52 protein-coding genes (2 of these 52 running past the window's edge) are annotated in these 57408 nt (G+C 62.9%); 27 read left to right on the top strand and 25 right to left on the bottom strand.

Annotation, left to right across the window (positions count from 1 at the left end; genetic code table 11):
- A protein-coding gene (locus tag AB4Z53_RS25255) for a GntR family transcriptional regulator (RefSeq protein ID WP_223725958.1) crosses the window boundary here: on the bottom strand, window positions 1-22 show its 5' end (the start). The gene continues 857 nt to the left of window position 1, outside the view; only the first 22 of its 879 coding nucleotides appear in the window; it begins with the start codon at window positions 20-22; its stop codon lies off the left edge, out of view.
- A 219-nt stretch (window positions 23-241) separates the two neighbouring features.
- Between AB4Z53_RS25255 and AB4Z53_RS25260 the strand changes: the two genes are divergently transcribed.
- From AB4Z53_RS25260 to AB4Z53_RS25300, 9 genes are all read left to right on the top strand, one after another.
- Window positions 242-1747, top strand: a complete 1506-nt coding sequence (locus tag AB4Z53_RS25260; protein ID WP_441598276.1) for a UxaA family hydrolase — start codon at window positions 242-244, stop codon at window positions 1745-1747.
- Window positions 1748-1788: 41 nt separating this feature from the next.
- Window positions 1789-2808: an aldo/keto reductase gene (locus AB4Z53_RS25265; protein ID WP_113538272.1), complete on the top strand. Its 1020-nt coding sequence runs from the start codon at window positions 1789-1791 to the stop codon at window positions 2806-2808.
- A 168-nt stretch (window positions 2809-2976) separates the two neighbouring features.
- Window positions 2977-3966 carry an ABC transporter substrate-binding protein gene (locus AB4Z53_RS25270; RefSeq protein WP_034801640.1) on the top strand — a complete coding sequence of 330 codons (990 nt, stop codon included), beginning with the start codon at window positions 2977-2979 and terminating at the stop codon, window positions 3964-3966.
- 95 nt (window positions 3967-4061) lie between these two features.
- Window positions 4062-5615 (top strand): sugar ABC transporter ATP-binding protein, encoded by a 1554-nt coding sequence (locus AB4Z53_RS25275; RefSeq protein ID WP_113538271.1) that lies wholly within the window; start codon window positions 4062-4064, stop codon window positions 5613-5615.
- Window positions 5616-5654: 39 nt separating this feature from the next.
- Window positions 5655-6632 (top strand): ABC transporter permease, encoded by a 978-nt coding sequence (locus tag AB4Z53_RS25280; RefSeq protein ID WP_441598279.1) that lies wholly within the window; start codon window positions 5655-5657, stop codon window positions 6630-6632.
- Between the two features lie 32 nt (window positions 6633-6664).
- Window positions 6665-7687, top strand: coding sequence for a zinc-binding alcohol dehydrogenase family protein (locus tag AB4Z53_RS25285; protein WP_441598281.1), 1023 nt, complete (start codon window positions 6665-6667; stop codon window positions 7685-7687).
- A gap of 323 nt (window positions 7688-8010) precedes the next feature.
- Window positions 8011-9285, top strand: coding sequence for a polyhydroxyalkanoate depolymerase (phaZ, locus tag AB4Z53_RS25290; RefSeq protein ID WP_113538268.1), 1275 nt, complete (start codon window positions 8011-8013; stop codon window positions 9283-9285).
- 146 nt (window positions 9286-9431) lie between these two features.
- Window positions 9432-9851 carry a DUF2852 domain-containing protein gene (locus AB4Z53_RS25295; protein WP_113538267.1) on the top strand — a complete coding sequence of 140 codons (420 nt, stop codon included), beginning with the start codon at window positions 9432-9434 and terminating at the stop codon, window positions 9849-9851.
- Between the two features lie 99 nt (window positions 9852-9950).
- Entirely contained in the window at window positions 9951-10703 is a 753-nt protein-coding gene (locus AB4Z53_RS25300; protein WP_441598283.1) for a M48 family metallopeptidase, read from the top strand.
- Between the two features lie 24 nt (window positions 10704-10727).
- Here AB4Z53_RS25300 and AB4Z53_RS25305 read toward each other — a convergent pair whose 3' ends face one another.
- The gene (locus AB4Z53_RS25305) at window positions 10728-10922 is read right to left on the bottom strand and encodes a YqaE/Pmp3 family membrane protein (protein WP_113538265.1); all 195 of its coding nucleotides are present in this window, start codon (window positions 10920-10922) and stop codon (window positions 10728-10730) included.
- A 157-nt stretch (window positions 10923-11079) separates the two neighbouring features.
- Here AB4Z53_RS25305 and AB4Z53_RS25310 point away from each other — a divergent pair, with 157 nt between their 5' ends.
- From AB4Z53_RS25310 to AB4Z53_RS25330, 5 genes are all read left to right on the top strand, one after another.
- Window positions 11080-11754, top strand: a complete 675-nt coding sequence (locus AB4Z53_RS25310) for a phosphoribosylanthranilate isomerase (RefSeq protein ID WP_441598285.1) — start codon at window positions 11080-11082, stop codon at window positions 11752-11754.
- The gene (trpB, locus tag AB4Z53_RS25315) at window positions 11751-12971 is read left to right on the top strand and encodes a tryptophan synthase subunit beta (protein WP_441598287.1); all 1221 of its coding nucleotides are present in this window, start codon (window positions 11751-11753) and stop codon (window positions 12969-12971) included. The genes AB4Z53_RS25310 and trpB overlap by 4 nt, the downstream gene beginning before the upstream one ends.
- Window positions 12972-12975: 4 nt before the next feature.
- A complete protein-coding gene (trpA, locus tag AB4Z53_RS25320; protein ID WP_441598289.1) occupies window positions 12976-13815 on the top strand; it encodes a tryptophan synthase subunit alpha in 840 nt (279 codons plus the stop codon).
- A 50-nt stretch (window positions 13816-13865) separates the two neighbouring features.
- Window positions 13866-14780, top strand: coding sequence for an acetyl-CoA carboxylase, carboxyltransferase subunit beta (gene accD, locus AB4Z53_RS25325; protein WP_113538261.1), 915 nt, complete (start codon window positions 13866-13868; stop codon window positions 14778-14780).
- A gap of 111 nt (window positions 14781-14891) precedes the next feature.
- Entirely contained in the window at window positions 14892-16235 is a 1344-nt protein-coding gene (locus tag AB4Z53_RS25330) for a bifunctional folylpolyglutamate synthase/dihydrofolate synthase (RefSeq protein ID WP_441598291.1), read from the top strand.
- 95 nt (window positions 16236-16330) lie between these two features.
- Here the strand turns inward: AB4Z53_RS25330 and trxA are convergent, their stop codons facing one another.
- The 12 genes from trxA to chvI all read right to left on the bottom strand — a co-directional run bounded on the left by trxA (window position 16331) and on the right by chvI (window position 34104).
- Window positions 16331-16654 (bottom strand): thioredoxin, encoded by a 324-nt coding sequence (gene trxA, locus AB4Z53_RS25335; protein ID WP_034801674.1) that lies wholly within the window; start codon window positions 16652-16654, stop codon window positions 16331-16333.
- 86 nt (window positions 16655-16740) lie between these two features.
- The gene (gene addA, locus AB4Z53_RS25340) at window positions 16741-20310 is read right to left on the bottom strand and encodes a double-strand break repair helicase AddA (protein WP_441598293.1); all 3570 of its coding nucleotides are present in this window, start codon (window positions 20308-20310) and stop codon (window positions 16741-16743) included.
- A complete protein-coding gene (addB, locus tag AB4Z53_RS25345) occupies window positions 20300-23488 on the bottom strand; it encodes a double-strand break repair protein AddB (protein WP_441598295.1) in 3189 nt (1062 codons plus the stop codon). The genes addA and addB overlap by 11 nt, the downstream gene beginning before the upstream one ends.
- A complete protein-coding gene (locus AB4Z53_RS25350; RefSeq protein WP_291156491.1) occupies window positions 23485-24216 on the bottom strand; it encodes a nucleotidyltransferase family protein in 732 nt (243 codons plus the stop codon). Before AB4Z53_RS25350 ends, addB begins: the two co-directional genes overlap by 4 nt.
- Window positions 24217-24226: 10 nt before the next feature.
- Window positions 24227-25738 (bottom strand): tRNA (adenosine(37)-N6)-threonylcarbamoyltransferase complex ATPase subunit type 1 TsaE, encoded by a 1512-nt coding sequence (tsaE, locus tag AB4Z53_RS25355; protein ID WP_441598297.1) that lies wholly within the window; start codon window positions 25736-25738, stop codon window positions 24227-24229.
- Window positions 25738-28218 (bottom strand): ATP-binding protein, encoded by a 2481-nt coding sequence (locus AB4Z53_RS25360; protein ID WP_291156485.1) that lies wholly within the window; start codon window positions 28216-28218, stop codon window positions 25738-25740. The genes tsaE and AB4Z53_RS25360 overlap by 1 nt, the downstream gene beginning before the upstream one ends.
- Before the next feature lie 306 nt (window positions 28219-28524).
- Window positions 28525-29925 carry an adenosylhomocysteinase gene (gene ahcY / locus AB4Z53_RS25365; RefSeq protein ID WP_441598299.1) on the bottom strand — a complete coding sequence of 467 codons (1401 nt, stop codon included), beginning with the start codon at window positions 29923-29925 and terminating at the stop codon, window positions 28525-28527.
- Window positions 29926-30090: 165 nt separating this feature from the next.
- Complete coding sequence (locus tag AB4Z53_RS25370; protein WP_113538254.1) at window positions 30091-30381, bottom strand: HPr family phosphocarrier protein; 291 nt, start codon at window positions 30379-30381, stop codon at window positions 30091-30093.
- The gene (locus AB4Z53_RS25375) at window positions 30381-30782 is read right to left on the bottom strand and encodes a PTS sugar transporter subunit IIA (RefSeq protein ID WP_113538253.1); all 402 of its coding nucleotides are present in this window, start codon (window positions 30780-30782) and stop codon (window positions 30381-30383) included. Before AB4Z53_RS25375 ends, AB4Z53_RS25370 begins: the two co-directional genes overlap by 1 nt.
- 156 nt (window positions 30783-30938) lie before the next feature.
- Window positions 30939-31391, bottom strand: coding sequence for an HPr kinase/phosphorylase (locus tag AB4Z53_RS25380; RefSeq protein ID WP_113538252.1), 453 nt, complete (start codon window positions 31389-31391; stop codon window positions 30939-30941).
- Complete coding sequence (locus AB4Z53_RS25385; protein WP_113538251.1) at window positions 31391-33178, bottom strand: sensor histidine kinase; 1788 nt, start codon at window positions 33176-33178, stop codon at window positions 31391-31393. Before AB4Z53_RS25385 ends, AB4Z53_RS25380 begins: the two co-directional genes overlap by 1 nt.
- Before the next feature lie 200 nt (window positions 33179-33378).
- Window positions 33379-34104: a two-component system response regulator ChvI gene (chvI, locus tag AB4Z53_RS25390; RefSeq protein WP_113538278.1), complete on the bottom strand. Its 726-nt coding sequence runs from the start codon at window positions 34102-34104 to the stop codon at window positions 33379-33381.
- A 324-nt stretch (window positions 34105-34428) separates the two neighbouring features.
- Here chvI and AB4Z53_RS25395 point away from each other — a divergent pair, with 324 nt between their 5' ends.
- The 5 genes from AB4Z53_RS25395 to AB4Z53_RS25415 all read left to right on the top strand — a co-directional run bounded on the left by AB4Z53_RS25395 (window position 34429) and on the right by AB4Z53_RS25415 (window position 38229).
- Window positions 34429-36039: a phosphoenolpyruvate carboxykinase gene (locus tag AB4Z53_RS25395; RefSeq protein WP_441598302.1), complete on the top strand. Its 1611-nt coding sequence runs from the start codon at window positions 34429-34431 to the stop codon at window positions 36037-36039.
- 137 nt (window positions 36040-36176) lie between these two features.
- Entirely contained in the window at window positions 36177-36611 is a 435-nt protein-coding gene (arfB, locus tag AB4Z53_RS25400) for an alternative ribosome rescue aminoacyl-tRNA hydrolase ArfB (RefSeq protein ID WP_441598304.1), read from the top strand.
- Window positions 36612-36691: 80 nt separating this feature from the next.
- A complete protein-coding gene (gene lysM / locus AB4Z53_RS25405; RefSeq protein WP_034802175.1) occupies window positions 36692-37165 on the top strand; it encodes a peptidoglycan-binding protein LysM in 474 nt (157 codons plus the stop codon).
- 2 nt (window positions 37166-37167) lie between these two features.
- Window positions 37168-37605, top strand: a complete 438-nt coding sequence (locus tag AB4Z53_RS25410; RefSeq protein ID WP_441598306.1) for a hypothetical protein — start codon at window positions 37168-37170, stop codon at window positions 37603-37605.
- 12 nt (window positions 37606-37617) lie between these two features.
- Window positions 37618-38229, top strand: a complete 612-nt coding sequence (locus tag AB4Z53_RS25415) for an alpha-ketoglutarate-dependent dioxygenase AlkB (protein ID WP_441598308.1) — start codon at window positions 37618-37620, stop codon at window positions 38227-38229.
- Window positions 38230-38286: 57 nt separating this feature from the next.
- Here AB4Z53_RS25415 and coaA read toward each other — a convergent pair whose 3' ends face one another.
- From coaA to hisB, 7 genes are read right to left on the bottom strand one after another with little or no spacing between them, the layout of a single operon-like run.
- Complete coding sequence (gene coaA, locus AB4Z53_RS25420) at window positions 38287-39279, bottom strand: type I pantothenate kinase (protein ID WP_113538247.1); 993 nt, start codon at window positions 39277-39279, stop codon at window positions 38287-38289.
- The gene (locus AB4Z53_RS25425) at window positions 39276-39599 is read right to left on the bottom strand and encodes a phosphoribosyl-ATP diphosphatase (protein WP_113538246.1); all 324 of its coding nucleotides are present in this window, start codon (window positions 39597-39599) and stop codon (window positions 39276-39278) included. The genes coaA and AB4Z53_RS25425 overlap by 4 nt, the downstream gene beginning before the upstream one ends.
- A 15-nt stretch (window positions 39600-39614) precedes the next feature.
- A complete protein-coding gene (gene hisF, locus AB4Z53_RS25430; RefSeq protein ID WP_441598310.1) occupies window positions 39615-40391 on the bottom strand; it encodes an imidazole glycerol phosphate synthase subunit HisF in 777 nt (258 codons plus the stop codon).
- 3 nt (window positions 40392-40394) lie between these two features.
- Window positions 40395-41132, bottom strand: a complete 738-nt coding sequence (gene hisA, locus AB4Z53_RS25435; protein WP_113538244.1) for a 1-(5-phosphoribosyl)-5-[(5-phosphoribosylamino)methylideneamino]imidazole-4-carboxamide isomerase — start codon at window positions 41130-41132, stop codon at window positions 40395-40397.
- A 28-nt stretch (window positions 41133-41160) separates the two neighbouring features.
- The gene (hisH, locus tag AB4Z53_RS25440; protein ID WP_441598312.1) at window positions 41161-41811 is read right to left on the bottom strand and encodes an imidazole glycerol phosphate synthase subunit HisH; all 651 of its coding nucleotides are present in this window, start codon (window positions 41809-41811) and stop codon (window positions 41161-41163) included.
- The gene (locus AB4Z53_RS25445) at window positions 41811-42281 is read right to left on the bottom strand and encodes a DUF2628 domain-containing protein (RefSeq protein WP_113538242.1); all 471 of its coding nucleotides are present in this window, start codon (window positions 42279-42281) and stop codon (window positions 41811-41813) included. Before AB4Z53_RS25445 ends, hisH begins: the two co-directional genes overlap by 1 nt.
- Before the next feature lie 24 nt (window positions 42282-42305).
- Complete coding sequence (hisB, locus tag AB4Z53_RS25450; RefSeq protein ID WP_113538241.1) at window positions 42306-42914, bottom strand: imidazoleglycerol-phosphate dehydratase HisB; 609 nt, start codon at window positions 42912-42914, stop codon at window positions 42306-42308.
- Window positions 42915-43165: 251 nt separating this feature from the next.
- Between hisB and hslV the strand changes: the two genes are divergently transcribed.
- From hslV to AB4Z53_RS25475, 5 genes are all read left to right on the top strand, one after another.
- Window positions 43166-43723 carry an ATP-dependent protease subunit HslV gene (gene hslV, locus AB4Z53_RS25455; RefSeq protein WP_057252069.1) on the top strand — a complete coding sequence of 186 codons (558 nt, stop codon included), beginning with the start codon at window positions 43166-43168 and terminating at the stop codon, window positions 43721-43723.
- On the top strand, window positions 43713-44237 hold the full coding sequence (locus AB4Z53_RS25460) for a GNAT family N-acetyltransferase (protein WP_113538240.1): 525 nt from the start codon (window positions 43713-43715) through the stop codon (window positions 44235-44237). The genes hslV and AB4Z53_RS25460 overlap by 11 nt, the downstream gene beginning before the upstream one ends.
- The gene (gene hslU / locus AB4Z53_RS25465; RefSeq protein WP_223725985.1) at window positions 44234-45538 is read left to right on the top strand and encodes an ATP-dependent protease ATPase subunit HslU; all 1305 of its coding nucleotides are present in this window, start codon (window positions 44234-44236) and stop codon (window positions 45536-45538) included. Before AB4Z53_RS25460 ends, hslU begins: the two co-directional genes overlap by 4 nt.
- A gap of 195 nt (window positions 45539-45733) precedes the next feature.
- Complete coding sequence (locus AB4Z53_RS25470) at window positions 45734-46678, top strand: DUF1402 family protein (RefSeq protein ID WP_291161873.1); 945 nt, start codon at window positions 45734-45736, stop codon at window positions 46676-46678.
- A gap of 74 nt (window positions 46679-46752) precedes the next feature.
- Window positions 46753-48147, top strand: a complete 1395-nt coding sequence (locus AB4Z53_RS25475; RefSeq protein WP_441598316.1) for a cytochrome P450 — start codon at window positions 46753-46755, stop codon at window positions 48145-48147.
- Here the strand turns inward: AB4Z53_RS25475 and AB4Z53_RS25480 are convergent.
- Complete coding sequence (locus tag AB4Z53_RS25480) at window positions 48101-48787, bottom strand: hypothetical protein (RefSeq protein ID WP_441598318.1); 687 nt, start codon at window positions 48785-48787, stop codon at window positions 48101-48103. The two genes, AB4Z53_RS25475 and AB4Z53_RS25480, sit on opposite strands and share 47 nt — an antisense overlap.
- 91 nt (window positions 48788-48878) lie before the next feature.
- Between AB4Z53_RS25480 and AB4Z53_RS25485 the strand changes: the two genes are divergently transcribed.
- Both AB4Z53_RS25485 and AB4Z53_RS25490 read left to right on the top strand, forming a co-directional pair.
- Window positions 48879-50882, top strand: a complete 2004-nt coding sequence (locus AB4Z53_RS25485; RefSeq protein WP_441598320.1) for a hydantoinase/oxoprolinase N-terminal domain-containing protein — start codon at window positions 48879-48881, stop codon at window positions 50880-50882.
- A 205-nt stretch (window positions 50883-51087) separates the two neighbouring features.
- A complete protein-coding gene (locus tag AB4Z53_RS25490; RefSeq protein ID WP_441598322.1) occupies window positions 51088-53259 on the top strand; it encodes a malate synthase G in 2172 nt (723 codons plus the stop codon).
- A 120-nt stretch (window positions 53260-53379) separates the two neighbouring features.
- On the opposite strand, the gene AB4Z53_RS25495 is transcribed toward AB4Z53_RS25490, so the two are convergent.
- Both AB4Z53_RS25495 and AB4Z53_RS25500 read right to left on the bottom strand, forming a co-directional pair.
- Window positions 53380-55311 carry a HAMP domain-containing methyl-accepting chemotaxis protein gene (locus AB4Z53_RS25495; RefSeq protein WP_441598324.1) on the bottom strand — a complete coding sequence of 644 codons (1932 nt, stop codon included), beginning with the start codon at window positions 55309-55311 and terminating at the stop codon, window positions 53380-53382.
- Window positions 55312-55584: 273 nt separating this feature from the next.
- On the bottom strand, window positions 55585-56274 hold the full coding sequence (locus AB4Z53_RS25500) for a L,D-transpeptidase (protein ID WP_113538232.1): 690 nt from the start codon (window positions 56272-56274) through the stop codon (window positions 55585-55587).
- A gap of 182 nt (window positions 56275-56456) precedes the next feature.
- Here AB4Z53_RS25500 and AB4Z53_RS25505 point away from each other — a divergent pair, with 182 nt between their 5' ends.
- Window positions 56457-56987, top strand: coding sequence for an MmcB family DNA repair protein (locus AB4Z53_RS25505; protein WP_113538231.1), 531 nt, complete (start codon window positions 56457-56459; stop codon window positions 56985-56987).
- A 73-nt stretch (window positions 56988-57060) separates the two neighbouring features.
- On the opposite strand, the gene AB4Z53_RS25510 is transcribed toward AB4Z53_RS25505, so the two are convergent.
- Window positions 57061-57408, bottom strand: the 3' portion of a protein-coding gene (locus AB4Z53_RS25510) for an ActR/PrrA/RegA family redox response regulator transcription factor (protein WP_113538230.1). It continues 240 nt past the right edge of the window; the window shows 348 of its 588 coding nt (coding positions 241-588); its start codon lies off the right edge, out of view; its stop codon occupies window positions 57061-57063.

The raw sequence follows: 57408 nt of genomic DNA on the forward strand, positions 1-57408 counted from the left end.
AGACGGTGTTCTGTTTTGCCATGGCAAGATCCGGCCGGTTCGAAATTGTCTGCGTCTGTCAGCGACGCTCCTCTATCGCGACGATCCGGTTTTGTCTCCGTCTGTCGTCATCATCCCTGCTTCTCCCGCACTTCGATCGTTGGCCCGGCGTGGTGGCCGACGTTTTCGCTATAATACCCATTGACGGCAATCTGTCTATTGTAGATAAAAGACAGAACAAAAATCAGTTAGGGAGAGATCGGTGTCTGCGCCGTCCACCATCCTGCTCGCACCTGAGGACAATGTTGTCGTGGCGACGCTGGCGATTGCCGCTGGCGATGCCCTGCCGAACAATGTTCTTGCCGCAGCGAAGGTCGATGCCGGTCATAAGATCGCGATCCGTCCGATCCGCGCCGGAGAGTCTGTCGTCAAATATGCTCAGGCGATCGGCCGGGCGACCGCCGATATTGCGCCGGGCGACCACGTGCACTCCCATAACCTCGCCTTCGACAAGGACCGCTTGGCGATCAGCCCGCAGGGAGCGCCAGAAGTGGCAAGCGATGCCGACAGGGCGCGCACCTTCATGGGCTATCGAAGAGGTGATGGCCGGGCAGCGACGCGAAACTATATCGGTGTCGTCGCCAGCGTGAACTGTTCCACCACGGTCTGTCGTGCCATCGCCGAGGAGGCGAACCGGCGCATTCTGCCGCGATATGAGGGTATCGACGGTTTCGTGCCGATCGTGCACGATCAGGGCTGTGGCATGTCGTCAACCGGCGACGGCATGGCCAACCTGCACCGCACGCTCGCCGGCTATGCCCGCCACGTCAATTTCGGCGGCGTGCTGATGGTCGGCCTCGGCTGCGAGGTGAACCAGTTGACGCTCTATGGCCAGAGCGGCGCTGGCGCGGAAAAACGCCATTTCAACATCCAGGAGGCCGGGGGCTCGCGTCGTTCCGTCGAAAAGGCGCTGGGCATTCTCGAGGAAATCGCAGCCGAAGTCGGCAAGGAGCGCCGTGTCGCAATCCCCGTGAGCGAGATCATCGTCGGCCTCCAATGCGGCGGGTCGGATGGGCTTTCGGGCATCACCGCCAATCCGGCGCTCGGCGCGGCCGTCGATATCCTTGCCGCAGCGGGCGGCACCGCAATCCTCTCGGAGACTTCGGAAATTTACGGCGCCGAGCATCTGCTGCGCAGCCGGGCGGTAAATGAGGCGGTGGCGGTGAAACTCGACGGCCTGATTTCCTGGTGGGAAAATTATGTGGCGATGCATGGCGCTTCGCTCGACAACAATCCTTCGCCGGGCAACAAACGCGGTGGTTTGACGACCATCCTCGAAAAATCGCTCGGCGCCGTCGCCAAGGGCGGCCGCTCGCCGCTGAACGCCGTCTATCGCTACGCCGAGCGGGTCACCGAGCGTGGGCTCGTCTTCATGGATACCCCTGGCTACGATCCGGTATCGGCCACCGGCCAGGTCGCCGGCGGTGCCAATGTCATTGCCTTTACCACCGGTCGCGGCAGCTGTTTCGGCTGTCGGCCCGCGCCGTCGATCAAGCTCACTAGCAACACGGCGCTCTACCGGGCGATGGAAGAGGATATGGATATCGATTGCGGCGTGATCGCTTCGGGGGAGGCGAGCATTGCCGGGCTTGGCCGGGAGATCTTCGACCTGATCGTAGAGACCGCCTCTGGCCGCAAGACCAAGAGCGAGCTTTTCGGCTACGGCGACAATGAGTTCGTGCCCTGGCATCTGGGGGCAACCCTCTAAATACGGAACGACTGGCATCCTTTTGGAGGAGGAGACGGGGAATGCAGACGAGACGGATCGGTCGAACCGAACTATCGGTCACCGAATTTAGCTTTGGTGCCGCCGGCCTCGGTGGGCTCTATCGCGAGTGTACCCGTGACGCGGCAATCGCGACCCTGGACGCTGCCTGGGGCGCGGGTCTGCGCTATTTCGACGTGGCGCCCTATTACGGGCTCGGGCTTGCCGAGCGCCGGGTCGGCGATTTCCTCAGCGACAAGCCGCGCGAACAGTTCGTCCTCTCCACAAAGGTCGGACGTCTCCTGCATCCGGTGCCCGAAGACAAGGTGCCGGATTACTCCTACGTGAAGCCGCTCAATTTCGATGTCGAGTACGATTACAGCTATGACGGCATCATGCGCTCCGTCGAGTTCAGCTACGCCCGGCTGGGACTCAACCGCATCGACATCCTCTATGTGCACGATATCGGCGTCTATACCCATGGTGCCGCCCGCAATGCCGTTTACCTGCGGCAATTGCTGGAGGGTGGCCTGAAGGCGTTGGAGGAGTTGAAGGCCTCGGGAACGATCGCCGCCTATGGTCTCGGCGTCAACGAAGTGCCGGTCTGTCTTGAGGTCATGCGCCAGGCCGATATCGACTGCATCCTGCTGGCCGGTCGTTACACCTTGCTTGATCGTTCGGCCGTCGCCGAACTGTTGCCGGTCTGCGAGAAGAAGCAGACTTCGCTCATTGTCGGCGGGGTCTTCAATTCGGGCATCCTGGCGACGGGCCCGGTCGAGGGTGCCCATTTCGATTACATGCCGGCAACGGAGGATATCCGGCAAAAGGTGGGCGCCATGGAGAGGGTCGCCCGCGGTATGAACGTACCGCTTGCCGCACCCGCCATGCAGTTTCCGCTCGGTCATCCCATGGTCGCTTCGGTGCTGCTTGGCACCGCCAAACCGGAGAGCCTGAAGCGCAACATGGCGCTCGCTGGACACAGGTTTTCCGCGTCCGATTTCGCGGCGTTTGAACCGTTCACGCTGATCGCGCCGGAACTCGGAGACGAGCCGGTACGGGTCTAGCGGGTGGGGGTCGCCCCGCGGCCTGAAATGCTGTTCCGGCAGCTTGCCAAGCCGGAATTGTCGTACTAGCATTCACATATGTTTTTTATCGATAAAAGGTCGATAAGCCAGCACCTGCGATCGATCTCCAAGAAGTGGAACACGGTGCACTGAGAGGAGAAACCTGGGATGAGCATTCTGAAAAGCAGTCTTACCCGTCGCGCCTTCACGGCCCTGGCCGGTGCCGCGATGATCGCCGGCATGTCGCCGGTCGCGTCCTTCGCGCAGGACGTGACGATCCCGATCATCGTCAAGGACACCACGTCCTTCTACTGGCAGATCGTGCTGGCCGGCGCGCGCGCCGCTGGCAAGGACCTGGGCGTCAATGTACCGGAACTCGGCGCTCAATCCGAGTCCGATATCAACGGTCAGATCAGCATTCTCGAGAACGCGGTCGCCGGCGCGCCGGCTGCTGTCGTCATTTCGCCGACGGAATTCAAGGCGCTCGGCAAGCCGATCGATGAGGCGGCGAAGGCCGTTCCGATCATCGGCATCGACTCTGGTGCCGACTCGAAGGCCTTCTCTTCGTTCCTCACCACCGACAACGTCCAGGGCGGCCGTATCGCTGCCGATGGACTCGCCGCGGCGGTCAAGGAAATGAGCGGCAAGGAAGAGGGCGAAATCGCCATCATCACCAGCCTTCCGGGCGTCGGCTCGCTCGACCAGCGCCGCGAAGGCTTCCTCGATCAGGTCAAGACCAAGTATCCGGGCTTCAAGGTCGTCGTCGACAAATATGCCGACGGTCAGGCGACCACCGGCCTCAACATCATGACCGACCTGATCACCGCCAATCCCAACCTTGTCGGCGTGTTTGCGTCCAACCTGATCATGGCGCAGGGCGTCGGCCAGGCGATCGCCGAAAACAAGCTCGGCGACAAGATCAAGGTGATCGGCTTCGACAGCGACGACAAGACGGTCGGCTTCCTGAAGGAAGGCGTTCTGGCCGGTCTCGTCGTTCAGGATCCCTACCGCATGGGCTATGATGGCGTGAAAACAGCGCTCGCGGTCTCGAAGAAGGAAAAGGTCGAGGCGAATGTCGATACCGGCGCCAATCTGGTGACCAAGGCCAACATGGCCGAACCGAAGATCGACGCTCTCTTGAACCCGAAGGTCAAGTGACAACGGCTGCGGCGGGCGCCTAGCCTGCCGCACCCGCTTGCGACCGGGAACGAGGACCGGTCGCAAGCGATCTCTGCGATGGGAGGAATGCGCAGATGACCGAGTTGCAAGAGGCGCGCGACGTCAGGACCGAAGGCCTGCAGGTGGCAACGCGCCATCCGGTTCCGAAGGGTGAGCCGATCCTGGAACTGCGCGTGCTGCAGAAGAAATACGGCGCCGTGGAAGCCTTGAAGCCGGCGTCGCTGACCTTTCTCTCCGGTGAAATTCACGCGATTGTCGGCGAGAACGGTGCCGGCAAGTCGACGTTGATCAAGCTTCTGACCGGCGTCATCAAGCGCACGTCGGGTGAAATCTTCTGGTGCGGCAAGCCCGTCCAGCTCGGCACGCCGCAGGAGGCGATCGAGCGCGGCATCAATGCCGTGCACCAGGAAGTCGTGCTCTGCGCTCACCTGACGGTGGCGGCCAACATGTTTCTCGGCGACGAGATCAATCGTAATGGCGTGATGCGAAAACGCGCCATGACCGATGCGGCCCAGCGCGTGCTCGATGATCTCGGCTTCAATCTGCCGGCGGGCGCCGTGCTCGGCAGCCTGACGATCGGTCAGCAGCAGCTGGTCGCCACCGCACGCGCCGCCATGCGCGGCACCCAGTTTCTGATCTTCGATGAGCCGACCGCCTATCTCACGCGGCAGGAATCGGCGCAGCTCTTCCGCCTGATCCGCAGACTTCAGGCGGAGGGTGTGACCATCGTCTATATCAGCCACCGCATGGAGGAAGTGTTCGAGCTCGCCGACCGTGTCTCGGTGCTGCGCGACGGCACCCATGTCGGTACCCGCAAGATCGGCGAAACGAACGAGGCGGAGCTGATCGCGCTGATGATCAACCGCACGATCGAGCAGATCTACCACAAGGAGCATTTTCCGCCGGGTGATGTCATCGTCGAAACGCGAGGTCTGAGTGGTCCCGGCTTTCAGGATGTGTCGTTGACCGTCAGGGCAGGCGAGATCGTCGGTCTCTATGGCTTGATCGGAGCCGGCCGCAGCGAGTTCGCGCTCGGCCTCTATGGCCGACATCGCCCGAGCGCCGGTGAGGTCTATTGGCAGGGGCGCAAGGTGGAGATCGCCAGTGAACGCACGGCGATGGATCTCGGCATTGCGCTGGCGCCGGAAAGCCGCCGCGACCAGGGCCTGTGTCTCAACCTGCCGATCGGTCTCAACATCAACCTGCCGGTCTTTAACCGCTTGACGCGCGGCCTGACGATCAACGGCCAGCAGGAGCGGGAGAATGCCGACCGGCAGATCCGCGACCTGAAGATCAAGACGCCGTCGCGCCGGGTGCTGGCGTCTGCGATGTCGGGCGGCAACCAGCAGAAGATCGTCATTGGCAAGTGGTTGAGCCATGGCGCCAAGCTCTTCATCTTCGACGAACCGACAGTCGGCGTCGATGTGGGCACCAAGGCGGAGATCTATCGCCTGTTCGCGCGGCTACTGGAGAACGGGGCGGGCATCATCCTGATCTCGTCCTATCTGCCCGAAGTTTACGAGCTTGCGGATCGGCTGCACGTGTTTCGGCGCGGCCGGCTCGTTGCCAGCCACGATTATCGCGCCGCGAGCCACGAGGAAGTGCTGACGCAGGCGATTGGCGTTTGAACCGATAAAAACAAACTGAGGGATGCAGGGAGGAAGACGATGAGTGCGGAAACGGTGGAGAGCGGTGCCAGTGCGGCGCCACGCAAGGGCGTGAGCATTCTGTTCGGCCTCACCCTCCTGGGGCTGCTCCTGTTCCTCTGGCTGCTGCTTGGCCTGGCCACCAACAGTTTCTGGACGCCCAACAACATCAGCAACCTGCTGCGCCAGGGGGCGATGACGGCGATTCTTGCGGTTGGCCAGACCTTCGTCATCATCACCGCCGGCATCGACCTTTCGGTCGGCGCGGTGGTCGGTTTCACCAGCGTCATCGTCGCCTGGTTGCTGGCTGCCGGCGTGCCGCTCTGGGCCGCGATCATCTTGACGCTCGCCTTCGGGGTGTTGATCGGCGCCTTCCATGCCTTCGGCATCGTGCGCATGGGGCTGCCGCCCTTCATCATCACGCTCGCGACCCTGACTTCGCTCCGCGGTATCGGCCTCTTGATCACCAACGGCTCGACGATCTCGATCACCAATGAGGCCTTCACCAATTTCTCGCGTGCGGATTTCCTCGGTGTGCCAAGCCTGTTCTGGATGGTGATCGTGGTGGCGATCCCGGCCTATGTCTTCCTGCACTTGAGCCGCTTCGGCCGCTATCTCTTCGCGGTTGGGTCGAATAGCGAGGCGGCGCGACTTTCCGGCGTCAACGTCCACCGCACCATCTATCTCGCCTACATCCTCTCCTCGACCTGCGCCGCCTTCGTCGGCCTGCTGCTCGCCTCGCGCATCGGCATCGGCAACGCCACGCAAGCCGAGGGCTGGGAACTGCAGGCGATCGCCTCGTCGGTCATCGGCGGCACCAGCCTCTTCGGTGCGGTCGGTTCGGTGCATGGGCCGCTGCTCGGCGCATTCATCCTCGCGACGATCAACAATGGCGCGAACCTCCTGAACGTCAACTCGTTCTGGCAGCGCATCATCACCGGCGTGCTGATCATCGTCATCGTCTATTTCGACCAACTCCGGCGCCGCAGCGCCCGCTAGGCGCCGACACCGAACATTCCGTGGGAACTGTCATGAAAGCCGTGCTCTGCCTCGAACCCGGCCACTTGGAGGTCGTTGACCGCCTGCCGGCTGAGAATGTGCCTGACGGTTGGGTGCGCCTCGCCGTCAGCCATGTCGGCATCTGCGGCACCGACTACCATATCTTCGCCGGCAAGCATCCGTTCCTCGAATATCCGAGGGTCATGGGCCACGAGATCTCGGCAACGGCGATTGCTGGTGGCCGCGGCACGACGATCGCGCCCGGCACGCCTGTCGTGGTGAACCCCTATCTTTCCTGCGGCAACTGCGTTGCCTGCCGCAAGGGTAAACCCAACTGCTGCACCGCCATTCAAGTTCTCGGCGTGCATACCGATGGTGCCTTCTGTGAAGAGATCGTCGTGCCGGAGGCGAATCTTTATCCGGCACATGACCTCACACCGGAGGCGGCCGCCACCGTCGAATTCCTGGCGATCGGTGCCCATGCGGTCCGTCGCGCCTCCGCAGAGGCCGGTTCACGGGCACTGGTCATCGGCGCAGGGCCGATTGGCCTGGGCACGGCGATCTTCTCGCGCATCGCCGGCCATCATGTGACGCTCGTCGATACCAGCACCGAGCGGTTGGACTTCGCTGCCCGAAAGCTCGGCTTCGCTAATGGTATCGTCGCGGGCGCCGACATGGCGTCACGCATAGCCGAAACGACGGGTGGGGACGGCTTCGACGTTGTCTTCGACGCCACTGGATATGGTGGCTCGATGCAGGCCGCTTTCGCCTATGTCGCCCATGGCGGCACCCTGGTCTTCGTCAGCGTCGTGAAGGACGAGATCCGCTTCTCCGATCCGGAATTTCACAAGCGCGAGATGACCCTGATCGGCAGCCGCAATGCGACCCACGAAGATTTCGATCATGTCGTCGCATCGATCGCTTCCGGCCTTGTGCCGGTCGAGGCGCTGATCACTCATCGCACGACGCTGGAGGGTGCGGTGGCCGATCTTCCGCGCTGGGCAGAAGAAAAGGCGGGGCTGGTCAAGGCAATCGTCAAGGTGGCTGCTGCATGAGCGAGGGCGGCCTTGCTGCATTGCCGCAGGGGGCTGCATCTGACATTCGCTCCATTTTTCCCTGAAAAATGCCCCGTATCGGTTCTCAACGCACGAAAATAGCGGAAAACCGCCAGTTTCGGGCAAGCTCGTTTGCAAATCGTCAGGAATCCAGATTCATTCTGGTCTCAGGCCTTGTATCGAGGCGTGACGGGTATATTTGTTGCACTGCACAAGAAAAGTGGTAGTCTGGCAGCGATTGCGGACACCAAGACAAACAATCGCAAGCTTGCGTCCGACCGGGAGCGGCGTTGTCGTTGATTGAACCAAGGGGTACGCTTCCCATGTTCTACCAGCTCTATGAATTGAACCATGCCATGATGGCGCCGTGGCGTACGGCTGCCGATGCCATGCGGCTTGCCTTCAGCAATCCGATGAACCCCGTCTCGCACACCTATTTCGGTCGTGCCGCCGCTGCGGGGCTCGAAGTGTTCGAGCGTTCCACGCGTCGCTATGGCAAGCCGGAGTTCGGACTTCCAACGACCGAGGTCGACGGCGCGTCTGTCTCCGTCTACGAGCGCATTGTCTGGCGCGCGCCCTTCTGCAACCTCATCCATTTCGAGCGTGCCCTGCCCAAGGGGCGTGCCGCGGATCCGAAGGTGCTGGTGGTTGCGCCGATGTCCGGCCACTACGCGACGCTGCTGCGCGGAACGGTGGAAGCCTTGCTGCCGCATTCCGATGTCTACATCACCGACTGGATCGACGCCCGCATGGTGCCGCTCAGCGAAGGCACCTTCGATCTCGATGACTACATCGACTACGTCATCCAGATGCTGCACTACCTGGGTCCGAACACGCATGTGATCGGTGTCTGTCAGCCGGCAGTGCCCGTGCTCGCCGCCGTCGCCCTGATGGAAGCGGCTGATGATCCGCTGTCGCCGGCGACGATGACGCTGATGGGCGGACCGATCGATACCCGTATCAACCCGACCGGCGTCAACCAGCTGGCCGAGCAGCGGCCGATCGAATGGTTCCGCGACAATGTCATCATGCCGGTGCCGTGGCCGCAGCCGGGCTTCATGCGCATGGTCTATCCGGGCTTCCTGCAGCTTTCCGGCTTCATGTCGATGAACCTCGACCGGCACCTGATCGCCCACAAGGAGTTCTTTGCCCATCTGGTCAAGAACGACGGCGATGCGGCCGAAAAGCATCGGGACTTCTACGACGAGTATCTGGCCGTTATGGACCTGACCGCCGAATTCTACCTGCAGACCGTGCAGGTGGTCTTCATGCAGCATGCGCTGCCCAAGGGCGAGATGATGCATCGCGGCAAGCGCGTCGATACGACGGCGATCAAGAAGGTCGCGCTGCTCACGGTCGAAGGCGAGAACGACGACATTTCCGGCGTTGGCCAGACGAAAGCGGCGCAGACGATCTGCACCAATATCCCCGACCATATGCGCATGCACTACATGCAGCCGGATGTTGGCCACTACGGCGTCTTCAACGGTTCGCGCTTCCGCCGCGAAATCGCGCCGCGCATCGTTGCCTTCCACCGGGAGCACGCGCGTCACGTGAAGCCGGTGAAGCAACTGATCAAGGGCGGCAAGTCGGCCTGATCCCGTGGTCGGTGCCGTTTTGACCGCGTAGAGTCAAGGGTTTGTCCGATTCCGGGGGAGGGCGTCTTGCAGAGCCAAGGGCGCCTTCCCACATCGTTTTCATCGGGTCGCATGGGCGGCCCGGATGATTGCGAGGAATCCTGAAGATGAACCAATCTGCAATGATCCGTCCGGATTGGACGCCCGCGACCATCGCCCTGATGGTGCTCGGCTTCGTGGTCTTCTGGCCACTGGGTCTGGCCATGCTCGCCTACATCCTGTTCGGCGAAAAACTCAAGACGTTCAAGAAAGACGCCAACGATACGGTGGATGGCATGTGCTCGGCATTCAAGCGCGGCGGTCGCCGTTCCAACTGGACGCATCGCACCGGCAACGTCGCCTTTGACGACTGGCGCGAAGCTGAACTTGCGCGCCTCGACGAACAGCGCCGCAAGCTCGACGAAATGCGCGAAGAGTTCGACACCTATGTGCGCGAGCTTCGCCGCGCCAAGGACCAGGAAGAGTTTGACCGCTTCATGCGCGACCGCAAGAACGGCGGCTCCGGCCCGATTGTCGAAGCTCACTGATCCAATGATGCTTCCGGCGTTTCACATGAAACGCCGGATTACCCGTTCGCGTCTCGCGGCCTGTAGGCGAAAGCCCCGCGAATCGGTTAGAAAGCCTGCATGTTCCCTTCCTTCAAGCGGCGCATTCAACCTGCACCACCCGCCACGACGCGGCAGATCGAGGTCGCCGGCAAATCCTTGCCGTTGACGATCAAGCAGAACGCGCGCGCGACCCGCATGACGCTGCGCATCGAGCCTGGCGGCCGGGCGCTGAAAATGACGATCCCCCAGGGCCTGCCGGAGCGCGAGGTCAACGCCTTTCTCAATCGCCATCAGGGCTGGCTGATGACGAAGCTTGCCCGCTTCTCCGGCGAGAGCCAGATCGAGGAAGGCGGCTCCATCCTGATCCGCGGCATTTCCCACCGGATCGAGCGCACCGGCAAGATCCGCGGGCTGACGGAAGCGATCGTGATCGATGACGAACCGGTTCTGCGCGTGAGCGGCGACGAGGAGCACCTGAACCGGCGCATCGTCGATTTCCTCAAGAAGGAAGCCCGCCAGGATCTCGATCGGCTGGTGGCGATCTATACCGGCCGCATCGGCCGGCGCGCAAAGTCGCTGTCGCTGAAAGACACGCGCAGCCGTTGGGGATCGTGCTCGGCCGATGGCGCATTGAGTTTTTCCTGGCGCATCGTCATGGCGCCGCCCAAGGTCATCGCCTATCTCGCTGCTCATGAAGTGGCGCATTTGCAGGAAATGAATCACAGCCCGGACTTCTGGGCGCTGTGTGGAAGGCTTTGTCCGGATACGGACGATGCCAAGCGATGGCTTCGCCGCAACGGTACGATGCTTCACGCGATCGACTTCGATTGAGCCAGCCCGAAGGCTGTGCGTGCGTTATGTGCGGTAGCGCAGCGCTTCGCGGATCTTCTCGTCGGTCTTGTATTGGCTCAGCGCATAGACCGACCAGATCGCCGCCGGAACCCAACCGATCAGGGTGAGTTGCAGGATCAGGCAGATGAGGCCGGCAAAGGGACGGCCGATGGTGAAAAACTGCAGCCAGGGCAGGATAAGCGCGAGCAACAGGCGCATCAGTCTCTCCATTGTGGTAAAATGCATATGGTGAAAGCGCGCCTGCCGCGCAAGGGGCGCAACGGCCGTCGGGACATCGTGCCGGAGGCGCTGGCTGGGGCCTCGCGCGTCGGTTTTTGGCTCGACTCGCGCGACATTTCATGCAAGGTCGCTTCTCATGAAAACCGAAGTGAAGATATGCGGGCTGAAGACCGCGGAAGCGGTTGAGCGTGCTGTCGCGCTCGGAGCATCCCATACCGGCTTCATCTTTTTTCCCAAGAGCCCCAGGAACATAGAGCCTGATGATGCGGGCCGTCTGGCGGACCGGATTCGCGGCCAGGCGAAGATCGTCGCCGTCACGGTCAATGCTGATAACGACGAGCTCGACGAGATCGTTTCGGCGCTCAACCCCGATATCCTGCAGCTCCATGGCAGCGAGGACCCGGAACGGCTGCTGACGGTCAAGGCGATGTACGGCCTTCCTGTCATGAAGGCCCTTTCGGTGCGCGAAGCGTCGGACATCGAAAAGATCGACGCCTATGTCGGCATCGCCGACCGCTTTCTCTTCGATGCCAAGCCGCCTGCGGGTTCTGATTTGCCCGGTGGCAACGGTGTTTCCTTTGACTGGAAGCTGCTCGATGCGCTTGACGGAAGCGTCGATTACATGCTTTCCGGTGGGCTTAACGCCGAGAACATCGGCGAGGCCATGGTGCAGACTCGCGCCCGGGCCATCGATATCTCCTCCGGCGTAGAGAGCGCGCCGGGCGTCAAGGATCTGAAGCTCATGGAATCGTTTTTCAATGCCGTTCGCCAGGCGGAGGCGGGCATGCCACGGTCAGGGAGCAGGACGTGAACCAGGCGCCAAAGTTGAATTCTTTCCGGGGCGGTCCCGACGAGGACGGCCGTTTCGGCATTTTTGGCGGCCGCTTCGTGGCCGAGACATTGATGCCTTTGATCCTCGACCTGCAGGACGAGTGGAACAAGGCAAAGGACGATCCGGCCTTCAAGGCGGAGCTGGCACATCTCGGTGCCCACTATATCGGCCGGCCGAGCCCGCTCTATTTCGCCGAGCGACTGACGGCCGAACTCGGCGGCGCCAAGATCTACTTCAAGCGTGAGGAGCTGAACCACACCGGCTCGCACAAGATCAACAACTGCATTGGCCAGATCCTGCTTGCCAAGCGCATGGGCAAGACGCGCATTATCGCCGAAACCGGTGCCGGCCAGCACGGTGTGGCTTCGGCAACGGTTGCGGCACGCTTCGGCCTGCCCTGCGTCGTCTACATGGGCGCGACCGACGTCGAGCGCCAGGCGCCGAACGTCTTCCGCATGAAGCTGCTCGGTGCAGAGGTAAAGCCGGTAACGGCCGGCAGCSGCACGCTCAAGGACGCGATGAACGAGGCSCTGCGCGACTGGGTCACCAATGTCGACAACACCTATTATCTGATCGGCACGGCTGCCGGCCCGCATCCCTATCCGGAAATGGTCCGCGATTTCCAGGCGGTCATCGGCCAGGAAGCCAAGGAGCAGATGCTCGCTGCCGAAGGCAGGCTGCCGGATCTCGTCGTCGCTGCCGTTGGCGGCGGCTCCAACGCGATCGGCATCTTCCATCCGTTCCTCGATGACGAAAGCGTCAAGATCGTCGGCGTCGAAGCCGGCGGCAAGGGCATCGAGGGCGACGAGCATTGCGCCTCGATCACCGCTGGTTCGCCCGGCGTGCTGCACGGCAACCGCACCTATCTGCTGCAGGACGGCGACGGCCAGATCAAGGAAGGCCATTCGATTTCGGCCGGCCTCGATTATCCCGGCATCGGTCCGGAGCATGCCTGGCTGAATGATGTCGGCCGCGTCGAATACGTGCCGATCATGGACCACGAAGCGCTCGAAGCGTTCCAGACGCTGACCCGCCTCGAAGGCATCATTCCGGCGCTCGAGCCGTCGCACGCGCTTGCCGAGGTCATCAAGCGCGCACCGAAGATGGGCAAGGACGAGATCATCCTGATGAACCTCTCCGGTCGCGGGGACAAGGACATCTTCACCGTCGGCAAATTGCTGGGAATGGGGCAGTAAGATCATGACCGCACGCATGGACAAGAGATTTGCCGATGTGGCGGCCGAAGGACGTCCGGTCCTCGTCACTTATTTCATGGCCGGAGATCCGGATTTCGAGACGTCGCTTTCGATCATGAAGGCGTTGCCGAAAGCTGGCGCCGACGTCATCGAATTGGGCATGCCCTTTTCCGATCCGATGGCCGATGGCCCGGCGATCCAGCTTGCCGGTCAGCGCGCGCTGAAGGGCGGCCAGACGCTCGCCAAGACGCTTGAGATCGCCCGTCGTTTCCGTGAAGACGACCAGCGCACGCCGATCGTGCTGATGGGCTACTACAATCCGATCTATATCTACGGCGTTGACCGTTTTCTGACCGATGCGCTCGCCGCCGGCATCGACGGCCTCATCGTCGTCGACCTGCCGCCGGAGATGGACGACGAACTCTGCATCCCGGCGCTTGAGAAGGGCGTCAACTTCATTCGCCTGGCGACGCCGACCACGGACGATCGTCGCCTGCCGAAGGTGCTCGAAAACACCTCCGGTTTCGTCTACTACGTGTCGATGAACGGCATCACCGGCTCGGCTCTGCCCGATCCGTCGTTGATTGCCGGTGCCGTCGGCCGTATCAAGGCGCACACCAACCTGCCGGTTTGCGTCGGTTTCGGCGTCAAGACGGCGGAACATGCAAGGGCCATCGGAGCATCCGCCGATGGCGTGGTCGTCGGTACGGCGATCGTCAACCAGATCGCGTCGAGCCTGACCGAAGAGGGCAAGGCGACGGACGCGACGGTTCCGGGTGTTGAAGCGCTGGTCAGAGGGCTCTCGGCAGGCGTGCGGTCCGCACGCCTCGCAGCAGCCGAATAATTGCCTATATTAGCGCGCACAACCCGAAGGAAATCTTCAGGAGTTACTAAGTGAACTGGATCACAAACTACGTTCGGCCGAAGATCAACTCGATGCTGGGCCGCCGGGAAGTTCCGGAAAATCTCTGGATCAAGTGCCCGGAAACCGGCGAGATGGTGTTCCACCGCGATCTCGAGGAAAACAAGTGGGTCATCCCGCAGTCCGGCTTCCACATGAAGATGCCGGCCAAAGCGCGGTTGAAGGACCTGTTCGACGGCGGCATCTATGAAGCGTTTCCGCAGCCGAAGGTTGCTCAGGATCCGCTGAAATTCCGCGATTCCAAGAAGTATGTCGACCGTCTGCGCGACAGCCGCACCAAGACCGAGCTTGAGGACACGATCGTCGCTGGCCTCGGCCGCGTTCAGGGCGTCAAGCTCGTCGGCGTCGTGCACGAGTTCAACTTCATCGGCGGCTCGCTCGGCATGGCGGCCGGCGAGGCGATCATCAAGGCCTTCGAAAGGGCAATCGCCGAGAAGTGCCCGCTGGTGATTTTCCCGGCATCGGGCGGCGCCCGCATGCAGGAAGGCATCCTGTCGCTGATGCAGCTGCCGCGCACGACGGTTGCCGTCAACATGCTGAAGGAAGCCGGCCTTCCCTACATCGTCGTGCTCACCAACCCGACGACCGGTGGCGTCACCGCATCCTATGCGATGCTTGGCGATATCCATATGGCCGAGCCAGGCGCCGAAATCGGCTTTGCCGGCAAGCGGGTGATCGAGCAGACGTTGCGTGAGAAGCTGCCGGAAGGCTTCCAGACCTCGGAATACCTGCTGGAGCACGGCATGATCGACATGGTCGTCAAGCGCCATGATCTTCCGTCGACGCTCGCTCGGGTCCTGAAGATCCTGATGAAGAAGCCGGCAGAAGCCTCGAAGCTCAACGGCGGCACGCAGCCGGCCGCTTTGCCGGTCGCGGCAAGCGCTTAAGGCTGTTCTAGGAAAAATCTGAACCGGATTTTTGGAATTTCGCACGAAAAATGAACATCTCCGCGCGACGGAGATGTTTCGGCAGTCGAGCTTGTCGCGGTGGGGTGAGAGATGACAGCGGTGGAAGCCAGCGAAGCGGGCTATGAGATCGAAAAGCTCCTTGCCCTGCACCCCAAGGGGTTTGACCTGTCGCTGGACAGGATCACCCGGCTTCTCGCCGCGCTCGGCAACCCGCAGGACCGCCTGCCACCGGTGATCCATGTCGCCGGCACCAATGGCAAGGGCTCGGCAACGGCGTTTTCGCGGTCAATCCTGGAGGCCGCCGGTCTCAGCGTTCACGTCCACACGTCGCCGCATCTCGTCAATTGGCACGAGCGCTACCGCCTCGGCGTCAAGGGCGGAAGAGGGAGGCTCGTCAGCGACCCTGTTCTGGCCGATGCCGTGCGCCGGGTGGCTGAAGCCAATGCCGGCGAGAAGATCACCGTCTTCGAAATCCTGACCGCGGTCACCTTCCTTCTCTTCGCCGAGCATCCGGCGGATGTCGCGATCATCGAGGTTGGCCTCGGTGGCCGTTTCGACGCGACCAATGTCATTGCCCGACCCGCCGTTTCGGTCATCATGCCGATCTCGCTCGACCATCAGGCCTATCTGGGCGATCGGGTGGAACTGATCGCCGCGGAAAAGGCCGGCATCATGAAGCGCGGCTGCCCGGTGGTGATCGGCCACCAGGAGGAAGAGGCCGCGCGCGACGTGCTGATCTCGACCGCCGAGCGGCTCGGCTGCCCGATGTTCGTTTATGGCCAGGACTTCATGGCGCATGAGGAATTCGGCCGTCTCATCTATCAGGACGGGAGCGGGCTCTCCGATCTGCCGTTGCCGAAGCTGCCGGGACGTCACCAGTACGCCAACGCCGCCGCCGCCATTCGCGCCGTGCGGGCCGCGGGCTTCGATGTTTCGGAGGCGGCGATCGAGAAGGGGCTTGCCAGTGTCGAGTGGCCGGGGCGACTGCAGCGCCTGACGAGCGGCAAACTTACACGCTACGGCCCGGCCGATGCGGAAATCTGGGTCGATGGTGGCCACAATCCCGGTGCCGGCCAGGTGATCGCCGAGGCGATGGCGACCTTCGAAGAACGCGAATCGCGCCCGTTGTTCCTGATCATCGGCATGATCAACACCAAGGATCCGATCGGCTACTTCCGGGCGTTTCTCGATCTCGCCGAACAGGTCTTCACCGTTCCGATCCGTGGTTCGGATGCGGGCCTTGATCCGGTGGCGCTTGCAACTGACGCCGCGGCTGTCGGGTTTGAGGCTTCGGCCGTCTCTTCCGTCGCCGAAGCGCTGACGATCATTGCCAGTCTGGTCGATGAGGATCCGGCTCCGCCGCGCATCCTGATCGGCGGCTCGCTCTATCTTGTCGGCGATGTTCTCGCCGACAATGGCACGCCGCCGAAGTGATCCGCCGGTGGCGCCGCCCTTCCGGAAATGTCAGATTCAAGACAAGAAAAAAGCCCGGCATGCCGGGCTTTCTGCTGCGGTAGTCAGCGAAGGCTTCAGGCGACCGCCGTGGAGATCCACGAAGAAAGGGCCGTCTTCGGCGCAGCGCCAACCTTGATATCAGCCACTTCACCAGCCTTGAACATGGCCAGCGTCGGGATCGAACGGACGCCGTACTGGGCGGCCAGTTCCGGGTTTTCGTCAATGTTGAGCTTGGCAACCTTAACCTTGCCGGCGAGTTCGTTCGAGATTTCCTCGAGGCTCGGCGCGATCATTTTGCACGGGCCGCACCATTCAGCCCAGAAATCGACAACCACCGGCTCGGCGGAGTTCAGCACTTCCTGCTGAAAATTGGACGTATCGACCTTTACAGTAGCCATAGGCTGCTCCTTGCGTTCGGAATGGCAGTATCCAGATGTTGTGTCTCATGTGAGATGGCACCGCTGGATTTTCAATATCGGGTATCTCACTTTGTCGCGAGGTCTTCAAGGCTCCTGTCGAGCGCCTGATCCGCAACGACATGGACGGCCGGCCCTTCGGTGAAGATCAGCACGCATCGGAACGCGTGTCCGGGATAGAGTGGCCGCAACAGCTCGCGATAGATCGCAAGCTGTGCCCTGTAGGCAAAGGGGATATCCCCTTGCGAAGTCGGTACCTGCCGGTTCGTCTTGAAATCCGCAATGGTCACGATGCCGTTGCTGACGGCGAGCCGGTCGATGCGGCCGGAGACCGCGTGCTCGCGGGTGCCGAGGGTCAACGTGCCCATGACCGAGACTTCGGCACGGCTGCCGGTCGAGAAGAGCGCCTCCAGATCGGGGTGGTCGAGCACGTTTTCAACGCCGGCAATCAGCGCTGCGCGCTGTTCGGGCGACCAACGGGGCACGGAACGCAGGAGATAGCGTTCGGCTGCGGCGCGGCGATCGTCGCCGGCAATCATCGAGGGCAGGACCTGCAGGAGCCGGTGCAGGATGGCGCCGCGCAACATCGAGAGATTGGCCGGTGCCTTCTCTGAAAAGAGCGCGGATCCGACGAGCGCATCACCGTCATCCTCGTCGATGGCGATGCCGACGCCGGAGGGGCTCAGCGGCCGCGGCAGCTGCTTCTGCGGCGGCAGCGGTGTCGAGAGTGCTTTTGGCAGGCCGGATGCCGGGCGGCTGGCGTCCGGTGTCGGCGTGTCCTTGGAGGGAAGGTCGCGTTCAAGCTGTTTCTCGCGCCAGGAATGGCCTGACCATTCCTCGCCGCCCGCATGAAAGGTCTTCGGGTGGCCGCGGCCATTTTCGTCGCCGGCGAGGCTCGCCTGAACCATAGCGTGCCATGTTTCGGCGACGGCCCGCTGCCCGCGATAGCCGCAGACGATCAAGCGATCGGCGGCGCGGGTCATGCCGACATAGAGCAGGCGGCGATACTCTTCCTCGGCGAGCGTCTTCAATCGGTCGCCGTCGGCGGTCACGAGCGTATTCGATTCCGAGCCCGATGCGCGCCACACCGGCAACGACAGGGGTGCGCCATTCCGTTGGGAGAGCTCAAGGAAGCGAAGAGACGGGACATGCTGGTTGCTGAACGCCGCTCCACCGCCGTCGACGAGGAAGACGACCGGCGCTTCCAGGCCCTTGGCGGCGTGCACCGTCATGATCCGCACTTCGTCGCGTTCCTTGTCCTGCTCGCGCTTGACCGTCGGCGCCTCCATTTCCAGCGTCGAAACGAACGCCTGCAGGCCGGGGAGACCGCTTCTTTCCTGATCGAGCGCGAAAGTCAGGAACTCGTCGAGAATGTCGCTGACCTCGGTGCCGAGCCGCGCCAGGAAGGCGGCCCGGCCGCCATGGACGCCAAGAATGCGGGCATATAAATCGTGCGGCGCAAGCTGGTTGGCGAGCGCCATATAAATCTTGAGCGACCTTGCTGTCTGGTGGAACAGGATACCTTCGGACGCCTCGGCCTGCAGCCGTTGCCAGAGGCTTTCGCCCTCCTTGCGTCGGGCAGCGAGCTCGAACAGTGCGTCTTCCGCGAGATTGAACAGCGGGCTCTTCAGCAGCGCGGCGAGTGACAGGTCGTCTTGCGGCAAAAGGACGAAGCGTCCAAGTGCGAGCAGGTCCTGAACGGCAATATGTTTGGTGAGCACCAGGCGGTCGGCGCCGGCGACCGGAATGTTGTTTCGGCGCTTGAGGGCGCGGGTCAGGGCGTTCACGAAGGCGTCGCGCTTGCGGACCAGCACGATCACGTCGCCCGGGCGCATCGGTCGGCGAACACCCTTCTCGACGATCGTCTCCTTGCCAATCCAGCTCTCCAGCGTGGCGGCGATCCGGCGAGCGAGGATATTGACCGGTGCACTCTCGGGTGCCGCGTCGAAGGCCGCTGTCCACTCCTCGTCCGTATCCGTCGGCTCGGTGGCAATCACCTCCCAGACGTCGACCGCGCCGGGATGTCCGATGCGGTTCGAAGCATGGACGACAGGCTCGTTGCGGGCACTGAGGCCCCGGGCATGCGCCGGATTGGCAAAGACGGCGTCGACGGCGGAAAGCACGTCGACGGTCGAGCGGAAGGAGAGCTGGAGGCGGATGGGCTCGAACGCCTTGCCGCCGTCGCGGACCCGGCGCTCGGTCTCCTGGCTCTCGCGCGAAAACCGCTCCGGCCGTGCGCCCTGGAAGGAGTAGATCGACTGCTTCTCGTCGCCAACGGCGAACATGGTACGGGCGGTGCCCCGCGCGCTTTCACCAGAGAAGAAATCGGCAGCCAGCGCCTGGATGATCGTCCATTGCGCCGGGCTGGTATCCTGGGCCTCGTCGACGAGGATGTGGTCGATGCCCTTGTCGAGCTTGTAATGCACCCAGGCACTGACGTCGCCGCGGGCAAAGAGCGCCGCCGTGCGGTTGATCAGGTCCTCGAAATCGAGCTGGCTGCGTCGCCGCTTGAGTTCCTCGTAGTCGACGTTGAGCCTTTCTGCGAGCGTCAGCGCGGCAAGCGTCGCCTCGAACATCTTGAGAATGCTGATGTGATCGATGCAGGCGACGACGTGGCGGTAGGCTTCATCCACGAGGTCAATGAGATCGGGCGCCGCCTGCTGCATCGCCTTGTTGAGGAAGGTCGATTGTGCCCGCGCCTTGCCAGTCCCAGTGAAGAACAAATGCCTGAGACCGTCATAGCGTGCGCCCACATCCGTAAGCTTGGAAACGGTTCTCATCCCTTCCGCGAAGTCGAGCACCTTTGATCCGCCGACACTCGTGGCCAGCGAGACGTACCGTTCCAGGGCGGCGCCGTTCAGTCCCGCCAGCGGCCAGATCGCGGCCATCGCGCTGTCGACGCTTTCGGCCGGTGTCAGCTTCAGGGCACGGCGCAACTCCGCCTCGGTGCCACCGTGCGCATCGGCATGCTCGAGGAAGGCCTGGATCGAGGTGCGGTTCTCGACGATCGCCGCGAGCAGTTTTTCAAGCCCGGTATCGTCGGCAAGGTCGAGCACGGTGGCGAAGGCGCGCGCCAGTTTCGGATCGTCCTTGGCCGCCGTCGCCGTCAGCAGCATGCGGCGCGCATCGGCAAGCAGCACGGCGGCAGCGCGATCGTCGAGAACCGAGAAATGCCCGGCGACGTTGGCTTCCAGCGGAAACTGATGCAGCAGCGCCTCGCAGAAGGCATGGATCGTCTGGATCTTGAGGCCACCGGGCGTTTCGAGCGCGCGGGCAAACAGGCGACGCGCCTCTTGCAGCTTCAGCAGACCAGGGCGTTCGCCCTCGATCGCCTCGATCCGCTTTTCGAGCGTCGCGTCGTCGAGCGTGACCCATTCGGCCAGCCGTTCGAAGACGCGGTTCGACATTTCGGATGCCGCGGCCTTGGTATAGGTGAGGCACAGGATCGCCGAGGGACGGCAGCCGGCAAGCAGCAGCCGGATCACTCGCTGGGTCAGCACGTGCGTCTTGCCGGAACCGGCATTGGCCGAAACCCAGGCGGAACGCGCAGGATCGGAGGCAAGCGACTGCCGACGCGAGGTCCAGTCGAGCCAGCCCTGCGGCGTCGCCTGTTCGGGGCCGAGGCTGTCATCCCTCATCGCCGTCCTCCTCTTCGCTGTCGGCTGTTGACCATTCGGCCACGCGTGCCAAATGGTCATACTCGCCGCCGTAATCGCGTTCTTTTTGAACAATCACGCGTGACGCAAAACCATGCTTGCCCGAGAGCAGCGCACTCAGGAGCTTTCTAAGCTCGGTGAGGGATTCGTCGGCGAGTAGGTCGGCGGATTTGGTTTCCTTGGCTTTGCTGCCCTCGTTATTCACCGTCTCGTGCTTGAAACGCGATCCGGGTTTGAGCCGGACATAGAGCAGCGATTGCGGATGACTGGGCGGCACATCCTTGAAGGCACCGGCCTTGAGAGCAGCCGCTTCGAGGGCGAGCTGCGGGTCGAGCAGCACACGCGCCTCCTTGACCGATGGGCTGGAGCCGGTCTTGTAGTCGATGATCTCGACGCCGCCGTCAGTCAGCGTATCGAGCCGGTCGGCAATGCCGGTCAGCCGCATGTCGGCGACGCCGAGCTCCATCGCTGCGGCCACCTCGGTGCGCGAACGACGGATAAAACGCGCACGCTCTCGCTCCCACTTGATGAAAGCCAAGCCGACGGCGGCAAAGCGCGGCCGCCAGATCGTATCGATATGCGTTGGCAGTCGTGCCTCGTCGAAAGCCTCGTTCAGCAGCCGATGCATCGCTTCCTCGGCTGCTGGGGACTGGAGGTCGAAACCGCCGCGGACGAAACGTTCGACGATCTGGTGATAGAGCGTGCCGCGCTCGGCAGGACCCGGGTCACTGTTGAACGGTAGCAACGGGTGCAGGCGAAGTATCCGTCGGGCGTAGATCGCGTAGGGGTCGCGCCTCAGCCGCGAAACTTCGCTGAAGGAGTATTTGCGCGGCTGCAGGTCCGCCGGCGGCTTGGGGGCAGGGCGCTCGGCCAGCGGCTGCCTTCCTCCGTCGTCCAGCATGCGGGCCCAGGCCAAATAGTCCGCACCATTGGCCCTCAAGGCCGCCGTCAGCCGTTCGCCGCCGAGTGCCAGCAAGCGCTGTAGCCAGCGCGAGGCGACGGTGGGTGCAGCGCCCTGGCGCATCGAGCGGGTGAAGATCAGCCGTCTTGTGCCGCAGGCCATCTGGAAGTCGTGCGCGAGCTGGCCGATTCGCCGCTCCGGCGGCTCAAGACCGATGCCTGTCTTCATCGTGCGCGACAGGAACGGGTCGTTGGCGGTCTGGCCCGGCCAATTGCCCTCGTTCATGGCGCCGAGCACCACCAGATCCATGCTCTGCAGGCGGGACTCCAGCGCACCGAAGATGAAGACCCGAGGGTGGCGCATGGAACGCGGCTTGACCGCAGCACCTGCGGCAAGCGCCTCCATGACGTCACACCATTGCGGTCCGTCCGCCGTCATCTGACCATCGGTTTCGATTATGCCGCGAAGCAGGGTCGCGAGCGTATCCGCCGCCTCGCCGGACCAGAGCCCGCCGAGATCGCCGCGCTCGTCGGCTGACGCAGCTTCCATCGCCTGGCCGCTGCGCGTCGCCCAGTCGGCGAAGGTGAACTCCTCCGAAAACACACGGCTGCCGTCCTTGCTGCGCGTGAGCGCGGAAGCCAGTGGCGCCACGGCAAGCCCGATCTTCACCGCCAGATCGCGCGCAGCCTGAAGCTCCTCGGTGCCTATGCCGGCCCGCCACTCCGGTGGGTGGCGATCGATCTTGTGGCCTGCAATCGCCGCCTCGAGCAGTGGTTCAAGGGCGAGAATGTCGATGGTCGCGGTGCTGCCGCGCAGTGCCATGCGTTCGAGCGCGTCGGCGCCCTGTCGCATCGCATCACGCGAAAGCCCGAAACGCGCCAGCGGATGTTTGAGCAGCGCAACGAAGGGCACGGGATCGCCCGGCCGCAGGCTTGCCTCCAGGAGAAGGCGCATGAAGCTGCCCTGCGGCGTCGAGGATAAAGGCGTGCCGGCGGAATCGTCCGCCTCGATGCCGAAGCGCGCGAGCTCGGCGCCAACCCGTCGCGCAAGATTCCGATCTGGCGTGATCAGCGCCGCCTGGCTCTCGTCGCTGCCTTCGAGTGCCAGCCGCAGCGCAACGGCAATTGCTGCCGCCTCCTCGCGCTCGTTGGCGGTCTCGATCAGGGCCGCATCGCTGAAGGCGGCGCGCAGTGAATCGGGATCGAGTTCACTGCGCATTTCGGTCCAGGCATTGGTGGCCTTGGCCGGCAGAAGTGCATGAGAAAGGATCTCGGCGCGGAAATCGAGGTCGGACTTAGCGTCGGCCAAGGCGGCCACGTCGGGACGGAGCACGGCCATGCGTTTCAGCAGCCGGTAGAAACCGTATTGCGGGTGGCTGCGGCTTGCCGGGTCCGGCCTGCCGTCGAGTGCTGCGTCGGCGACGATCATGTCCCATTCGGCGTCGCTCATCGTCTGGTCGAGACCGGGCAGCACGATCGTGCCGTTCGGTAGCTTCTGCACGGCGGCGATCAGCGCGGCGGTGGCCGGAATGGAGCCGGTCGAGCCGGCAATGATGATCGGGCCCTCGATCTTGCCGCCGGCAATGCGCTGCGTCTCGGCCTGCAGGATGGCGTTGCGGTGACGTGCAGGCGAGGATTGCTTGAGTTCCTCCAGCCGCTCCGGCCAGTAGCTGCGGGCAATCTTCAGGAATTCGAGCGTCAGCTGCCACCAGAGTGCATGCTCGCCGGCATCGAGCCGGTCGAGCTCGTCCCAGTCCAGCTCTTCCGTCTCCATCGCATCGATGAGATCGGCAAGATTGCGCGCGAGCCAGATCGCATCGGCCGGGCTCGCCGGCGCAATCAGCGGGCTTTCCGCATGGATGTCGAGCACCACCTTCGGCAGGCGGTTGCGCCAGGCGAGGATAAGCCGGCCAAGCTCGATCAGGCGGGCGGTGCCGGGCAGGGGCGGGGCCAGATCGAGGATCGCCGGGACCTCGGCATCGAAGAAGCCGCTGTCGTCGTCGGTCTCGCCGAGCGCCTTGATGGTGGGCAGAATGGTGGAACGGCCGCCGAGCAGATCGACGAATTCGGATCTGAGCACACGGGCCGAGCGCCGCGTCGGCACGAAGATCGTAACGCCCGCGAGCGGCAGGGGATCGGCCGCGTCGTAGCGGAAGTCCGGGGTCAGGCTACCGTCGCAGAGCTTTTCGGCGAGCGTCTTCAGGAAGGGGAGGCCAGGCGGGATGGTGAAGACGTTGGACCGGCGGCCGCTCACGCTCATCCTCCCGGCTGATGGCGGCGGATCGCCGCCTCCGCTTCGCCGATCGCTTCGGGTGTGCCGACCGTCATCCAGTGGCCGTCGAGCAGGAGGCCGTACAGGCGTCCCTTCTCGGCCGCGCGGTCGAAGTAGATGTTGAGGTTGAAGGCGTCACCGGGCGCGTCGGCAAAGAGCCGGGAGTGAAGCGCGATCGCGCCGGCATAGACCACCGGGTTCGGCAGGCCTTCGGTGTACCGCGCCAGCCTGCCATCGTCGCCGAGCGAAAAGTCCTTCTTGCCATTGTGCCCGGTCGTGTCCTCGTCGCGCACGCACAGTAGCAGCATGTCCATGCGATCGGCGTCGAAAGCTGCAGCAAGCCGCGTCAGATTGCTCGGCACACCCGAGGGCTCGCCGACCCAGAAGAGGTCGGCATTCATCACCAGAACGGGACCTTCCGGCAAAAGTTTCAAGCCCTTGGCCAGGCCGCCGCCGGAGTTCATCAGCGCGTCGCGCTCGTCCGAGATCAGGATCTCCGGCGCGCTCCGCCGGCTGAGGTGCCCTTCCACCTGATCGGCAAAATGGTGCACGTTGACCGCGGCCCTGGTGACGCCGGCCTCTACGAGCAGGTCCAGCACATAGTCGATCATCGGTTTGCCGGCGATTTCCACGAGCGGCTTCGGCATGGTGTTGGTGATCGGGCGGAGCCGGGTGCCGAGGCCCGCGGCGAGCACCATCGCATTGCTGATCGACATTGCTTCTCTGTCAGTTCGCTGATTCGGAAACGAGGATTCCGGTCTTCATACACCAGTCGTGCAAGGGTTTCAGCGATTCATGTGAAAGCGCCGCCTGAAGATAGGCGAAAGTGCGCGGCATGTGTTTCATGTAGCCGGGCTTGCCGTCGCGCTGCATCAGCCGCACCCAGATGCCGACGAGCTTGCAGTTGCGCTGTGCCGACATCAGGTGCCAGTCGCGCAGGAACGTCGCCTCGTCAAAGCTGCCGCTCGCGCGTCGCTCCGTGAGGTAGGTTTCCATCATCCGGTTTGCGAGCGAAGGTGCGATGCTGACGCGCGCATCCTGCACCAATGACGCCACGTCATAGGCGATCGGACCAATCATTGCGTCCTGGAAATCGATGAGGCCGATCCGGTCCAGGCCCTGGCGTTCCCCGCGCCAGATGATGTTCGGCGAATGGAAGTCGCGCAGCAGCAGGTTGGTCTCGGACGTCTGCAGCAGGTCGATCAGGCTGTCCCAGATTTCCGCATATTCGCGCTTTTCGTCGTCGCTTGCCGGCGCGCCGCGTTTCCACGGCAGATACCAGTCGGTCAATAGCCGGGTTTCGATCTTCATCGCCGTGCGGTCGAAATCCGGAATGCGGTGAATGATCGCTCGGTCGACGCTGATCTCGGTTGGCACCTGTTCTGTATGCAACTGTGCCAGCAGCCGTGCACTTTCGACGTAGCGCTCATCGATCGGCTGTCCGTCCGTATCGAGAACGCCGTCCGAGCCCAGATCTTCGATCAAGAGGATGCCCTGGTCGAGATCGCGGGCATAGATTTCAGGCGCTGCAAAGCCGCGGGCAATCAGCAACTGGTCGATGGCGACGAATGGAACGACGTCTTCGGCGATATGAGCGAGCTGCTGGTAGTATTTGCCGTCCTGCAGAATGGGTCCCGGCTTATGTCGTGGAGAATCCATCAGAATCCGGCTAACGGAGCCGTCTGCCGGGTAAACGCGCTCATAGGCGCGGATCGAGGCGTCGCCGCTCAGGTGGCGGCGTCGCACCCTTGGGTGATCGTTCCGGTCGAGGAAGTCTCGGATCGCGAGCGTGCGGGCAATGCGCTGCAGCTTTTCGTCCGGCCCCGCAATTTCGATGCTGCGCCCAGCGCCTTCATGGGTGATCGTCAGCGCGATGCGGCTGGCGGGAAGGGCGTCGTCAGCCCGTTCCGGCCATTCGACAAGGCAGATGCCTTGCGATAGCGCCTCGTCAAAACCGAGTTCGTCCAACTCGCTGGAATCGGCGAGCCGGTAGAGGTCGAAATGCGCGACGGGTATGCGCAGGTCGTAGCTTTGGACCAGCGTGAAGGTCGGGCTTGGCACTTCCAGCCCATCGTCATCGGCAATGGCTCGAAGGAAGGCGCGTGCCAGGGTCGACTTGCCGGCGCCGAGGTCACCCGAGAGCGCGACGCAGTCGCCGGGCCTCAGGGCCAGCGCCAGATCTTCGCCGAGCTCGATCGTTGCCGGCTCATCCGCCAGGAAGCGCTCGATCGCGGGCATCATTCAGCCGCGACGACAGTCGGCACGTCGGCCGAAGGAATGCGGCAGGTCACTTCGGTACCTTCGCCTTCCTTGCTGCGGATGGAGACGGTGCCATGATGCAGGCTGACGAAGCTCTCGACGATCGAAAGTCCGAGACCTGCGCCGCCACGCTGGCCGTAGCTCTCGAAGCGATTGAACACGGTGTCGAGTACGTCCTGCGGGATGCCTGGGCCGCTGTCCGAAACCGAGAAGATGAAGTCGCTGCCCTCGCGGCGGCACTTCAGGTCGATGGCGCTGCCATCCGGCGCGAAGTTGGCGGCATTGGTGAGCAGCTTGACGAAGATCTGCTTCAGCCGCTGCTGGTCGGCGATCATGCGGCCGAGATTGTCGGGGGCGGCAATCCTGAGGGTCACGCCGCTCTCCATCAGCCGATCGGCCATCTGATGGGCGATATCGTCGAGGAAATCGGTGAGGCTGATGTCGGACATGTCGAGCTGGACGATGCCGGCATCGACGGTCGCGAGATCCAGGATGTCGTTGACGATGGTCAGCAGCAACGACGAAGAGGTCGCGATATGGTCGACATACTCCGCCTGCCGGTCGTTGAGATCGCCGAAGGCCGGGGTCTTCAACAGATCGGCGAAACCGATGATGTTGGTGAGCGGCGAACGCAGCTCATAGGAAACGTGATGCACGAAGTCGTTCTTCAGGGCATCCGCCTTGCGCAGCGCTTCGTTCTTTTCGGTGAGCGCGCGTTCGACCCGGACGCTGTCGGTGATGTTGACGAAGGTCAGCATCGTCTGCGCGTTCGGCAGCGGGATGACGGCGTAATCGAGGATCAGCCCGGTTCGAAGCTCGAGGATGCCACGGCTGGAGGGCCGTTCGTCATCGAAGCTCGTGATGATGTGGGTGAACCGCTTCCAGCCGTCCGGCTGGTCGTAGGAGATGAGGCAGGCCTGCTCGATCGCCCGGATATGGGTGCCGGGCTTGGCTTCCGCCTCGCTGATGCCCCAGATCGCCCGGAACGCGGGGTTCGACAGGCGAATGCGGCCGTCGGGACCGAACACTGCCACACCTTCGGCCAGATGGTCGATGGTCTCGCCCTGGACCTGGACAAGCGTGTTGTAGCGCGTTTCGAGGTCGACTTTCTCGGTCAGGTTCTCGAATACCCAGGTGACGCCGCCCTGCGGGCGGGCGGTGGCAAAGACGCGCAGTGTCTGGCCGTTCGGCAGGTGCCAAAGGTCGCTCTGCGTATCGAGCGCCTGATAGACGGAAAGCGCGTTTGCCTTCCATTGTTTCCAATTGAGCTGTTCCGGCAATTGTCCGCCGGCGCGCAGCCGGTCGAGCACTTCGCCGTTGTCGGGCTTGCGCTCGAGGAAGCCGATATCGAGGTTCCACAGGCGCTGGAAGGCCTGGTTGTAAAACTGCAGGCGCTGACTGCCGTCGAAGATCGCGACGGGGGTCGCGAGATGATCGAGCGTTTCGGCGTGGCTCTTGAGCGTGCGGTTGAGTTCCTCGCGGACGGCTTCGATGCCGGATATGTCGACGGCAACACCGGCCGAACCGGCAGGGCTGCGGGCGTCGACGACGTCGAAGAAGGTGCGGTTGCCCCGAACGACAGTCGAGACCTTGTCGCGGAACGGCGTGTCGAAGGTCGAGACTGCGCGGATCTTTTCGCGCGCAACGGTCGCGAGCAGTTCGCGCCCTTCGTTGACGGCCGTCGCAACATCAGGTGCCTCGACGGCGTCGGCATAGGCTTCGTTGACCCAGGTGAGCGAGCCATCCGTGCCGCGCTGCCAGACCGGCAGGTCGATAGCGTCGAGAAGCGTGCGGAAGGAGACGAGCGCGGTGTTGAGCCGATCGTGCTCAAGTTTCAGCTCGGCGAGCTCTGCGCGCATGTTGTTGAGGGCGATGAAGCGCACGAAAGCGCGCCCGCCCGAGACCCGTCCCTGGGCCTCCAGCACTTCATTGCGCTGCGTTTCGAGCACCAGGTCGAAGCTGCGTGCCTGTGTGCGTAGCGCCTCGATCGCGTTTTCCAGCTCGCCGGCGGATTGCGCCTTGATCCAGCGTCCAAAGGCCAGGAACTCGCGGTCGTCCGCCGGGGCGCCGGTTTCAGCCGGCAACTGGCCGAGCAGTTCGGCCCGTTCAAGAAGCCCGTCCCAGACAACGATCCGGCGGTTCTTGTCGGCTACGAGCGCCTGGTAGCGCGAGAGACGCTGGTTGGCGTCCGACAGGTCGGAGCGCAATTCGCGGTTTTCGGCTTCGATGTTGCCGCGCTGGCGGATCAACCAGATCGCCGAGATCATGGCTGCGGAAACGACCCCGATGAGTACGGAGAAGGTGACGACTTCCGACGAGCCGAAGATATTGGCTTTCTGCGGTGCGACCTGGGCGAGTGCATCCGTTGCTGCAAAGAGAGCGGTGCCGGCCAGCAGGTGGCGCAGGAACTTCGGGGCCTTGCGGCGGGTGCCCGGAATAGCTGTTTGGTCTCTGTTCATGGCGCTGCCATCCCCGTCTGTCCAAAGGGTGCTGCTGGCCTTGTTGCGCCTTGCACAGTTCCACCGAGGCCCTGGTCAAGGGTCCGCGTCAGTTCCGCTTGCATCCCCGGTCTGTCTCCGTCTGTTTGCCGCTTATCCGACAAGACATCCCATCCGCGATGCCCAAGGTCCGCACCGGCATCACGAATCAATGGGTTAGAGCATACTTCCTAGTCGAATCGTCGGGAAGGGAGAGGCCCAAAAAAGCGGCCGCGCTCTCTTGTCAAGAACGCGGCCACAAGATGTTGTGGATTGCCCGGGTAACGATTAGTACCGGTAGTGCTCAGCCTTGAACGGGCCCTGCGTCTTCACGCCGATGTAGTCGGCCTGTTCTTCGGAAAGCTCGGTGAGCTTGGCGCCGAGCTTCTTCAGGTGCAGGCGAGCGACCTTCTCGTCGAGCGCCTTCGGCAGGACGTAGACTTCGTTCTTGTAGCTCGCGCCCTTGGTGAAGAGTTCGATCTGCGCCAGGACCTGGTTGGAGAACGAGGCCGACATGACGAAGGACGGGTGGCCGGTGGCGTTGCCGAGGTTCAGCAGGCGGCCTTCCGAGAGCAGGATCATGCGGTTGCCCTTCGGGAACTCGATCATGTCGACCTGCGGCTTGATGTTCGTCCATTTCAGGTTGCGCAGTGCCGAGACCTGGATCTCGTTGTCGAAGTGGCCGATGTTGCCGACGATCGCCATGTCCTTCATCTCGCGCATGTGGTCCATGCGGATGACGTCCTTGTTGCCGGTCGTCGTGATGAAGATGTCGGCGCTGGAGACAACGTCTTCGAGCTGAACGACTTCATAGCCGTCCATGGCAGCCTGCAGTGCGCAGATCGGGTCGACTTCGGTGACCTTGATGCGCGCGCCGGCACCGGCGAGTGATGCTGCCGAACCCTTGCCGACGTCGCCGTAACCGCAGACGACGGCAACCTTGCCGGCCATCATTACGTCGGTGCCGCGGCGGATGCCGTCGACCAGCGATTCCTTGCAGCCGTACTTGTTGTCGAACTTCGACTTGGTGACAGAGTCGTTGACGTTGATCGCCGGGAACGGCAGCAGGCCCTTGGCCTGGAGCTGGTACAGACGGTTGACGCCGGTGGTGGTTTCTTCGGTAACGCCCTTGATGGCGTCACGCTGCTTGGTGAACCAGCCCGGCGAAGCCTGAATGCGCTTCTTGATCTGCGCGACGAGGATCTCTTCTTCCTCGGAACTCGGGTTCGAGAGGACGTCTTCGCCGGCTTCGGCGCGGGCGCCGAGCAGGATGTACATGGTGGCGTCGCCGCCGTCGTCGAGGATCATGTTCGAGACGCCGCCGTCGGCCCACTGGAAGATCTTGTCCGTGTAGGTCCAGTATTCTTCGAGTGTCTCACCCTTGACGGCGAAAACCGGGACGCCACTCGCGGCGATCGCGGCAGCGGCGTGGTCCTGGGTCGAGAAGATGTTGCATGAGGCCCAGCGCACGTCGGCGCCGAGAGCGACCAGCGTCTCGATCAGAACGGCGGTCTGGATGGTCATGTGCAGCGAGCCGGTGATGCGCGCGCCCTTCAGCGGCTTGGAAGCGCCGAACTCTTCGCGGCAGGCCATCAGGCCCGGCATTTCCGTTTCGGCGATCGCAATTTCCTTGCGCCCGAAATCGGCGAGCCCGATGTCGGCGACGATATAGTCCTGAGTGGTGGTCATGGAATTCTCCGGGCTGATCTCTTCAAGCCGCATGGCTTCAACCGAACTGCGGCGCGATTATGCCTCCCGCGCCTACCGACACGGTGAGAGTGCGACCGATCTATCAGGAATCAGGGGAGAGGGCAATATCGATATAAAGAAGTCTTTATATCTTTATATTGTCCGTTACATTTCCTCGCCGAACTTGTCCGCGACCAGGGCGTCGAGCGCGTTCAGCGCCTCTTCGGCCTGCGTGCCGCTGGCGGTCACGCACACGCTGCAGCCGGTGCTGGCGGCCAGCATCATCAATCCCATGATCGACGTTCCGCCGACCGTCATGCCGTCCTTCGACACGGTGATCTCGGCGTCATAGGCTTCGACCGTCTGCACGAACTTTGCCGACGCCCGCGCATGCAGGCCTCGCTTGTTGATGATCAGCAGTTCGCGCGTCAGCGACATGTCGGGGCGATGATCCATTACTTGCCACTCAGGACGCGGCTGGCGACGTTGATGTATTTCCGTCCGGCTTCCGAGGCCTCGACGAGCGCCTTGTCCATGTCGCTCTCGCCGCGTACGCCGGCAAGCTTGATCAGCATCGGCAGGTTGACGCCGGCAATCACTTCGACGGTACCGCTGCGCATCACCGATATGGCGAGGTTGGAGGGCGTTCCGCCGAACATGTCGGTCAGGATGATGACGCCGTTGCCCTCGTCGACCTTGGTGACGGCGTCGAGGATATCCTGCCGACGCTGGTCCATGTCGTCCTCGGGGCCGATGCAGACGGTCTCTATAGCTTTTTGCGGACCGACGACATGCTCAAGCGCAAGTCGAAATTCCTCAGCCAGCTTGCCATGAGTGACAAGCACAAGTCCGATCATGTGTATCTTCGCTCCAACTGCACACGCAATTCACTGATGGCCAGATATCGCAATGCAGCAATTTCGTCCACCTGTTGGGGCGGCCATCTTGGCAAGGAAAAGGGGAAGTGCAAGCCAAAAATGCCGAAAAACCAGTCGCGCTGACGGTAAATCGAGCTAGAATCCTATTTTTTCAGCGATGAGCGCCCGCAAAATATCGAGAGCTTGGGCACCCTCTTCAACGGGAACGCGAACAATCGGAAGTGCTCGCCCGAGTGGTAGCGACAGTATCTCGTCTTCCGGCGGTAGGCGCGGGTCGAAAGGGGCGCTGATGGGGAGCAGGGCCCAGTCCATCACCGCGGCAGGCACGGTTTCGATCTTGCCGATGCCGGCACCACGGATTTCGATCAGGCCGTGGATGGACGGGGGGCAGCGCGCAACGATCCTGTCGTGTTCGAGGCCCAGATCCACCCGATCGTCGGCGACGAGGGCCGCGAAGTGGCCGGCCTGTCGTGCGGCGGCAATGCATGCGAGCGCCAGCCTGGATTTTCCGATACCGGAAGGGCCCGTGATCAGGAAGCCTCGCGTCCCGAGCACGATGGCAGTGCCGTGGACATTGGCGCGCTCCATCACGCGTGCGGCTCGGCGGGAAGCGACAGGATGAAGCGCGCACCGCTGACGTGGCCGTCCTGGGCGATGATGTTCTCCGCCTTCAGTGTGCCGCCATGGGCTTCGGCGATCTGCCTGGAGATCGACAGACCGAGGCCCGAGTTCTGGCCGAAGTCCTCGCCTTCCGGCCGATCGGTGTAGAAGCGCTCGAAAATGCGGTCGATGTCTTCCGCCTGGATACCGGGACCGTTGTCTTCGATATAGACGAGGCAGCGCGAGCGCGACCGTGTCAGGCGGACGACGATCCGGCCGCTGTCTTCGGGAACGAAGGACCGGGCATTCTCGATCAGGTTGGTGATGATCTGCCCGATGCGCAGCTCATAGCCGCTGACGGCAAAACGGGCCTTGGGGCTGTCCTTGCGGTCGATGACGAAGTCGAGCAACACCGTCTTCTTCTTGCTGCGGACCTGGCGCGAGATATCGACGAGATCGCCGAGAAGCTTCTCCAGATCGATGATCTTGGCGTCGCTACGCGCAAGTTCGGCGTCGAGCCGCGAGGCGTCCGAGATATCGCTGATCAGGCGATCGAGGCGGCGGACGTCATGCTGGATGACGTCCATCAGGCGCTTCTTGGATTCGTCGGTCCGCGCCAACGGCAGCGTCTCGACGGCGCTGCGCAGCGAGGTAAGGGGGTTCTTCAGTTCGTGACTGACGTCGGCTGCGAAGGCCTCGATCGCCGCGATCCGGTCGTAGAGCGCGGTCGTCATCTCGCGCAGTGCGACGGAAAGGTTGCCGATCTCGTCCTGGCGGGAGGAGAAGTCAGGAATTTCCTCGCGCTCCTTGGCGCCGCCGCGACGCACGCGAACGGCCGCGGCCGCCAGGCGCCGGAGCGGATTGGCAATTGTCGAAGACAGAAGCAGCGACAGGATGATGTTGACGAGGGCAGCCACGCCGAAGACGCGGATGATGGCGAGCCGTTCCGCCTGAACGATCTTGTCGATGTCGCCGGCCTGCGTCGAAAGCAGGAGTACGCCGAGAACGGCGCGGAAGCGCTGCACGGGAACGGCCACCGAAACGATGAGCTCACCCTTCTCGGTCACGCGCTCCACATAGCCGCGCACGCCGGTCAGCGCGTTGGTGACCTCAGGGTAGATCGAGCCGTTGCCCCCGGGCGGTTCCTTGTAGAGCGGCAGATTGCCGGGCTGGAGCAGCTTGTTCAGCCAGCTGTTGAGCTTCTCGGCAATGCCCGTCGATTCCGGCTCGATCGGCGGCAGGTCGAAGCGTAGCACCTGGCCGCCGCTATAGAGGTGTCGCGAATCGAGCAGCAGGTCGGCATCCGCGTCGAAAAGCCGGGCCCGGGTACGTGTCGGTGAGATCAGCCGGCGCAGGACCGGTGCGACGCGTTCCTGGATGATCGGGAAGTCGAGATCCTCGTCGCTCGGCAGCGGCGTAATGCTCTGGCCAGCCTGCAGCTCCAGCAGCTTTTCGGGATCGATGGTGATCGAGTTGGTATCGACCGAGGCTGATGCCGAGATGGCGCCGGCGATGATTTCGCCCTGGGTCAGCAGGCTCTCGACGCGCGCATCGATCAGCCCCTCGCGGAACTGGTTGAGGTACATGATGCCGCCGACGAGGACGACAAGTGCCACCAGGTTGAAGAAGACGATGCGGCGCGTCAGGCTCGAGAAGACGGCATTGCCGAACAGTCGGCGAATCAGCGTGAAGGGATGTGCCCAGCGGCGCTGACCCTGCTGTGCCTGCGCACGCCCGTCACTGTCTTCGATGTCGCCCTGCAAGACTTCTACCAAATGTCCCGCTCCCGCGCGGACTGTCCTTCACGTTTGTTCGATTGCGACGGCGGCCGCTGCCGGTCGCGTCGCCGCTGTCTTTATCGTTCCGGTCCAAAGACGGCGGAGAACGCGGCGAGCTTCAAAGGAGGCCGTCGGCCACGCTCACCGTAGCGACGCTTCAAATGCGCCACTATGGGAGCGATGGCAAGCCCTGCGGCTCAGGCGGTCTCCCGGAAACGGTAACCGACACCGTAAAGCGTCTCGATCATATCAAAGTCGTTGTCGACCATCTTGAACTTCTTGCGCAGCCGCTTGATGTGGCTGTCGATGGTGCGGTCGTCGACATAGACCTGCTCGTCATAGGCCGCGTCCATCAGTGCGTCGCGGCTCTTCACCACGCCCGGGCGTTGGGCAAGCGAGTGGAGGATGAGGAATTCGGTCACCGTCAGCGTCACCGGCTCGTTCTTCCAGGTGCAGGTGTGGCGCTCCTGGTCCATCACCAGCTGTCCGCGCTCCAGCGAGCGCGAGGGTGCATCGGAAGCCTTCGTGGTGTTGGTCGGGTTGGCGGCCGCGGCCTCGCGGTTTGCAGCCCGACGCAAGATCGCCTTGACCCGTTCGACCAGCAGGCGCTGCGAGAACGGCTTGGTGATGAAATCGTCGGCGCCCATCTTCAGACCGAAGAGCTCGTCGATCTCTTCATCCTTGGAGGTGAGGAAAATCACTGGGAGGTCGGACTTCTGTCTCAGGCGGCGCAACAGTTCCATGCCGTCCATGCGCGGCATCTTGATGTCGAAAATCGCAAGTTGCGGCGGCCGGGCAAGCAGGCCCTCGAGCGCGGAAGCACCGTCGGTATAGGTCTCGACCTTGTAGCCCTCCGCCTCCAGGGCGATGGATACGGACGTCAGAATATTCCGGTCATCATCGACAAGCGCGATGGTCTGCATCGTGTTCAACTCCGTCTTTTGAGGTGCCGGTCTCGTCCCCGAAAACTCCGGCATTCGCGAGTCACGGGTGCGTTAGTGAGTATAAAGGTGGAACAAATTGTGGCGAAGCCCAAAAAGCACCTGTCGTGACGATAGGATAGCTCCCCTCAGTTCGGTGTTCTGCAGGCCGAATTCAACCGATTAAAAAAACGATAATTTTCTTTAAATCGATTAATATACTGAAATCATTATTCTTTTTTTGACGCCGCCTTGTTTTTGAGCGAGCATGCAAGTAAGGTCCGGCGAAATTCAACGCCAATGGCCAAACACGAAGGAAGCTTGACCATGGAGCAACTCGGCACTCGCAATCTCGCGAACGGCTTGGAAAAACTCGGCTTTATCGACCTCGAAACGGTTCGGTACAACCTCGAAGCCGCAGAGCTTTATGAGGAAGCTCTTCGCCGCGGCGAGGCTGAGCTGACGGCACACGGAGCACTCGTCGCCCGTACCGGCCAGCACACCGGCCGTTCGCCGAAGGACAAGTTCGTGGTTCGCGATGCGAACACTGACGACCAGATCTGGTGGGACAACAACAAGCCGATGTCTCCGGAGCATTTTGCGCTGCTCCGCCAGGACATGCTCGATCACGCCAAGGGCATGTCGCTCTACGTGCAGGATCTCGTTGGCGGTGCCGACGCCGATAACGCTCTGCCGACCCGCGTCGTCACCGAATATGCCTGGCATTCGCTGTTCATCCGCAATCTGCTGATCCGCCCGGCCCGCGAGGCCCTCGGATCCTTCCTGCCGAAGCTGACGATCATCGATCTGCCGAGCTTCAAGGCCGATCCGGAGCGCTACGGCTGCCGTACCGAGACCGTCATCGCCTGCGATTTCACCAACGGCCTGATCCTCATCGGCGGCACGTCCTATGCCGGCGAGATGAAGAAGTCCGTCTTCACGGTTCTCAATTACCTGCTGCCCAAGAAGGGCGTCATGCCGATGCATTGCTCGGCAAACGTTGGTCCCGAAGGCGACACGGCGATCTTCTTCGGCCTCTCCGGCACCGGCAAGACGACGCTTTCGGCTGATCCGACCCGTACGCTGATCGGCGACGACGAGCACGGCTGGGGCGAGCAGGGCGTCTTCAACTTCGAAGGCGGCTGCTACGCCAAGGCGATCCGTCTGTCGGAAGCTGCCGAGCCGGAAATCTATGCGACGACCCGCCGTTTCGGCACCGTCATGGAAAACGTCGTTCTCGACGAACGCCGCGTTCCTGATTTCGACGATGGTTCGCTGACGGAAAACACCCGCTGCGCCTATCCGCTCGATTTCATCCCGAACGCCAGCGCCACCGGCACGGCACCTCAGCCGCGCACCATCATCATGCTGACCGCCGATGCCTTCGGCGTGATGCCGCCGATTGCCAAGCTGACGCCGGAACAGGCGATGTACCACTTCCTCTCCGGCTACACCGCCAAGGTTGCCGGCACGGAGAAGGGCGTCACCGAGCCGGAAGCCACATTCTCGACCTGCTTCGGCGCACCGTTCATGCCGCGCCATCCTTCGGAATACGGCAACCTGCTGAAGGATCTGATCGCCAAGAACGGCGTCACCTGCTGGCTGGTCAACACCGGCTGGACCGGCGGCGCCTACGGCACCGGCAGCCGCATGCCGATCAAGGTGACGCGCGCTCTGCTTGCCGCCGCACTTGACGGTTCGCTGAACGCCGCTGAACTGCGCACCGACGGCAACTTCGGTTTCGCCGTTCCGGTCTCGGTCCCGGGCGTCGACGACGGCATCCTCGATCCGCGCTCGACCTGGACCGACGGTGCAGCCTACGATGCACAGGCACGCCGCCTCGTCGACATGTTCATCACGAACTTCGCCAAGTTCGAGAGCCATGTGGATGGCAGCGTTCGCGACGCGGCTCCCGGCACCAAAATCGCCGCCGAATAAAGATCGTCGGCTATGATTCACGTGAAACCCGGTCCTTGTGGCCGGGTTTTTCGCTTTCGCGCCTCTGATGAGACGCGCGACGCCCGTAGTGTTTTCAACGGGTTCGCTCTGTGCCATAGATCGGGCCGAGGTGAACCATGGCCAGCGACCCGCTCTACATAAACGACAATATCGTCATCGCCGGCTGGGAGCTGACGGAGCAATTCGTGCTGGCCGGCGGGCCGGGCGGACAGAACGTCAACAAGGTGTCGACCGCCGTTCAGCTGTTCTTCAACGTCCAGGCTTCTCCGGCACTCTCCGATCGCATCAAGGCCAATGCCCTGAAGATTGCCGGCCGTCGCGCCTCGAAGGAGGGTGTGCTGATGATCGAAGCCAGCCGCTTTCGCAGCCAGGAGCGCAACCGCGAGGATGCCCGCGAGCGGCTGAAGGAGCTGATTCTCAAGGCCGCCGAGCCGCCGCCACCGCCGCGCAAGAAGACGAAACCGACCCGCGGTTCCGTCGAGCGGCGCCTGAAGGAAAAGTCCGGTCGCGGCGAGATCAAGAAGCTCCGCGGTCGGCCGGGCGGGGAATGATTTCTTTTCTGCCGCTCCCTTGCCTTTGCCAGGCGGCGCCCTCTCTTATCGAGCAGAGTTTTCACAAAAAGGAGATATTCATGGGTCTTTTCAGCTTTATCAAGAACGCAGGCAAGAAGCTTGGCATCGGTGGCGATGACGACGCTCCGGATGCCGAAAGCGTTCAGAAGGAGCTTGCATCCCACGATCTCGGCACCAAGGACGTGCAGGTCGAAGTGGCCGGTGACAAGGTCGTGCTGAAGGGTGTCGTGAAGGATCAGAGCGTCTTCGAAAAGGCAGTCGTTGCCGTCGGCAATACGCTCGGCGTCTCGGCTGTGGAGGCCTCCGAACTCAAGGTCGCCGATGCCGGTGCCGCACCCGCTCCGGCGAAGGAGCCCGTGTTCTATACCGTCAAGAAGGGCGACAATCTCTGGAAGATCGCCGAAGCGCAGTATGGCAAGGGCAAGGGCGCCAAGCACACGGTCATCTTCGAAGCCAACAAGCCGATGCTGACGCATCCGGACAAGATCTATCCCGGCCAGGTTTTGCGCATTCCGGATCTGGACGCGGCCTGAGCGTGTCCCTCAGACGTTCCTCTGCAATTGCGGCGCTGGCGGGCCTCTGGTTTGCCGGCGCTTGTTTGGCGCAGCCCTTCCGGGAGCCCGCCAAGGGCAGCGCCGAGCGCGCCGCCATCCTTGATGCCATCCGCCCGGCGGTGGAGGCTGAGATGCGTGGCCCCGTCGAATTCGTGGTCACGACCATGCGCGCGGCGCCCAACTGGGCCTTCATGCAGGTCGAGCCGCAGCGTCCGGGCGGTGGGACGATCAACCTGGCGCAAACCGGGTTGCGCGACGATGCCGACATGATGGATGGTCTGACGGTGTTCGCAATCGTCAGTTTCCAGAATGGCCGCTGGAACCTGGTCGATCACGTCGTCGGGCCGACGGATGTCGCCTATGCGGGCTGGCCGCTTCGCTATGGCGTTCCCGCGGCACTTCTCGGCCTGGAACAATAAGGACTGCCTCTCATGCAGGTGCTCCCGAAAGGGATCAGACATATTCCGGGCTATCTTGATCGCGCCCGGCAGGAACAACTGGTCGAGGCAATCCGTCTCGTCGTCGCCGAAGCGCCGCTCTTCGTGCCGGAAATGCCGAAGACCGGCAAACCCATGTCGGTGCGGATGACCAATTGCGGCGCGCTCGGCTGGGTTACGGACCGCGATCGCGGCTATCGTTACCAGGCTCAGCATCCGCTGACCGGTCGCCCCTGGCCGCGGATGCCGGATGTACTACTCGATATCTGGAACGCGGTTTCCGCCAGCAACAAGACGCCGGAAGCCTGCCTTGTGAACTTCTACTCCGAGGAAGCCCGTATGGGCCTGCATCAGGATCGCGACGAGCGCGACTTCGAAACCGCCGTCGTCTCGATTTCGCTCGGCGACAGCTGCCTCTTTCGTGTCGGCGGCAATACGCGCGGCGGCCAGACGATGTCTTTCCGGCTCGAAAGCGGCGATGTCGTCGTGCTCGGCGGGGAAGGGCGGCTCGCCTTCCATGGCGTCGACCGCATCTATCCGAATACGTCGACGCTGCTGAAGAACGGCGGCCGGGTCAATCTGACGCTGCGACGCGTCAATCCGTGACCAACTGGGCGGAAAACCGCTTCAACCTTTGCCTGAACTTGTTTCGAGCCCGAAAGCTTAGAGCTTCCTCAGCGCCACCTTTTCCGTCAGGTGGTTCGGGCCCTTCTGCAGGATCAGGTCGGCGCGTGGGCGCGTCGGCAGGATGTTCTGGTGCAGGTTCTTCAGGTTGATGTTGTGCCACAGGCCTTCGGCTATGGCGCGGGCGGCATCCTCGCTGATCGTCGCGTAGCGATGGAAGTAGGATTCCGGGTTCTTGAAGGCGGTTTCGCGCAGCCGCATGAACCGGTTGACGTACCAGCTGTGGATCAGGCTTTCCTCGGCATCGATATAGATCGAGAAGTCGAAGAAATCCGAGACCATCGGCACGATCTTCCCGTCAGCCGGCAGGTTGCGTGACTGCAGAACGTTGATGCCTTCAAAGATCAGGATATCCGGCCGATCGATGACGGTGAACTGATCCGGAAGCACGTCATAGGTCAGGTGCGAATAGCTGGGTGCCCTGACGTTCAGCTGGCCGGCTTTGATCGCCGAAAGGAAGCGCAGGAGTGCGCCGACGTCGTAGCTCTCCGGAAAACCCTTGCGGTCCATCATGTTTTCGCGCTGGAGCACGGCGTTCGGATAAAGGAAGCCGTCGGTCGTCACCAGGTCGACCTTCGGGCTCGACGGCCAGCGTGACAGTAGCTGCGCGAGAATACGAGCCGTCGTCGACTTGCCGACGGCGACCGAACCGGCAATGCCGATGACGAAGGGAGTCTTGGTCTCGGACATGCTGAGGAAGCGTTTGCGTTGCTCGAAGAGCATCTGCGACGATTCCACATGGGTCGAGAGCAGGCGTGACAGCGACAGGTAAATCTGCCGGACCTCGCCGAGATCGACGGGGTCGTTCAGCGAGCGCAGCCGCTGTACCTCGTCGGCCGTCAGCGTCAGCGGCGTATCGGCGCGAAAGTGCGACCATTCCTCGGCGGTGAAGAAATGATAGGGCGAATAATCCTGCTTCTGTGGGTTATCGGGCAGGTCGGCCGGTTCGATGTCTTTCGCCACTATCGTCATGGATTCTGCCGATTTGCCTTTTCCTGCAGGCCAGATTGCTGCGTCCGCCGCGCAAGTTCGTTCAGCACATCCTGCAACGGAACGTCGGCGATCTTCAATACGACCATCAGATGATAGATGAGATCGGCGCTTTCGGCGACGAGATTCGCGCGGTCGTTGCTGATGGCCGCGATCACCGTCTCGACCGCTTCCTCGCCCAGTTTCTTGGCCGCCTTCGGCTGGCCGCCCGCGACCAGCTTTGCCGTCCAGGATTGGTCCGGGGCCGCCTGCGCGCGTGTCGCGACGATGGCCTCGAGATCGGAAAGTGTGAAGTCAGCCATGGAAGATCCTGAAGCTCAGTCGAGGCGCATGGCGATGCCATGCTCGGCCATATAGCGCTTGGTTTCGCCAATGCTATAGGTGCCGAAGTGGAAGATCGAGGCGGCGAGCACGGCGGTCGCATGGCCGTCTTTGATACCGGCGACCATGTGGTCGAGCGTGCCGACGCCGCCGGACGCAATCACCGGCGCGCGGACCGCATCGGCAACGGCGCGGGTAAGCGCGATATCGTAGCCGCTCTTCGTGCCGTCACGGTCCATCGAGGTCAATAGGATCTCGCCAGCGCCGAGATCGACGACCCGGCGGGCAAAGTCGACCGCGTCAATGCCGGTCGGCTGGCGTCCGCCATGGGTGAATATCTCCCAGCGATCCGCTTCGCCATCGGCAGAGACCTTTTTGGCGTCGATGGCGACGACGATGCACTGGTTGCCGAATTTGTCGGCCGCTTCAGCGACGAATTCCGGGTTCTTCACGGCAGCCGTGTTGATCGACACCTTGTCGGCGCCGGCCAGAAGCAGCTTGCGGATGTCGGAAACCTGGCGCACGCCGCCGCCAACCGTCAGCGGCATGAAGCACTGTTCGGCCGTGCGGGCGATGACGTCGAAGATCGTCTCGCGATTGTCCGAGGACGCGGTGATGTCGAGGAAGCAGAGCTCGTCGGCGCCGGCAGCGTCATAGGCGCGGGCCGCTTCCACCGGGTCACCGGCGTCGATCAGGTCGACGAAGTTGACGCCCTTGACGACACGGCCGTCCTTGACGTCGAGGCAGGGGATAACGCGGGCTTTAAGCGTCATGGTTCAAGCCTTTCTCGCGGCGCGGATCAGGTCCAGCGCCTCCTGCGGGTCGATGCGGCCGTCATAGAGCGCGCGGCCGGAGATGGCGCCTTCGAGCTTGCGTGCGTCCGGCTCGACCATCCGGCGGATGTCGTCCATCGAGGCGAGACCGCCCGACGCGATGACAGGAATGGAAACCGCGTCCGCGAGTTCCAGGGTCGAGGCCCAGTTGATGCCGGTCAGGATGCCGTCGCGGTCGATGTCGGTATAGATGATCGCCGAGACGCCGGCGCCCTCGAACTTCTTGGCAAGCTCGATCACGCCGAGCTCGGAGGCCTCGGCCCAGCCTTCGACGGCAACCTTGCCGCCCTTGGCGTCGATGCCGACGGCGACCTTGCCCGGGAATTTGGCGCAGGCTTCGATGACGAGCGCCGGGTCACGCACAGCGACGGTGCCGAGGATGACGCGGGCAAGCCCGCGCGACAGCCAGTTTTCGATGTGCTCGAGCGTGCGGATGCCGCCGCCGAGCTGCACCGGATTCTTGGTCGCCTTGAGGATTGCGTCTACGGCGGCACCGTTGACCGTCTCACCGGCAAAGGCACCGTTCAAGTCGACGACGTGCAGCCACTCGAAGCCCTGGTCTTCAAAGGCGCGGGCCTGGGCCGCCGGGTCGGGGTTGTAAACCGTCGCCTGGTCCATGTCGCCGAGCTTCAGGCGCACGCATTGCCCGTCTTTCAGGTCGATCGCGGGAAAAAGGATCATGGGTTTGTCCAATCAGTCGTGCGAAAGCTCAGGGCTTCCAGCGCAGGAAATTCGAGATGAGGGCAAGGCCGAGCGCCTGGCTCTTTTCCGGGTGGAATTGCGAGCCCGCCTTGTTGCCGTTGGCGACGAAGGCCGTGACCGGTCCGCCGTAGTCCGCCTCGGCAACCACGTCGGAGGCGTTTTCGGCGGCCAGATGGTACGAATGCACAAAATAGGCATGCAGACCGGCTTCGCCAACACGGATGCCGTCAAACAGCGGATGCTCGCGCTTGAGCGTCAGCGTGTTCCAGCCGATCTGCGGGATCTTCAGCGTGGTGTCGGTGGGCGTCATTTCGACGACATCGCCGGGGATCCAGCCGAAACCATGGGTGATGGTCTTTTCCAGCCCGCGCGACGACATCAGCTGCATGCCGACGCAGATGCCGAGGAAGGGTCGGCCGGCCTGTTCCGCCGCCTCCGTCAGCGCCTGTTCCATACCGTCGACGGCGGCAAGGCCGCGGCGGCAATCGGCGTAGGCGCCGACGCCCGGAAGCACGATGCGGTCGGCGCTCGCCACCCTTTCCGGCCTGTCGGTAAGGTCGATCTCGGCCGAAATACCGGCTTCGCGGGCGGCTCGTTCAAAGGCCTTTGTGGCCGAGCGCAGGTTGCCCGAGCCGTAATCGATGATGGCGACGCGCATCAGCGTTCTCCGTAGGAATCAAAAAGGCCGAGGCCGGTGCCGCCACCTGAGGGCTTGCGCGCGGTCCAGTCGGCCGGGGGAGGTGTGGTGGGCCTGGTCTCGCTCGAAGCCACGCTTGTGAAGTAGATCTCTTCGGCGGCTGCGAGATTGGGCGCCGGAACGATGGAGCGCAGCGTCCAGTCTCGGGCCGTCAGGCTGCGCGCCACCAGAACCGGTCCTTCGAGGGCAACGAGCAGTCGCAGCGCGAGCTGCACCAGCACCGATGCGAGGAAGCCGCCTGACAGGCTCGACAGGGAGATTAACGAAATCTGCAGAACGGCAACTGCGATTCCAATTACCCATTGGCGCTTGAAGAGAAGCCAGAGCGCCGGGAAGAGAAACGCGCCCCAGGAGAAACCGTCGGCGACGAAACGTGCCCGTTCGTCGTCGGCGCGCGCACCCGGCGGGGTGAGGATCATGTAAGAAGCCATGAGTCAAAGCCAGTGACTGGCCGCTTAGGCAAGGGTCCCCTTGGTCGAGGGAACGCGGCCGGCCTGGCGCGGGTCGATTTCGGTTGCGGTGCGGAGCACGCGGGCGACGGACTTGAAGCAGGTCTCGGCGATATGATGGTTGTTGGCGCCGTAGATGTTCTGGATATGCAGCGTGATCCCAGCGTGCTGGGCGAGCGCCTGGAAGAATTCGCGCACGAGTTCCGTGTCGAAGGTGCCGATCTTCGGCGAGGTGAATGCCACGTTCCAGACAAGGAACGGCCGGCCGGAGACATCGACCGCCGCGCGCGTCATCGTCTCGTCCATGGCAAGGTCGAGCGAGGCGTAGCGGGTGATGCCGCGCCGGTCGCCGAGCGCCTTGGCAATCGCCTGGCCGATGGCAATGCCGGTGTCCTCGACCGTATGGTGGTCGTCGACATGCAGGTCGCCGTCCGTCTTGATCTCCATGTCGATGAGCGAATGGCGGGCGAGTTGGTCCAGCATATGGTCGAAGAAACCGACGCCGGTCGAGATCTTGGCGATCCCGGTACCGTCGATGTTGACCGATACGGATACCGCGGTTTCGTTGGTCTTTCGCGAAACTTCTGCGGTGCGGCTGGACGTGGCTTCTGCCATCGGGCTCTCCTGTATGCGCTGACGCGGCTCCTTATCAGGCAAAAGCTGAAATATCCAGAACCGAGCGGTCGATTCGAATCATCGGATGCGGGGTGCCGAACGAAGATTGCGCCCACGGCCTGTTGCCATTTGCAAACGTGTCTGCCGTACTTACATAGGCCTCAAGCAACCAGGCTCGTGTCACGAGCCGCAACGCCCCAGTAAACGCCCAAGTAAACGCCCCCATGTATCAGGGGCCGACAGGTAACTTCATGAGCGAACATAATCCCTACGGAACGATGCATGCGACGACCATCATCACGGTACGCAAGGATGGCAAGGTGGTCATGGCCGGCGACGGCCAGGTGAGCCTCGGCCAGACCGTGATGAAGAGCAATGCGCGCAAGGTGCGGCGCCTCGCCAAGGGCGACGTCATCGCCGGCTTTGCCGGCGCCACCGCCGACGCCTTCACGCTGCTGGAACGGCTTGAGGCCAAGCTCGAGCAATATCCCGACCAGCTGATGCGCGCGGCCGTCGAGCTCGCCAAGGACTGGCGCACGAACAAGTATCTGCGCAATCTCGAAGCGATGATGCTGGTGGCCGACAAGTCGATCACGCTGGCGATCACCGGCAATGGCGACGTTCTCGAACCCGAGCATGGCACAATCGCCATCGGATCGGGTGGCAACTACGCCTTTGCGGCGGCCCGCGCCCTGATGGACAGCGACAAGTCGGCCGAGGATATCGCCCGCAGGGCGCTGCAGATCGCCGGTGACATCTGCGTCTATACGAACCACAATATCGTGGTGGAGACGCTGGATGCCGAATGAGCCCGCGCATGTCAGTTTCGTGCCGGTGGCCGATAGCCACCTGCCGCTGCTGCATGCCTGGCTGAGCGAACCGCATGTGCGGCAATGGTGGGGCGATCCGGACAAGGAAGTGGAGCTGATCCGCGAAGGCTGTGCCACTGGAGAAGTGGAAGGCTTCATCTTCCACGTGGCCGGCGAGCCGGCGGGCTATATCCAGTCGTGGGTGCCGGCCCAGTATCCGGACGACGAGCCCTGGGCGAAGGATATGCCGGACGACGTGCCCGGTATCGATATCTTCATTGGCCCGGCGGAACTGACAGGCAGGGGCGTCGCGTCGCTGGCGGTCAGGGCCTTTGCCGAGCGGCTCTTTGCCGCCGGCGCGCCGCGCGTCGTGATCGACCCCGACGCCGGCAACCGTCGGGCGGTCAGCGCCTACGCGAAGGCCGGTTTCGTGCCCTATGCAGAATGGATTGATGCATCCGGCCGCACGCTCCTGATGGAGCTGACGCGGACCGAGTTTGAGAGGACTACATGAGTACGTTTTCACCCAGAGAAATCGTGTCGGAACTCGACCGTTTCATCATCGGCCAGAACGACGCCAAGCGCGCCGTGGCCATCGCGCTGCGCAACCGCTGGCGCCGCCAGCAGCTCGGCGATGAGCTGCGCGACGAGGTGATGCCGAAGAACATCCTGATGATCGGCCCGACCGGTGTCGGCAAGACCGAGATTTCGAGGCGCCTGGCCAAGCTCGCCGGTGCGCCCTTCGTCAAGGTCGAGGCGACCAAGTTCACCGAGGTCGGTTATGTCGGCCGCGACGTCGAGCAGATCATCCGCGATCTCGTCGAGGTCGGTATCGGTCTGGTGCGCGAAAAGCGCCGCGCCGAGGTCAAGGCGAAGGCCCACCAGAATGCTGAAGAGCGCGTGCTCGACGCGTTGGTCGGCGCGACGGCGTCGCCAGCAACGCGGGATTCGTTCCGCAAGAAGCTCCGCGCCAACGAGCTTGACGACAAGGAAATCGAGATCGACATCGCCGAGAGCGGTGCGCCCGGCGGCTTTGAGATCCCGGGCATGCCCGGCGCCAATATCGGCGTCCTGAACCTCTCGGAAATGTTCGGCAAGGCCATGGGCGGCCGCACCAAGAAGGTCAAGACGACCGTCAAGGCCTCCTATGGCATGCTGATCGACGACGAGTCCGACAAGCTGCTCGATAACGAGCAGATCCAGCGCGAGGCCATGAAAGCGGTCGAGGACGATGGCATCGTCTTCCTCGACGAGATCGACAAGATCGCCTCGCGCGAGGGCGGCATGGGTGCGGGCGTGTCACGCGAAGGCGTGCAGCGGGACCTGCTGCCGCTCGTCGAAGGTACGACCGTCGCGACGAAGTATGGGCCGGTCAAGACCGACCACATCCTCTTCATCGCGTCCGGCGCCTTCCACGTGGCCAAGCCCTCGGACCTGCTGCCGGAACTGCAGGGCCGTCTGCCTATCCGCGTCGAGCTTCGTGCGCTGACCAAGGAAGACTTCCGCCGCATCCTGACGGAGACCGAGGCAAGCCTCATCCGCCAGTACAAGGCGCTCCTGGATACTGAAGAGGTCAAGCTCGACTTCACCGACGATGCGATCGATGCGCTCGCCGATGTTGCGGTACAGCTGAACGCCACTGTCGAGAACATCGGCGCCCGCCGGCTGCAGACGGTGATGGAGCGTGTGTTGGACGAAATCTCGTTCAATGCGCCCGACCGTGCCGGCCACGAGGTGACGATCGACGCCGAATATGTGCGCAAGCATGTCGGCGATCTCGCCGCCAACACCGACCTGTCGCGCTACATCCTGTGACATTTCGGTCGTAGGGACATGCAAACGCCCGCAACCCTGAATATGCAGGCCGCCTGTCTCTCGACAGGCGGCCTCATTTTTTCTAACACGGAGACGGTCACCGATCGTGGTCCGGGCATTTTTCCGACATGATCTTGGCGTAGGAGCCGCCCCGCCGACCAGGGCAGCCTCCACCAGTCATAGGAAGAAGAGATCGTGCGTTTCACCGCCTGCATGCTCGCTATCGCCACGTTTTGCCTGACCGCAAGCCAGTCAATCGCCGCGACCGCCGTTCCGCCGGGAAACCGCAATGTCGAGCAGCCCGGTATCCCCGGTGCTTCCGTGCGCCGCACCAAGGCCGGCCGCACCTCCTTCGATGCCAAGTTCGAGAAAGTCCGGGACCTGCTTGCGACCGACAAGCAGCTGATGAGCAAGATCAAGTCCGTGTCGCGCGCCTATGGCATCGCCCCGATCCATATGGTCGGCGCCATCGTCGGCGAGCACACCTACAACGTCGATGCCTACGACCGGCTGCAGTCCTACTACGTCAAGGCGGCTGCCTATGCCGGCAACAGCTTCCAGTTCGGCTACGACGGTGAAACCGTCACCGAATTCGTGGCGCGCCCGCAATTTGCCGAGTGCGGCGCCAAGAAGGGCGCCTATGCGCTCTGGAGCTGCCGCGAACGCGTCTGGGACAATGAGTTCCGCGGCAAATCGGTGGGCGGAAAGTCCTTCCCGAACAACCGCTTCAGCGCCGTCTTCTTCCAGCCGTTCTTCGCTGGCCAGACCTTCGGCCTCGGCCAGATCAACCCGCTGACCGCACTGATGCTGACCGACATCGTTGCCAAGACCTCGGGCTATGAGCAACTCGACGAAAAGAATGCCGCCGGCGTCTATGAGGCGATCATGGATCCGGATGTGTCGCTCGCCTATATGGCGGCCTCGATCCGCCATTCGATCGACGTCTACAAATCGATCGCCGGTGTCGATATCTCCAACAATCCCGGGGTGACAGCGACGCTCTACAATGTCGGCAACCCGGACGGTCGCGCCGCAGCGCTTGCCGCCAAGATCCAGAGCGGCCAGGCGCAATGGCCGGAGGAGAACTATTACGGCTGGCTCGTCAACGACAAGCTTTCGGAGCTCGAAAGCTTGCTGTGATTCACGTGAAGCACTTTCCTTGATTGCGCCGTAAAAACCTGAAATCATTGGCGCAATCGAGAAAGGCAATCACCATGGACATGCGTCCGGAGCCCTTCGAACCGCCGGCTCCCGTTCCTCGCGTGGGCATCCCTTCCTACCTGAAGATCATCAGGACGGTCTTGCGCAATCCGCTCGAGCTATGGGGCGAGCCGTCCTATACGCTGCCGTGGATCGAGACGAAGTTCGTCACCCAGCGCACCCTGATCGTCAACGATCCCGGCCTCATCCGTCATATCCTCGTCGACAATGTCAGCAACTACGAGATGTCGAAGGTGCGCCGGCTGATCCTCAGGCCGATCCTGCGTGACGGCCTGCTGACGGCCGAAGGCGAGGTCTGGAAGCGTTCGCGCAAGGCCATGGCGCCGGTGTTCACGCCGCGCCACGCCAAGGGTTTTGCCGGCCAGATGCTGCGGAGCGCCGAAGCATTCGTCGAGCGCTACGCCGGAGCCAGGAAGGCTCCGTTCACGACCAATGTCGCCAACGACATGACGGAACTGACATTCGACATCCTGGCCGAAACGCTGTTTTCGGGCGAGGTCGCCGTCGAGCGGGATGGCTTCGTCCAGAGCGTCGAGGAGCTGCTGCACCGCATGGGCCGCGTCGACCCGATGGACATCCTGCTCGCGCCGGAATGGGTTCCGCGCCCGACGCGCATCGGTGGCAAGAAGGTGATGAACCGTTTCCGCTCGATCGTCTCCGAGACCATGGCGCTGCGTCGTCGCAAGATGGTGGAGAATCCCGAACGGACGCCGCAGGATTTTCTGACTCTGCTTCTGCAGATCGAGGGCAGCCAGGGGCTTTCGACGGCCGAGATCGAGGACAATATCCTCACCTTCATCGGCGCCGGGCATGAGACGACCGCTCGGGCGCTCGCCTGGACGCTCTATTGCGTCGCCAATACGCCCGCCTATCGCGAGATCATGGAAGCCGAGATCGATGCGGCGATTGCAAGCGGTGCGGAGTCGGTCGACTGGCTCGGCCTGATGCCGCATGTGCTCGCCGCCTTCGAGGAGGCGATGCGGCTCTATCCGCCGGCGCCGTCGATCAACCGTGCCGCGATCGAGGAGGACGAGTGGACCGCTCCGTCAGGCGAGCGGGTGCGCATCCCCAAGGGGATCGCGGTGCTGATCATGCCCTGGACGCTGCATCGCCACGTGCTTTACTGGGACAAGCCCCGCGCGTTCATGCCCGAGCGCTTCCTGCCGGAAAACCGTGAGAAGCTGCACCGCTATCAATATCTGCCCTTCGGCGCCGGCCCGCGCGTCTGCATCGGCGCGACCTTCGCGCTGCAGGAAGCGGTGATCGCTCTCGCGGTGATGATGCACCGCTACCGTTTCGATCCGACCAAGGAAACCAATCCCTGGCCGGTGCAGCGGCTCACTACTCAACCGCGGGGCGGGTTGCCGATGAAGGTTTCGGTTCGCTGAAGGTCTTGCCGGGGATCGGGGACTGGACGGAGCGCACCGGCGAGTCCGCCGGCTTCGGCTGTTGCAGCATCTTCGACGGCTTCTTGATCGTCTTTATCTGGGCGCAGGTGGCATCGCCGACATTGTCGCAGGGCTTGTAGACGACGATCTCGCTGCCGGCGCCATCGTCCCAGACCGCCTGGATCGTCAACGTCTTCGCAGTGCCGGCCGCCAGCGAAATATAGACATACTCGGCGGTCTCGTCGCCCGGCAGGTTGAACGGGATCTGCGGATTGCACTTCGCCAGCGGAAAGCGCTGGTCGAGCGCGTCCGAATTGATCGAGTAGCGGATTTCCGATAGCCGGCAATGCATCGTCTGCAATGCGGTGAAGTAGACCAGCTGCCGGTCGTCATAGTCTCGAAACTGCACCCAGCCGGTCTGCTTGTTGGCGTCGAGCATCGTCTTGTAGATCGCGACATCGGGCAGCTGCGGCTTGTACTCTTCTTCGGCGTCCTGCGCTTGGACCACCCCCATCGGTAACCAGAGGACGGCGGCTGACAGGAGCCAGGCGAGTACAGACGGACGGCGGCCTTCGAGCATGCGCAGGTGTCCCGATCTTTTGATCCGTGTCGCCCAGTTGATCATCGATGTCTGCGGCACGATGGTTTTCTGTTGAAATATGTCATATCACCGCATCGATCCCCATTGAACCAGGGGCCTTGCGCCCCGCGCGAATTCCGGACTGCGCGAATTGACCTCTCATTTTCTTCTCGGCATCGACACCGGCGGCACCTACACCGACGCTGCTCTCTTCTCGGAAACGCAAGGGGTCGTCGCCAAGGCCAAGGCCCTGACGACCCGCCATGACCTCGCAGTCGGTATCTCCGGCGCGGTCGAAGCGGTACTTGAACAGACGAAAGTGTCGGTTTCCGCGATCAGCATGGTCTCGCTGTCGACGACGCTGGCCACCAACGCCCTCGTCGAAGGGCAGGGCGGTCGCGCCGGCCTCGTCATGATCGGCTTCGGCCCAGAGGATCTGAAGCGCGATGGTCTCCTGGAAGCGCTCGGCTCCGATCCTGTGATCTTCCTGCCGGGTGGCCATAATGTGCATGGCGGCGAGACCCCGCTCGACATGAGCGAACTCGACGCTGCCCTGCCGGTACTTGCCGGCCAGGTCTCCTCCTTCGCCATTGCCGGCTACTTCGCCGTTCGCAATCCGGATCATGAAAGGCGGGTGCGGGATCGCATTCGCGAAGTCTCGCACCTGCCGGTCACCTGCAGCCACGAGCTGTCCTCTAAACTCGGAGGCCCGCGCCGCGCGCTGACGACGCTGCTCAATGCGCGCCTCGTCTCGATGATCGACCGGCTGATCGGCTCCTGCGAAGGCTTCCTGAAGGCGCGCGGGATCGATGTGCCGATGATGGTGGTGCGCGGTGACGGCGCCCTGATCTCGGCGGAAGAAGCGCGGCTGCGACCGATCGAAACGATCCTCTCCGGTCCGGCGGCAAGCCTCGTCGGCGCAAGGCATCTGACCGGTCTCGACAATGCGGTGGTCTCCGATATTGGCGGCACCACCACCGATGTCGCAGTTCTCGACGGCGGTCGGCCGCGACTCGATGCCGAAGGCGCCGTCGTCGGTGGTTTTCGCACCATGGTCGAGGCGGTTGCGATGCGGACCTATGGCCTCGGCGGCGATTCGGAAGTGCGCATCAACGACCGCGGCCTGAAGGCGAAGATCGATCTCGGACCACGCCGGCTGATGCCGCTCAGCCTTGCCGCCGCTCTTCATGGCGACGCCGTTATCTCTGTGCTCGAAAAACAGATGCGCGCCCAGCATACCGGGCGCCACAATGGCCGCTTTGCGGTCCGCACGGGGCTGCCGGATCACCTCGCAAGCGGCCTGCAACCGCAGGAGCAGGCGCTCTATGAGCGTATCGGTGCGGTTCCGGTTGCGCTGGAGACGCTGCTGGTCTCGACCCCGCAGAAGGCGACGCTCGACCGGCTGGTGGGGCGCGGGCTCGTCCATATCTGCGGTCTGACGCCGTCGGACGCCATGCATGTCCTCGGCCGGCAATCGCAATGGAACCTTGAGGCGGCCGAGCTTGGTATACAGCTTGCGGCTCGCACCCGCGACGGCTCCGGCCAGCCGATCGCGTCGTCTCCGGAAGCGATGGCCCAGATGATCGTCGATCGGCTGACGCGGCAGTCCTCCGAAGTCATCCTGCAGGCCTGCCTTGGCGAAGATGGCGCCGGCGCTATCGATCCCGCGGTGTCGCAGGCCGTCGATCGTGCGCTGACCCGGACGCCCGGCATCGTCCGGTTCTCGCTCGGCCTCGACCGCCCCCTGGTCGGCCTCGGTGCCTCGGCGCCAGTCTATTACCCGGCTATCGCTGAAATGCTTGGAACCGAAGCCGCCATTCCCGAAGAGGCTGGCGTCGCCAATGCCGTCGGTGCCGTGGTCGGCCAGGTGAGCGCCACGGTGACGGTTTTCGTCACGATGCCGGAGGAGGGCATCTTTGTCGTCAACGGTGCCGGAGCCAGCGAACGCTTTTTCGATCAGGAAAAGGCTTTCGACACTGCACGTCGGCGGGCGGAGGCGGTGGCGCTGGAGACTGCGCGCACCAATGGTGCCGACGATCCCGCTTCGCTGTTGCGCGAGGAGATCGATGCGCCGGAAGTCGAGGGCAGTCGCAAGCTGATCGAGGCACGATTCATCGCGTCCGCGAGCGGTCGTCCACGCATCGCGCACGGCTGATCTTTTCCATTTTGGAAACAATTCTTCGCATCCTTGCAGAATTGACAGGGAATGAATTGGTGAGAAACTGCGGCCGTTTCACGCGCGTATTGCGCATGGGCTGGTCCGCGACCCGCTTCAAGCGCAAGATTAACATGTTGGGGCGTTTTCACCGCATCCGGTCGGATCGGTGGCGCTCCTTACGTCTATTTCAAGGAGTTGGCAGATGGACCGCATTGAGAAGTATGGATTGAAGATTGATGCGGACCTCCATCGCTTCCTGGTGGAAGAAGCGATGCCGGGCACCGGCGTCGAGGCCGAATATTTCTTCGAGCAGCTTTCCGCCCTCGTGCACGACCTGGCCCCGAAGAATCGGGCGCTGCTTGCCAGGCGCGACGACCTGCAGGCCAAGCTCGATGCCTGGTACAAGCAGAACGGCGCACCCAGCGATATCGACACCTATCAGGCTTTCCTGCGGGATATCGGCTATCTTCTGCCCGAGGGTGGCGAGTTCAGCGTTTCGACCGCCAATGTCGACCCGGAGATCGCCACCATCGCCGGTCCGCAGCTCGTCGTTCCCGTCATGAACGCCCGCTATGCGCTCAATGCCGCCAATGCACGCTGGGGTTCGCTCTATGATGCGCTCTATGGCACGGACGCAATCTCGGATGCCGATGGCGCAGAAAAGGGCCGCGACTACAATCCGAAGCGCGGCGCCAAGGTCATCGCCTGGGCCCGCGACTTCCTCGACGCCAGCGCGCCGCTGGCGAAGGGAGGCTGGGCGGATGTCATCTCGCTCAAGGTCGCGGGCGGTGCGCTGGAGATCGGCCTCAAGGACGGTTCTAGGACGACGCTGCGCAACGCGGCTCAGTTTGTAGGTCATTCCGGTTCGGAAGGCGCGCGCTCGGAAATCGTTCTCCGGCACAACAACCTGCATGCGATCGTAGTTCTCGACGCCTCCACGCCGATAGGCAAGGAAGATCCGGCCGGTATCTCCGACGTCATCCTCGAATCGGCGATCACCACGATCATGGACTGCGAAGATTCGGTCGCCGCCGTCGACGCCGAAGACAAGGTCGTCGTCTACCGCAACTGGCTCGGCCTGATGAAGGGCGACCTTACGGAAGAAGTCGCCAAGGGCGGCAAGACTTTCACGCGTCGTCTCAATGCCGACCGTACCTACCAAGCCGCCGCCGGCGGTACGCTGTCCCTCCCTGGCCGTTCGCTGATGCTGGTCCGCAATGTCGGCCATCTCATGACGAATCCGGCTATCCTTGACCGCGACGGTAAGGAAGTGCCTGAGGGCGTCATGGACGCTATGGTCACGGCACTGATCGCGCTGCACGACATCGGCAATGGCGGTCGCCGCATGAACTCCCGCGCGGGGTCCATGTATGTCGTCAAGCCGAAGATGCATGGGCCGGAAGAAGTCGCCTTTGCTAGCGAGATCTTCGCGCGTGTCGAAAAGGCGCTCGGCATGCCCGCCAACACCATGAAGATGGGCATCATGGACGAGGAGCGCCGCACGACGGTCAACCTCAAGGAGTGCATTCGCGCCGCCCGCGAGCGCGTCGTCTTCATCAACACCGGCTTCCTCGACCGCACCGGCGACGAGATGCACACCTCGATGGAAGCCGGCCCGATGATCCGCAAGGGCGACATGAAGCAGGCCGCCTGGATCGGCGCCTACGAGAATTGGAACGTCGATATCGGGCTTGAATGCGGCTTGTCCGGCCATGCGCAGATCGGCAAGGGCATGTGGGCCATGCCCGATCTGATGGCAGCGATGCTCGAACAGAAGATCGCGCATCCGAAGGCCGGTGCCAACACCGCCTGGGTTCCGTCGCCGACGGCTGCGACGCTGCATGCGACGCACTACCATCGCGTCAACGTTGCCGACGTCCAGGCAAGCCTGAAGAGCCGCACCCGCGCCAAGCTCTCCGACATCCTGTCGGTGCCGGTCGCCGTCCGTCCGAACTGGACGCCGGAGGAAATCCAGCGCGAGCTCGACAACAACGCTCAAGGCATCCTTGGCTATGTCGTGCGCTGGGTCGACCAGGGCGTGGGCTGCTCGAAGGTTCCCGACATCAACAATGTCGGCCTAATGGAAGACCGCGCGACGCTGCGCATTTCTGCCCAGCACATGGCCAACTGGCTGCATCACGGCGTCGTCACCGAGGCACAGGTGGTCGATACGATGAAGCGCATGGCAGCCGTCGTCGACGGCCAGAATGCCGATGATCCGCTCTATGTCGCGATGGCCGGCAACTTCGATGGTTCGATCGCCTTCAAGGCAGCCCTCGACCTGGTCCTCAAGGGTCGCGAGCAGCCGAACGGTTACACCGAGCCGGTCCTGCATCGCCGACGCCTGGAGCTGAAGGCGATGAGCGCCGCCTGATTCGCTTCGCGCGCTAAGATGTCGAAGCAGAGCCGCGTGTTCATTTGAACGCGCGGCTCTGTGCTTTCAGCCGGTGTGGCCTCGGCTCTTCGAGTTCACTCGGACACGGGTGTCTATGGCCTAGAATTCGGCCCAGCCGTCAGTCGCGAGCGCGGCGTTGCCCTGGACTGCGTAACTGGCTGGCCGCCGGGTCGCGTGGGCCGAGACCTGGGCACGATGGCGGCTCGCGATTGCCGCCACCGGCGGAGTGTGTTGAGCTCCAGCTATTGCGCCCTTCTCCCCGGAAAGAATGAAGCGTCCGATCAGGTTGCGCAGGTTCGTGCCCTCCTGCGCCAGGGTAGCGGAGGCGGCATTCGCTTCCTCGACCATGGCCGCGTTCCTCTGTGTCACCTGGTCCATCTGGTTGACGGCGGTGTTGACCTCGCTCAGGCCCACAGATTGTTCACGGGCCGACGTCGCGATCGCTGCCATATGCTCGTTGATCGTGATCACATGCGCTTCGATCGTCTGCAGTGCGTTACCGGTGTCGCGCACCAGGCGTACGCCGTTCTCGACCTCGAGGCTCGATGTGCGAATGAGATCCTTGATTTCTTTGGCGGCCTTGGCAGAGCGCTGGGCGAGCTCACGTACTTCCTGGGCGACGACGGCAAAACCTTTGCCCGCCTCACCGGCGCGTGCTGCTTCTACGCCGGCGTTCAGTGCCAGGAGGTTCGTCTGGAAGGCGATTTCGTCGATGACGCCGATGATGCTGGAAATCTGGCTGGAGGATTCCTCGATCCGCCGCATCGCCTCGACAGCATTGGCGACAACGACGGCCGATTGGGCGGCGCTTGTCTTTGCCTCGCCGGCAACGTCGCGTGCCTCCTCCGTGCGTCTTGACGAGTTGCTGACATTGGCGGTGATCTGATCGAGCGCGGCTGCCGTCTCCTCGAGCGAGGCGGCCTGCTGTTCGGTTCGCTTGGAAAGATCGTCGGCGCTCTGGCTGATCTCGCGCGTACCCATTCCGATGTTGCCGGCGCTGTCGGCGACGGCGAGCAGTGCGTCGTTGAGCTGCCCTGCCGCCTTGTTGAGGTCGTGCCGCAGCTGTTCGAATTCGGCGGCGAAGGGCTCCTGCAGTCGGACGGCGAGGTCGCCACTGGCGAGCCGCTTCAGCCCGCTCGCGAGACCGGCCGTCGCCTGGGTCAGTCGCTCCTGAGCGTCCTGTTCCGCTTGTCTCTGTACGCGGACGCGCTCGACTTCACTGGTGCGGCGGGTCTCCTCCGCTTCCGCTTGCAGCCGGAGGTTCGATCGTGCGGCCTCGCGGAATGATTGAATGGCGCGGGCCATTTCGGCGATCTCGTCCTTGCCGCCGACCGGCTCGTCGGCCTCTTCGACGTGACCGTCGATCAGCCGGCGCATGGCGGCGATCTGGCGGCCGAGTGGCCCGACGACGCCGCGCAGCACCACCAGGAAGGTACCGGCGGTCAGCGCCATGACGAGAACGATGATCGCGATGTTGAACGTCTGCACCGTCTCGAACTCGCGATGCTTCGCTTCGAAGGCACCGCCGGAAAGCTCGACCTGCAGGTCCGAGATGTGGGAGATCGTCGCCGTCAATGGGTCGATCGTCGCGTAGAGCTTGTCGCGCACGAAAGCGTCGAGCGCCTTCTGATCTCTGTCGGCTAAAATTTGCGTCAGCGCGGTGATCGAATCCATCGCCACGACCATCTGACCCCGCGCATCGTCGACGAGTTTTCGCTCTCCGTCGGTCATCGACGTCGCGGCATAGGCATCCCAGTTGTTCTTGATCGCTTCCCGCGCGGCGTTGACCGAGGCAAGCCCGCTTTCCATCGTTTCGTTGCCGTTGCGCACCTTATGGGCGGCATCGACGATCGATACGGCAAACGCATCGGATGTCGCCTTTAGATTCTTGAGTGGCACGATGCGATCGGCATAGACCGCATCCATCATGTGGCTGGTTTCCGAGAGCGTGCTCTGGCTATGAATGGCGATGCCGATGGCGATGGTTGATAGCAGCGCAATCGCGCCGATGAGCTTTGTCTTGATCAGCATGCCAGTTCCTCCGAGCGGATTTTCTGGCCACACTGTTTCTTTTATTTAGATAACGCTTACTTAATAAGCGGCTGAATTTAAGTCGAAATTGGGCCTATCTGCACCAAGGCGACCAGTTCTCGCGACCCTGATTTGAGTCCATTTTCGCACGGCAACTGTGCGTCGCTGACGCGATGCGTTGCGGCTCGCACCAAAGACAAATGACGGTTGAGCGTCGATGCAAAAAAGCCGCCGACCAGGGTCGACGGCTTCCTCGAGACCGAAGTGATTCGGTTATTGCTGGACGACGACGCGGGCGCTCTTGCCCGGGCGAACGCGCGAATAAAGGTCGATGATGTCCTGGTTGATCAGGCGGATGCAGCCCGACGATGCGGCCGTGCCGATCGAAGACCATTCCGGCGTGCCGTGCAGGCGGAACAGCGTGTCCTTGCCCTGGTCGTTGAAGAGGTAGAGCGCGCGGGCGCCGAGCGGGTTCTTGAGGCCGGGGCCCATGCCTTCCTCGACATACTTGGCCACTTCCGGCTTGCGCTCGGCCATTTCCTTCGGGGGATGCCACATCGGCCATTCCTGCTTCCAGGCGATGTAGGCTTCGCCTTCCCATGCAAAGCCGGCCTTGCCGACGCCGATGCCATAGCGAACGGCCTTGCCGCCGGGCAGCACGTAGTAGAGGAAGCGATTCGGCGTGTTGACGACGATCGTGCCCGGGCGCTCGCTGGTGGTGTAGTCGACGATCTGGCGATGGAAACGGGTGTCGACCTTGTTGATCGGGATCGCGGGCAGCGCGTAACCGTGGTCCTCAACTGCGCCATAATCGCCGTTGAAGATCTGATTCGTAGCAACTGTTACCGCTACCGGAGCGGGATCGTTGGCAGCCGTCTCGGGCTTGGACGAGGTCGTCGAGCAGCCGGCAACGGCGAGTGTCGCCGCGAGGCTGCACAAGAGGAAGGCATTGCGGAAGCGCATGGGAGTCTCTTAAAAAGAAGCAAAGAAAAACTGGGTCGCCGCGACCAACAGTGCGTACGGTTATTTTCGATTAGTTTGTGCTATGCAAGAGATTGCGCGGCCACAATTTGGCTGGAAAGTGCAAATTCCATGACCCTTGTTTTTTTGCAACAAAATGACCGTCCCAAAGGGACACCCGGCGCATGACCATCCTCTCCATCCATGGTGACAATCCGCTGATCGACGGTCGGCAGTCGAATCGCGCAATGATGGTGCGTCGCGGCGTGCAGCGGCTTTTTGCCGAACTTCGCCATTCCGTCCTGCCCGAATTGACGCTGGCCAGCGGCAGACGCGCCGACCTGATCTCGCTCTCGGCCAAGGGTGAGATTTGGATCGTCGAGATCAAGTCCTCGATCGAGGACTTTCGCGTCGACCGCAAATGGCCGGACTACCGGCAGCATTGCGACCGGCTGTTCTTCGCAACCCATGCCGGCGTGCCGCTGGATATCTTCCCGCAGGAGTGCGGTCTGCTGCTTTCCGATGGCTATGATGGGCACATCGTTCGCGAAGCGCCCGAACACAAGCTGCCGCCGGCGACACGCAAGTCCGTCTTGCAGCTCTTTGCCCGTACGGCGGCACAACGGTTGATGCTCGCGGAGTGGGCCGCCGAGCGCAATGGCGAACTCGGTGATTCGATCGGCGACATCCTGTCCGGTGGCCGCGATAGCGGCTGACCCCGGAGCAATCCACGAAAAGTGTGACGCGGTTTTCCGCCTACGATCGCGCTACTTCTGAAGAGCTATTCGCTTACTTCGGCGCGCGCTTGGCAAGAATGCGCTGCAGCGTGCGGCGGTGCATGTTGAGCCGGCGTGCCGTCTCCGAGACGTTGCGCTCACACATCTCATAGACGCGCTGAATGTGTTCCCAACGGACACGATCGGCCGACATCGGGTTTTCCGGCGGCTCGACGCGTTCGCCCTGGCGCTGAACGAGGGCTGCGAAGATATCGTCGGCATCGGCGGGCTTTGCGAGATAATCGACGGCTCCGAGCTTCACCGCGTTCACGGCGGTGGCAATGTTGCCGTAGCCGGTCAGCATGATCATGCGCGTGTCGTCGCGTCGCCCGCGGATCGCTTCGATCACGTCGAGGCCGCT

Origin of the sequence: Ensifer sp. 2TAB8 (genome assembly GCF_052115125.1) — a bacterium.
GTDB lineage: Bacteria > Pseudomonadota > Alphaproteobacteria > Rhizobiales > Rhizobiaceae > Ensifer.

Coding starts and splice junctions, on each gene's coding strand:
- AB4Z53_RS25265 (WP_113538272.1), top strand. CDS start 1,789: ATGCAGACGAGACGGATCGGTCGAACCGAACTATCGGTCACCGAATTT.
- AB4Z53_RS25270 (WP_034801640.1), top strand. CDS start 2,977: ATGAGCATTCTGAAAAGCAGTCTTACCCGTCGCGCCTTCACGGCCCTG.
- AB4Z53_RS25275 (WP_113538271.1), top strand. CDS start 4,062: ATGACCGAGTTGCAAGAGGCGCGCGACGTCAGGACCGAAGGCCTGCAG.
- AB4Z53_RS25280 (WP_441598279.1), top strand. CDS start 5,655: ATGAGTGCGGAAACGGTGGAGAGCGGTGCCAGTGCGGCGCCACGCAAG.
- AB4Z53_RS25285 (WP_441598281.1), top strand. CDS start 6,665: ATGAAAGCCGTGCTCTGCCTCGAACCCGGCCACTTGGAGGTCGTTGAC.
- phaZ (WP_113538268.1), top strand. CDS start 8,011: ATGTTCTACCAGCTCTATGAATTGAACCATGCCATGATGGCGCCGTGG.
- AB4Z53_RS25295 (WP_113538267.1), top strand. CDS start 9,432: ATGAACCAATCTGCAATGATCCGTCCGGATTGGACGCCCGCGACCATC.
- AB4Z53_RS25300 (WP_441598283.1), top strand. CDS start 9,951: ATGTTCCCTTCCTTCAAGCGGCGCATTCAACCTGCACCACCCGCCACG.
- AB4Z53_RS25305 (WP_113538265.1), bottom strand. CDS start 10,922: ATGCGCCTGTTGCTCGCGCTTATCCTGCCCTGGCTGCAGTTTTTCACC.
- AB4Z53_RS25310 (WP_441598285.1), top strand. CDS start 11,080: ATGAAAACCGAAGTGAAGATATGCGGGCTGAAGACCGCGGAAGCGGTT.
- trpA (WP_441598289.1), top strand. CDS start 12,976: ATGACCGCACGCATGGACAAGAGATTTGCCGATGTGGCGGCCGAAGGA.
- AB4Z53_RS25330 (WP_441598291.1), top strand. CDS start 14,892: ATGACAGCGGTGGAAGCCAGCGAAGCGGGCTATGAGATCGAAAAGCTC.
- trxA (WP_034801674.1), bottom strand. CDS start 16,654: ATGGCTACTGTAAAGGTCGATACGTCCAATTTTCAGCAGGAAGTGCTG.
- addA (WP_441598293.1), bottom strand. CDS start 20,310: ATGAGGGATGACAGCCTCGGCCCCGAACAGGCGACGCCGCAGGGCTGG.
- addB (WP_441598295.1), bottom strand. CDS start 23,488: ATGAGCGTGAGCGGCCGCCGGTCCAACGTCTTCACCATCCCGCCTGGC.
- AB4Z53_RS25350 (WP_291156491.1), bottom strand. CDS start 24,216: ATGTCGATCAGCAATGCGATGGTGCTCGCCGCGGGCCTCGGCACCCGG.
- tsaE (WP_441598297.1), bottom strand. CDS start 25,738: ATGCCCGCGATCGAGCGCTTCCTGGCGGATGAGCCGGCAACGATCGAG.
- AB4Z53_RS25360 (WP_291156485.1), bottom strand. CDS start 28,218: ATGAACAGAGACCAAACAGCTATTCCGGGCACCCGCCGCAAGGCCCCG.
- ahcY (WP_441598299.1), bottom strand. CDS start 29,925: ATGACCACCACTCAGGACTATATCGTCGCCGACATCGGGCTCGCCGAT.
- AB4Z53_RS25370 (WP_113538254.1), bottom strand. CDS start 30,381: ATGGATCATCGCCCCGACATGTCGCTGACGCGCGAACTGCTGATCATC.
- AB4Z53_RS25375 (WP_113538253.1), bottom strand. CDS start 30,782: ATGATCGGACTTGTGCTTGTCACTCATGGCAAGCTGGCTGAGGAATTT.
- AB4Z53_RS25380 (WP_113538252.1), bottom strand. CDS start 31,391: ATGGAGCGCGCCAATGTCCACGGCACTGCCATCGTGCTCGGGACGCGA.
- chvI (WP_113538278.1), bottom strand. CDS start 34,104: ATGCAGACCATCGCGCTTGTCGATGATGACCGGAATATTCTGACGTCC.
- AB4Z53_RS25395 (WP_441598302.1), top strand. CDS start 34,429: ATGGAGCAACTCGGCACTCGCAATCTCGCGAACGGCTTGGAAAAACTC.
- arfB (WP_441598304.1), top strand. CDS start 36,177: ATGGCCAGCGACCCGCTCTACATAAACGACAATATCGTCATCGCCGGC.
- lysM (WP_034802175.1), top strand. CDS start 36,692: ATGGGTCTTTTCAGCTTTATCAAGAACGCAGGCAAGAAGCTTGGCATC.
- AB4Z53_RS25415 (WP_441598308.1), top strand. CDS start 37,618: ATGCAGGTGCTCCCGAAAGGGATCAGACATATTCCGGGCTATCTTGAT.
- coaA (WP_113538247.1), bottom strand. CDS start 39,279: ATGACGATAGTGGCGAAAGACATCGAACCGGCCGACCTGCCCGATAAC.
- AB4Z53_RS25425 (WP_113538246.1), bottom strand. CDS start 39,599: ATGGCTGACTTCACACTTTCCGATCTCGAGGCCATCGTCGCGACACGC.
- hisF (WP_441598310.1), bottom strand. CDS start 40,391: ATGACGCTTAAAGCCCGCGTTATCCCCTGCCTCGACGTCAAGGACGGC.
- hisA (WP_113538244.1), bottom strand. CDS start 41,132: ATGATCCTTTTTCCCGCGATCGACCTGAAAGACGGGCAATGCGTGCGC.
- hisH (WP_441598312.1), bottom strand. CDS start 41,811: ATGCGCGTCGCCATCATCGATTACGGCTCGGGCAACCTGCGCTCGGCC.
- AB4Z53_RS25445 (WP_113538242.1), bottom strand. CDS start 42,281: ATGGCTTCTTACATGATCCTCACCCCGCCGGGTGCGCGCGCCGACGAC.
- hisB (WP_113538241.1), bottom strand. CDS start 42,914: ATGGCAGAAGCCACGTCCAGCCGCACCGCAGAAGTTTCGCGAAAGACC.
- hslV (WP_057252069.1), top strand. CDS start 43,166: ATGAGCGAACATAATCCCTACGGAACGATGCATGCGACGACCATCATC.
- AB4Z53_RS25460 (WP_113538240.1), top strand. CDS start 43,713: ATGCCGAATGAGCCCGCGCATGTCAGTTTCGTGCCGGTGGCCGATAGC.
- hslU (WP_223725985.1), top strand. CDS start 44,234: ATGAGTACGTTTTCACCCAGAGAAATCGTGTCGGAACTCGACCGTTTC.
- AB4Z53_RS25475 (WP_441598316.1), top strand. CDS start 46,753: ATGGACATGCGTCCGGAGCCCTTCGAACCGCCGGCTCCCGTTCCTCGC.
- AB4Z53_RS25490 (WP_441598322.1), top strand. CDS start 51,088: ATGGACCGCATTGAGAAGTATGGATTGAAGATTGATGCGGACCTCCAT.
- AB4Z53_RS25495 (WP_441598324.1), bottom strand. CDS start 55,311: ATGCTGATCAAGACAAAGCTCATCGGCGCGATTGCGCTGCTATCAACC.
- AB4Z53_RS25500 (WP_113538232.1), bottom strand. CDS start 56,274: ATGCGCTTCCGCAATGCCTTCCTCTTGTGCAGCCTCGCGGCGACACTC.
- AB4Z53_RS25505 (WP_113538231.1), top strand. CDS start 56,457: ATGACCATCCTCTCCATCCATGGTGACAATCCGCTGATCGACGGTCGG.